This window comes from Dehalococcoidia bacterium (genome assembly GCA_035528575.1).
In the GTDB taxonomy this organism is placed as follows: Bacteria; Chloroflexota; Dehalococcoidia; order E44-bin15; family E44-bin15; genus DATKYK01.
The window spans coordinates 1-57,671 of record DATKYK010000030.1; the positions used below are offsets into that span (position 1 = coordinate 1).

The window sequence follows — 57,671 nt, forward strand, 5'->3', positions numbered from 1 at the left end:
GCGGGTATCGTCAGGGATATCGACACAAACTGATGTTCGTCTGGATCGAGGGTCATTGTCTGGGGATTGAAGGTGAACCACTCAGCCGGCGGCTTGATATCCGTCTGTCCTGGCATGTAACCTATGTGCACTTCGTAGATACCGCGCCCATCGCCGCTGTTGATGACAGCGATCTCGGGCAGGTCGTAGCTCTCCCCTTGAATCAGCGGGCACTCTAAGACGATCCTGGCAGTATCCGTGGCCACTCCCCAGCTAGCAGCGGAAGCCACCGTACTAACGATGAGAGTCATCGGGGCTGCTGGCACTACCACCGCTGCCAGCGAGAAGATCAGCACAAGTGCTGCTACTATGTAAACCATCTTTGCTTTCATTTCTCTGCTCTTGTTATTGGTTTTGTACTTAGGTACTACTCCGATTAAAATCCCGTCCGAGAAGAATGCGACGAGTTTTAAGCGGAACTTAGAGTGGAGTTTAAATAAGAAAACCTCAAGCGATAGGCTTCTCTGCCCAGCTTAAAGGCTTGTTTTTGGGCAAAACCATAGATTCACCATACTTCCTTATTAGCCGATATTCATTTTTTTTAGTGAATCCTCGGTTTTCCCGTATGTGATTGTGGCTATCTGCAGGAAGTGCCTGGCGAAACGCTCATATAAATAGTAACACAAGATGCGCCATTTGTCTGTAGAGAAACTCTGTATTTTTTGTGGGGAAAGTATGTATCTTTTAGTGTGGGGAAAACCCTTACAAAAATGGGGTTTTTTGTAGGGAGGCCTTGGCACAGGTCAATATCGTAGTGCGGGCCGGCGGGCTCAAGGATGCTGGCTATAAGAGAGGCCACCCATGTTGGCTAGCCCCAGTAATCCGCCTGGCTAGCATATTTGCGCCACTGCCCGTTGTGAAAGCGATAGTACTCCTGGGGGCATAGCAACATTGGTATCACCCTCGATACCTACTCCCACGTGATGCCCAGACTCCAAGAAGCAGCGGCACTTCGCTTCGAGAAAGGGCTACAGGAAGCCTCAGAGCAGCCCTCTCAGGAAATGTTTGCAAATGGTTAGCAATTCTGGCCTAGCCGGTTGACAGCATGTGATTATTGTATGTATATTAGAAAGAGCGCCCGTAGCTCAGCGGACAAGAGCATCGGTCTTCGGAGGATGAGCAAGGCACGACGTCCCATATAGTCTGAGATAGTTACGCTGTCCGCTCCGGCACCCAAAACTACGAGACGACACATTTTACCACAAAAACTACCACCGTCGGGGAGCGTCACGGGGAGCGTCACCCATTCTCGGATAGCCCCCCAATCAATCCAAGTCTAATATTAAAATCGGCTTAGTTTAGGGGGGCAGGTCAGAGATCCATTAGGATGACATAGATACGATGGTATATGGTATAGAAATGAGAAGGGGAAATGCCTAAAGCGAGGGTGAATGGGATCAGCCTCAACTACAATGTAGAGGGACAGGGAGAACCCTTAATCTTGATGATGGGCTGTGGGGGCCCGGGTCGTTTTTGGTTTTTCCAAACCCGTGTTTTCAAAAAGCATTACAAGGTCGTTACCTTTGATGCCAGAGATGCTGCATTCGGAAAAACAGATAATCCAAGCGAACCTTATACTATGAAGACGATGGCGGATGACACGATCGGTTTGATGGATCATCTTGGCATTGATCGAGCTCATATACTGGGATTCTCGATGGGAGGTATGATTGCGCAGGAGCTTACCATCAATTATCCCGAACGGGTACAAAAGCTTGTCTTGGCGTCGACGGTCTCGTCGGCAAGTCAAATTGCCCCAGAGTTGCTGGGACTTTTTGGTCTCCATGAGGATTTCTCTGACGGGGACTGGGCAAGTGTAGATGTTAGGCAGGGCTTCGGCTCGGCAACTTCCCTAGCTTTCAACAGCAGGCTGTACAGGATGCTTGTGGGGCTGCTATTCCCTATCTGCGATAGATTGGGTTGGTTTGAGCGTCTTAAGGGGCAACGTGGGGCAGTTGCAGGTTGCGATACCCTCGACAGGCTGCACACCATTAGAGCTCCAACCTTGGTGATTGTGGGAACTGAAGAAAGGTGTGTGCAAATTCACGTCTCAGAGGTGATGGCAAGCAGGATACCGAATGCTAAGCTGGTCAAAGTTGATGGCGGGTCACATGCACAAGTTTTTGAAATGAGGAGTAGATTTAACAAGGAGGTCTTGGATTTCTTGCGCAGTGGCTGATTGTGATCCAACTACCAATGGGTATTTTGTAGATGCTATTGAGGTAGAATTATTAATGACTGTTTGTGCGTTGCACTATTATAGTACAAGCAAATCAAACATCCCTATGTTCGTGAATTGGTAACCTCTGAAGCTGTGGTAGGTTCAGGAACCATCTGAAGTAGTGACCTCAATTTGGGCTGGACTGTGCTGCAATGACCAGCCCCCGGTTATTATATCACTCCCAGAGTTAGACTTTCCGGTATTTGACCTGCACCCACTATTTTGTCCACTTATCAGTTTAGTATTGCCAGCATTATACCACCACAAGACAAGGAGATTTCTCTACTGCTGAACCGACTCCTGGGTGACGTTAGGTTAATCAAGTAGCCGCCAGTCCCAGGACGAAGCCCGCTCGGGCAAGGCAAGGCTACGCTGGCGTTCAAGTGAGGCAATAAGAAGGGGAGCTATCTTAACATCTCTAGTAGACCGCTGTTCTATTCACTTCAAGCTATCTTGAGAAGAGTTTCAAAAGAGAAGCGAAAATACCACCAGGTAATAATGTAAATAATCCCACAAAAAGAGCACCTAGACCTATAACCGATAGTACAAGGTTAATCGCCCAACCCGTCTCTAGCCAGCTGATTATATAGCCGATTAGAACGGCTACTCCAATCAATGAGAGTCTAGCAATAATGCAAAGGCGATTATCGTCTTCATGAGACTAATAATTTTGACAATACACTGGTTCATCGCCCAAAGTATCACCTGTTGCTACAAGTGTAATACAATATCCTGTACTACTCTGAGAACATGGCACAATATTAACGGTCATATAATAACGATTTCCCGTTGACTGGAACTCATAATCAACATTGCCGTATACGTGCAATGGAGGACATACATAAATAAGATGGGGTTCATCTATGTAAAAATTATCGTTTTTATTGTCATTAATAGTCGCAGAATAGTAGCGTTGACAACACTCAAGGTTGGCGGTGAAATTGCTAAACGTCTTTGTGATTCCTTGACCTGCATCCTCACAACTGAAGACTACAGCCCAAGATTTGTAGTCTGACATGCAAGTTACAGTGCATGGTGTCTGAGTGGGTGTGGGTGTTGGAGTTGGCGTCGGAGTGGGGGTAGGAGTCGGTGTGGGAGTTGGAGTCGGTGTGGGCGTTGGAGTCGGTGTTGGGTACAGTGTAGGTGTAGGTATCGGTATCGGTGTTGGTGTGGGTATGAGTGTTGCCATAGAGGTAGGGGTAGGAGTTGGGGTAGGGATAGGAGTAGGAGTAGGGGTGGCTGTCGGTCCTGCAGTGCCAATTGCAATAATCGAAACTATAGCAATTAGGCATATTGCTATTATTACCACGAGAATTATTTTCATTGGCTCCCCCCAATCCGCCTGGCTGTACTCTTTGCGCCATTATAGCAAAATTGGCATTACCCTTGATACCTACTCCCACGTGATGCCCGGACTCCAAGAAGCAGCGGCACTTCGCTTCGAGAAAGGGCTACAGGAAGCCTCAGAGCAGCCCTCTCAGGAAATGTTTGCAAATGGTTAGCAATTGTGGCCTAGCCGGTTGACAGCATGTGATTATTGTATGTATATTAGAAAGAGCGCCCGTAGCTCAGCGGATCAGAGCATCGGTCTTCGGAACCGAGGGTCGAGGGTTCGAATCCCTCCGGGCGCGTATCTTAGTAAAACTCTCCTACAGACATTTTGCCGACAAACCTTCTACGTACGCTTGCGCCTGAGGTGTTGATCCCAATTATTTTCTACCTGCATCGTCAGTCTCCCACCTAAAGCCCTGCCCTACGGCTGCCGAGTTGCGGTAATCCTCAACCTGACGTCGCTGCTCGTCAGGATTCCACCCTAGTAATCGCCCCATCTCGCGCGCTATAGTATCTGTAGCATCCAGTCCCTGACATGAGCGCATTCCCACGGTACTGCGGCGGAGTAGGAAGTCGCTCAATGTTATTGCTCCCTCATCGATAGAGTACCAAACTTGGGCAAGAATATCCGGGCTATGAGGACAGAGATTCTGGCCTCCCCGTGCATCCTTTTCAACCAGGTCGAGCACACGGCGGAAGCGAGAGCCGTAGAGGTTACCAAGGTGAGTAATAGTATCCATGGAGAGACCGCTTTCAAGCGCAGCTTGCTCCATTGCTTCTTGTGAAGGAGACGGTGCTCCGGGCAGAGGAATTTTTGCCGTGCTGCTGAGAGTTTTTAGGCCAAGCTTGCGACAAACCAGATTCACTGTATCCTCCGCTACAGCACGGTATGCTGTTATCTTGCCACCTAATACCGATATAAAACCACCCACACCATCTTTTTTCTCATGATCTATAACCTGGTATTTCCTGGACAAGTCTCTTGTACTTCGGCTACCCGAATCAGCCAGGGCCCGCAACCCTGCCACGGTATATAATACGTCCCCCAATTCCAAACTAGGGAAGGCTTCACGCACGCCTTCGAGTATATATACCACGTCCTCTTTCTTGGCTTCTACGATATCCAGGTCTCCCGAGTACTCTGTGTCAGTTATCCCAATAAGGGAGTAGTCCAACCATGGAATAATAAAGAAATGCCTCCCTTTGGCGATGGAGAACATAGCAATGGCGTGGCGGGAGATTTGAGGTGTAACGATATGAATACCTTTGCTTCGACGCACTACAGGTGGCGAGCCTGTGCCCATCATCTCGACTACCGACTGTGCCCAGTGACCTGTAGCGTTTACCACGAGGCGTGATCTCACCTTATAAGCTTCCCCTGATAGGACATCGCGGACCTGCACCCCCGAGACAGAGCTGCCTAATCTCTGGAGTCCGGTAACCTCGGCATAATTGACTGGAGAGGCACCGAGTTCTGCAGCTGCGATGACGTTTTCCAGGCAAAGCCGCTCCACAAAGGGAGCCTGGCAGTCATAATAGAGATAAGAGCCCTTCAGCCCCTTCAGTTCCAGGTCTGGCTCCATTTCTATAGTCTCATGACGGGTAAGGCGCTGACGCGAAGGAAGAGACTTATCGAATGAAAGCATATCGTAGAGGGGTAGTCCGAATGCCAGCGCCACCCGCTGCGAGGTACTGTTCATCGGTATAATAAAAGAACGGGGATGCACCAGGTGGCTAGCAATAGAGAGGAGTATCTCCCGCTCCCGGAGACCCTGACGCACCAGACTAAAATCAAGATGTTGCAGGTAGCGCAACCCCCCGTGAATAAGTCTCGACGAGCGGGAAGTCGTGCCAGAGGCGAAATCCTGCTTCTCCAGGAGTAGGGTATGAATACCGCGGAGTGCAGCATCCCGGGCGATACCTGCACCCATAATGCCTCCTCCTACGACAATAAGATCGAAGGTCTCAAATTTAAGACTATCGAAGTCCCTCTTGCTCATATAATCCCCCCCTTCTAATAAATCCAGTTCTAGTATTTTACCTGGACCGATTTTTGGGGTCAGGTCACTTCATAGAGTAGGCTTGCATCGGTCCGTTTCATGTTTTCCACGGAGACTATAACATTCACCAGCAATATGTCAACAGTGTCCCTGAATTGCTCGAGCAGCGAATGGCTGCATTGCACTATGCCAAGTCATGCCTATTTGCTTTCACTGCAATAAAAGTGGCACAGTTCTTGCTACACTACAAAACAGATGTCGTAGTGGCTAAAGAAAGCTTGTCAGGGAAGGGCCTGGATATGCATTTGCTGATGCCGGCGTAGAAACCATACAAACGGAAAATAGGTCTTTGAATGAACTGATGGGCTAAATACTAAGGAACTTGCCTTCAAGCTAGAGGATGATGTTGCCGTAGTCAAATCGTCGAGCCCATTTAAATATCTCAAGCCACAGTATCCTTTGAGACAGTGTCCAGGAACTGTTCAAAGCAGCCATAGACCTAACGTTCAAGATGCGACGTATCGTTCAGGACATTCTCATTAGTTGGTTTCTACGATTAAGATAGCCCGGCAAGGTAGATAAAGGAGCTAGCGAAGAGGAAATCTCAAGTAGTTAACATTATGTCATTTGTCAGGAGCTAGAGAGGAGAATATCGCTTAAAGTTCGATTTTAGGCGACAGTGAGCGGCATTCTGCATTTTCTATTTTGAGTGGCCGTCTATTCCAGCAGCAGCCAGTATATCCGGGACCACTTCCTCTTTGCCGATTGCCATTATATGTACTCCATCGCAGATTGAATTTTTTTTCAGTGTGGCGATCATGCGGCCGGCAATCTCTATACCCTTGTTGAGCGCCTCACCCTTGGGAGCGCTCGCCAGTTCATCGATCAGGTTCTGGGGCACAAATATGCCCGGTACGTTCTCGTTCATATACTTCGCCATTCTGGCTGATACCAGCAGGACTATCCCTGCCAGGATCTTGACGGGGAACTGTCGGGCATAGTCCATGAACTTGCTGAAGTTATCCAGGTCATAGATTGCCTGGGTCTGGATAAACTCGGCTCCGGCCTCCACCTTCTTTTCGAACTTGATCAGCTGGGGTTCGATAGGGTTTGCCTCTGGAGTTACTATGGCCCCGGCACAGAACTCAACCGCACCATCGAGGTCGTTTCCTCCCAGGTCCTTTCCCGATTCCATTTGTCTGATTGTCCTGAGCAGTTGGACCGAGTCGAGTTCGAAAACGCCTTTGGCCTCCTTGTGATCTCCAACCGGTATGGCGTCACCGGTGAGGCAGAGGACATTCCTTATATCCCTGGTGTATGCCAGCAGGAGTTCGGCTTGAAGCGCCATTTGATTACGGTCGCGGCAGGTCATTTGCAGTATAGGTTCGCCACCTCGCTCTCTGATCTCCAGGCAGCCGCCGATAGAGGGAAAGCGCATCACCGAGCTCTGGTGATCGGTAACATTTAAGGCGCTCACCTTGTCCTTGAGGATGTCTATATGGTGGCGCATCTTCTCGATGTTGGTGCCTTTTGGCGGGCCGATCTCGCTGGTCACTATGAACTTACCGGAGTTAAGCGCTTCCTTGAAGCTCATTTTTCTCCTCCTCACTGGATTATGGTGATGCGTGGACGGGGCATCACCTGGGAATTCCTGGGGGGATGGTACTTTTTCATCAGGTCTAGCCTGCCTTGCTGCTTGAGGCGATTGTAGATAAGCGTCCAGGCGCAATCTTTATCAGGGTCGACTTCGCATTTTCCATTGTTTGTGCCGCCGCAGGGCCCGTTCAGCATTCCCTTGTGGCATGCGGTGAGGGGGCAGATACCGGCGGTATAGCCCAGCACACATTGGCCGCACTGGTCACAAACCTCGTGGAAGCAGCCTGGCCCATCCTCGAAGCCGATGAATAGGGTGTCCAGGGCGGGGATGACCGGCTTTTCCATATAGGAGCCTACTCTCTGCACCCCCAGGGCGCAGGACATCACCAGGAGGCAGTCAGCACTCTGAATGGCGCCATTTACTTCGCTCAGGGATACCTCGGTCATCTCATCGCAGGCGGTGGGAATGACCGTCCATCCGCTGACCATCTTGTCCAGGCCCTGCAACCTCTCCTTCATATCCAGGACCTCTTCCCTGCCGCCGGTCCTGGTCATGGTAGCGCAAGTGCCACAGCCAATGATGTAGAGTCTTTTCAGTCCGTCGAGTTGCTGCTCGATCTCCTCAAGAGACTTTTGCCTAGTAATTGATTTCATGCTCTACCTCCGTAGAATAAATCCGAATTTCTAAATTCGGAACGAATTCAAAATCCCCATACTGAATATTTAAAATGCAGATACCAAATGTGACAACCCGAGCATAGATCCCTCAAAATACTTCTGTCACTTCGATTCCTCTGGATAACACCATTTCAGAGGGTACACCGGTTATTAGTGATTTAGAGGTCAATATTTCATGTTTCCAGGTCGCACCTCAGGCAACGCCTGGCTTCTTGCCTGGCTACCTCCTCGGAGAAGCCTCGCTCGATCTCTTCAAAGGTAGTTTTTCTTTCCTGAGCAAGAAGCTTCGGCATCTCTAACCTGGGCTGGATTTCCCAGGATTCCTCGCCCTCTTGGCCGCCTTTTTCTCCGTTGCCCCTCTGCCTTAGATCGTACATTTCCACACGTGAGGTATCGTCCCTAAGATACTTGTCTATTGCAATGGCCACTCTCCTCCCGGCAGCGACGGCGTCTATGATGAAACCTGGCCCGAAGACAAAGTCCCCTCCAGCAAAGACACCGGGAACATTGGTCGACAGAGTATTGCTATCGACAGCTAGCCTCTCCCATCGAGTGCGCTCTAGAGCACTATCGGCGGGTAGAAACGACAGGTCAGGGGCTTGACCTATGGAAACAATAACTGTGTCTGCCTCAACGAAGAACTCGGAACCGTAAATCGGGACAGAGCGTCGCCGTCCGCTCTCGTCCATCTCACCCAACCTCCTCCTGATACATTGAAGTCCGGTTACCCTCCAATTATCGCTGACCATCCGGACGGGGCTAGTTAAGAAATTGACTTTAATGCCCTCAGCCACGGCTTCCTCGTAGTCGGCATCGGTGACAAGCACCTGTTCCCGTGCCATCATTTCATAGGCGTTTACTTCTTCGGCTCCAAGGCGAACAACGGTAAGGCAAACATCTAGTGCCACATTGCCAGCACCGATAACGGCCACTCTTCGTCCAATATTGATCGGCCGTCCGATCTTCACATCGCGCAGGAACTGAAGACCATAGTAGAGTCCCTCTATGCCTTCAACTTCGCCGGGTATACCTACACGCTGGCTTCTCTGAGCCCCAGCGGCGATAAACACTGCATCGAACCCTTCTCTCTTCAGATGATCGATGGTGTAGTTGGTATTGATCGGGGTGTTGTATTTTATTTCCACTCCCTTTTTGGCGATATAATCGATTTCCCTCTGGATAACCTCTCCTGGCAATCGGAATGCTGGGACGGCGACGGAGAGCATCCCTCCACCTAATGGCAGCGCCTCAAAGACTGTAACTGGATAACCTGCCTGAGCCAGAAAGTAAGCGCAACTCAGCCCGGTGGGCCCTGCTCCGACCACAGCTACTCTCTGGCTCTGGGTTTGGGGGAAGGGTTCCGGTGGGGGCAATTCACCCGCGTGGTCGAAATACCAGTCGGCGGCGAAGCGCTTGAGTGGTCTTATAGCTACTGACTCGTCGAGTTCCCCGCGGCGGCAGCGCCCCTCACAGGGATGATGGCAGATGCGGCCACAGATCGAGGGAAAGGGGTTCCGCTCCCTGATTGTTTCAATAGCATCCAAATATTCGCCCGCGGCGATGTGAGCCACATATTTGGGTATGTTGATCCCCGCCGGACATGTATGCTGGCAGGGGGATATCATCAAAGCATCGCAGACTGCACCTGGGCATTTCTTCTCCTTTATGTGGGTCTCATACTCACCGAGGAAGTATTTGAGAGTGGTAAGCACAGGGTTGGGGCAGCTCTGGCCAAGGCCACAGAGCGAGCATTCCTGGACAACCTTGGCGATAGTGATCAAAGTGTCGATGTCTTCATCACGTCCCTTTCCCTGGGTGATCCTGGTCAGGATCTCCAGCATTTGCTTGGTCCCTAAACGGCAAGGGATACATTTCCCGCAGGACTCTGCTTGGGTGAAACTGAGGAAATATCTAGCTATTTCTACCATACAGGTGCTATTGTCCATCACCACCATTCCGCCTGAACCCATGATAGAGCCGAGTTTGGCCAGGGAATCGAACTCCACAGGGACATCCATAAACTGGGTTGGAATGCATCCACCCGAAGGGCCGCCTGTCTGTACCGCCTTAAACTGCTTACCCCGGGGGATACCGCCTCCAATATCGAAGATGATAGAGGCAATGGAGGTGCCCATAGGCACCTCGACCAATCCGCTAATGGCAATCTTCCCGGTGAGGGCGAACACGGCTGTTCCCTCATTCTTCTCCGTGCCCAGGCTGCTGAACCAGTCAGCTCCCTTGCTTATGATCTGCGGGACATAGGCGAAGGTCTTGACATTGTTCAGCACGGTTGGTTTGCCATCCAGCCCCTTTTCCACCGAGCGAGGTGGTGTCTGTCGTGGCATACCTCGTTTGCCCTCAATAGAGCGCATCAGTGCCGTGGACTCCCCACAGACGAAGGCCCCTGCCCCTTCGCGAATCTCAATATCGAAGCTGAAGTCCGAGCCGAAAATATTCTTGCCCAGAAAGCCATGCTGTATCGCTTGGAAGATCGCTATCCTGAGCCGCTCAACCGCCAGGGGGTATTCGGCACGGACATATATGTAGCCCTTGCTGGTTCCCACAGCGTACCCGGCAATAGTTAACCCTTCGATAACTGCATGAGGATCGGCCTCAAGGATGGAACGGTCCATAAATGCACCCGGGTCACCTTCATCACCGTTACAGATGACATACTTGGGCGTGCCCACGGCTCGGCGACATCCCTCCCACTTGCGTCCGGTGGGAAACCCTGCACCACCACGGCCCCTTAGGCCGGACCTCTTGATCTCCTCGATGACCTCCTCAGGCGTCATCTTAACAAGAGCCTTCTCTAAGGCTTGGTAACCGCCATTGGCAATATAGTGATCGATTTTCTCAGGGTTTATGTGTACAATGTTTTGCAGGATAATGCGCTGCTGTTTCTTGTAGAAGTTTATGTCTGAATAGAGAGGTACGGCTTGCCCAGTCACGGGGTCACGGTAGAAAAGACGCTCAACCGGCTTGTCATCGCGAAGATGGGAACTCACAATCTCCGCGACGTCCTCAGTTTCAACATGGGTATATAAGATGCCGTCGGGCTCAACGAGCACATTAGGCGCCTCGGTACAGAAATCATCACAGCCGGTGAACTCCACCTCTGCGTTTGTTAGCCCTTGCCTCTCTACCTCGACCTTGAATGCCTCGTAGATGGTATCAGCTCCTCTGGAGATACTCCCTGTCCCTCGCCAAACGAAGACGGTGCGGTGATTCACCATGCTACCCCCCACCCTTCCTGTTTGCGAAGAGTTGAGCTATCTTCTTGGGATTCATGTTGCCATGGGTGTCCTTTCCAACGACTATGTTGGGTGCCAAGGCACAAACGCCGATGCAGGCAACGGTCTCCAGGGTGTATTCAAAATCGGGACTAGTCTCACCTTCTTCGAGGCCGAGATGATGCTTTACCAATTTAAGTATGGTCTTTCCGCCACGTACATGGCATGCGGTGCCTCGGCATACCCGGACAATCTTTTTCCCGCGGGGGGTAGTGTAGAGCTGTTCATAGAAGGTGATCACCCCCTGCACCTGTGTTGGGAAAAGGCCGGTACCTCTGGCTATGAGCTCTATTGCCTGGGGGGGAATATATCCGCATTCCTGCTGGATATCCTGAAGCAAGGGGATTAAGGGCCACCCCTGATATCGGTAGCTCTCTATGATCTCGACTATCCGTGTCATGTCGGGTTCAGGCATTTTCTGAAGATTACCCATGATGTTAAATCCTTTTCAGCCTTACGGCACATGCTTTGAGTGCTGGGGTCTTTGCCCGGGGATCAAGAACGATATCAAATAGTTGATTGACAGGTGCCCGCGGGAAGCAAACAGGCATGAAAAGAACCCCTTCAGGTAGCGCATCGGTGAGTCTGGCTACTGCCGTTACCTCACCTGCGGGCGATATAACCCTGACCTGGTCACCCTGGCTTATCCCGACCCGCTTAGCATCAGACTTGCCAAGTTCTACGAATGCCTCTGGCGAGAACTCTCTCAGGCGTGGGGACCTGGAGCTTCTGGAGCCGTTACCGGCATGGTAGAGGATGCTCCCGGTTAGCAGGGTGAGATTATAACTGTCTTTTAATGTCTCCGTTGGCGGCTCATATTGCACCGGGGAGAAGCGGCCGAACCCGCTGGGAAACTGGCCCTTGTACAGGCGCCTTGCTTTAAGCGGGTCACGGTCCAGCTTAGCCCGGGATATAACCTTGGGCTCTCTTTCCTCTGTGACCTGATACAGCGGAACCAGTTCCCGCATTTCATCCATGACCTGCTGGAGTGAGGAATAAGGCATCGGATAGCCCATTTTATTGGCTAGCCTGAGGATTATTTCCCCGTCTGGTAAGCTGTCACCAAGTGGCTGGATAACCCTGCGCACCTGTTGTACCCTTCCCTCGAAATTGGTGAAGGTGCCTTCCTTTTCGGCGAAGCTAACAGCAGGTAGGACTACCTTCGCCAGTTTGGCTGTCTCGGTAAGGAACATGTCCTGAACCACTAGGATATCGAGGGATTCCAGCGATTCCCTTATCAGTGCCGGGTTGGGGAAGCTCAAGAGTGGATTCTCTCCCATGATGTACATACCCTTGAGCTTTCCCTCTCTTGCGCGGTCCATCATTTCTATAGCGGTTAGTCCGGTATCAGCAGGCAGTTCAGTTCCCCAGCGATCTGCGAACTTCTTCCTTGATTGCTTATCCTCCACCGGCTGGTAGCCGGGGAGCAGATCAGGCAAAGCACCCATGTCACACGCGCCTTGCCCGTTGCAGTCCCTTTGTAGCGCAAAAATGCCTCCACTGGGCCCGATGTTCCCGGTCAGCATGGCCAGATCAGCAAGCGCTGTTACGCTATCGGCTCCAGTTATATGCTGGGTGATCCCCTCGCCATAGATAATCGAAGCAGAGTTCGCTCCGGCGAATAGCCGTGCTGCGTTACTCACCTCTTCACAGGGAACACCGGTGACCTCCTCCACGTACTCAGGCGTATATTTAGCTATAGCATTGCTGAGTGCCTCAAAGTTATCTGTTTTTCTGGCAACAAACTCTTCATCTAAAAGGCCCTCATCGATAATAACCCTTGCCATACCATTTATGAGAGCTATATCTGTACCGATATGGGGTCTTAGCCAGAGTTTGGCAAACGAAGCAAGTCTTGTTTGTTGTGGGTCAACCAGTATTAACCTGGCGCCTTTATATTTGACTGCTCGTTTCAATGCATAGCTAACAATAGGGGCAGATGAGGCAGGGTTAGCCCCGATAACCATGAGCACCTGTGATTCTTCAATGGCATCAATATGGTTTGTGGTGCCTGGAAAGCCAACGGCCGATCCCAGGCCGATAATATTTGCTGTGCTATACATACGACTGCCGTTGTCAATGTTGTTGGTGCCCAACACACTGCGAGCCAACCGCTGTAACAGGTAATTTTCCTCGTTGGTGCACTTGGAGGAACTTAGAAAAGCTAGGCTACTGGGGCCATTATTCTGCTTTATCCGGATGAGTTCGGCGGCTACCAGTTCCAACGCATGTTCCCAGGATATCGCCTCAAAGTCTCCGTTTACCTTTACCAGGGGGCTGGTTAGTCTTTCGGGGCTATGCACGAAATCGTAGCCATAGCTTCCCCTGACACAGAGTGTGCCATGGTTGACCGCACTTTCCTTAGCCGGTCTCGATCTTAATATTAGGTTGTCTTTAACCTCAAGGTCGATGCTGCACCCACAGCCGCAAAGCGGACAGATAGTTGATACTGTTTTCGACGCTGTACCGCTGTATGTCCGCTTCTTCTCCATTAGCGCGCCGGTGGGACAAATTGCAACACAGATGCCGCAGAAGGTACACTCTGATTTTTCCAGTGAAACATCTTGCAGTGTCGCTGGCTTTGATGCAAACCCACGGTTCATGTAGTCGATAGCGCCCTCGACAACTAGTTCGTGATCCGCCCGGATGCACTTAGCGCACAGGATACATTTGCTCAGGTCTCTCTCGATGAAAGGGTTAACCTCTTCAATTACGGCTGGCTGGGGTATCTTACAGAGATCCACCAACCCGATTCCCAAATCTGAAGCGATCCTGCGTAGCTCGCAGCGGTTACCCTTATCGCACACCAGGCAGGAGTCGGGATGGCTTGCCAGTATAAGTTTGATAATAGTCTTGCGGCATTCCTCAACCTTGGGTGACTTGGTATTGATTACCATTCCCGGGTTTATGGGGGTTACGCAGGATGCCAGGAGTGCACCTGCGCGTTCGTCTTCAACCAGACAGATGCGACAGGCTCCAATCGGGGTTAGATGGGGATCGTGGCACAGTGTGGGTATTTCTACACCAGATTCTCGCGCTAGTTCCAGTAAAGTCATTCCGGGGTGGCCGCTGACCTCAACTCCATCAAGTGTAATAGTAATAGCTTCCAATAGTAGTCTCCCTGACATTTAGGGGCTAGGCATCTTATAGGTCCGACACGGTTACATGTAGCATAAGGGCTCAGTCCGAAGCTGGAGCAGGCCTTTGCAGACGCTTTCCCACATAATGGACAGCCCTTATAGCATTCACCAGTTGAGCGCTTGCAGCTCGCTTAGGGATGAAACCATAAGCTCCTATCTGCTCGGCGGCAAGGATATTCTCCTCGTCGTCGTATTGAGATAACATCACAACTCTCGTTTGAGGGTATTTGTTATATATCTGCTTGGTCGCTTCTAGACCGTTCATTTCAGGCATCACTATATCCATTATCACAATGTCAGGGGAAAGATTACCTACTTTTTCCAGCGCATCTTTCCCATTCTCAGCTTGACCAATCACTTCAATGTCAGTTTGTAGCTCTAGTACAGATTTGATGCCGTCCCTGACTACCCAATGGTCATCCACTATCAGCACTTTTATGCGCTTGGTTGCCCTTTCCAGAATTGTATGGGCTCTGGAGGCTAACGCACCAGGCTCAACCGGCTTTGAAACATAGTCCTCGGCATCCATCAACGCTGCCTCGTCTCTCCTCCACCCCTTGACGAGTTGCTTTTCAGGGGGTGCATCCATGACTATAATGGGCAAATCCTTGGTCTTGGGATTCTCTCTCAACCATTGATGCAGCGAGAACGCTTCTCCACGGGGGCTCAGTGTTCCCAGAATTACCAGGTCAGGATTTAGCGTCTTGACTGCTTCCTGTGCCTCTGCTTTGCTGGAGGTGGTAACAACCTCACATGCCGCACTCGTCAGAGCGCCTTTTAAAGCTGAGGCAAAATCCGGTTCGTCATCTACGATTAGGATCTCTCTCTTCTCCACCCGCTTCTCTTCCATGAATCTCCTCCCGCTATTTACTATGATATATTTATTATAAATCGCCCGCGTCTATACGTGAATAGGGATTTACCCTCAGATGTGGAAGGATTGCCCCTTGAATCATGGGAAATAACCCCTCAATTGTGAAATGATAAAATAAGGGGCAAACTCGGAGGTTCGCCCCTTATTTGTATCTCTAGCGGGATGAAGGCATGAATCGTCGTGCTTGGGTGAGGTTCACACGGTTATGATTCCTCGCCGTAAAGCATACTTGACCAGCTCTATCGTATTATGAATGCCCAACTTGTTCATTAGACTGGTCTTGTGCCCCTCAACCGTTTTGGGAGTAATAGTCAACATCTCCGCTATCTGTTGGGTCTTGTATCCTTCAACAACTAGTTTGAGTATTTCTCGCTCTCTATCGGTCAGTTGCTCATAATGATCTTTTATATCCTCCTTTAGTGCTACCCGCTGATAGTCTTCAACGAACAGCTTAGCTATAGCAGGAGATAAGTAGGATTCTCCAGCAAATATAGCCCGGATCCCGGAAATAAGCTCTGAAGACGCTGCAGTCTTGCTAATGAATCCATTAGCTCCGGCTTGGATGACTGGGAAAACGTGGTCTTTATCATCATACTGAGTGAGAATCAGGATCTTGATCTCTGAAAATTCCTTTCGTATACGGCGTATGGCTTCCAAGCCACCCATAATGGGCATGGCCATATCCATCAGAATGACATCTGGCAGTAATTGCCGAGCCTTTTCTAGCCCTTCCCTTCCATTAGCTGCCTCGCCCACTACCTCCATATCTCCAGCCAATGCCAACAGGCTGCAAATACCATCTCTAACAATGGCGTGATCATCCACTATCAGCACGTTTATCTTTCGCATCAGCTTTGCTCCAATACACTGGTACTCTTACCAAGATACTAGTGCCTTTTCCTGGCTGTGACTGGATATCACAGGTACCATCAAGGAGGTTCGCTCTCTCTTTCATGCTGAATAGTCCTCGTCCGCGACCGCTTTCGTCCACCTCAATTGGCATCGATGCATCAAACCCCTTGCCATCATCCTCGATTTGCATTGTTAGCTCGTCTGAATTGCACCGCAGACTTATCACTACGTTCTTGGCCTGGGAGTGCAAAGCGATATTGGCGATTGACCCCTGTGCGATGCGGTAAAGCCCGAATTCAACCTCGGAAGGCATGCGTTCCTCCATACCTTCCTGCTCTACCGATACGTTGATCCCTGCCGACTGAAGGCGATTCTCGGCTATTTGGCGGATGGCGGGGCCCAGCCCGAGACTATCCAAAGCTGTTGGCCTGAGAGACTTCATTATTTTATTGATCTCCGAATTTAGCTGAAGGGAGATATTATAGGCCTGTTCAAGCTTGGCCTTGAAGGCGGCATTGCCAAAGTCGGAGGCATTAGCGATGTTTAGGAGTGCTTGCATGTTAAGTGAGAGACCGGTCAGCGACTGGCTGGTTTCGTCATGTAGTTCGCGGGCGACCCTGCCTCGCTCTGCTTCCTGTGCTATCAACATATAACGGGCAAGTTGTCGATAGTTCTCCCGTTCCTTTCTCAACTGGCTATATAGCTCAGCCTGCTCAATAGCAACACCCACCTGATCCCCAATTGTGTGTAGTAAATGCATATCATCCTGGGTGAAGTGATGCGGCAGACGACTGGCAACATTCAACACACCGAGTACAGTGTCTTTGGCGCGGAGGGGGACGCTTAGAAATGCCTTAAGACCCTCTGTGCTTATCAAAGTGAGCCAGGCAGCGCGCGGGTCGGTAGAAATGTCCTCGAGCAGCACGGCCTTTCCATTTTGGGCCACCCTGCCGGCAACACCCTCACCGACCTCGAGGCGTATCTCCTCAGCATATTTGTCGGACAGTCCACGGTGGACGCGGTAGGAGAGCGTTTGCGTTTGTTCATCTATAATGAGGATTCCTCCGATAGTACCTTGCATGATCTCAAGCACGGTATCTAGGGCGACGTTAAGGACAGCATCCAAATCCCACAACCCGCTTACTGCAGCTGAGATCCGGCTTAGGGCTAGAAGCTCGCGATAGGGCTTCTTGGTCTTGCCTTCTACGTCGTGAAGGTTAGACCCCAAGCTGGTAGGGTTAGCATATTGTGTATCTCCTTCGTTTTTCGCTTCCATTCCTGTTACCTTCACTTCTCAGAGAATTAAGCGTACATGAAGTTACATATTCTTGTCAATCGGTAGTGGGTGAGCATGCAGCGATATGCAGTAGACAACCTCGATGATAATTTTGGTCGCTATGAGTATTTGAAAGATGTTGACATCTTGAGACGTTGTGTATTATGCTCTCTGCAGTGGGAGTCCATGTGTACGCCGGGTGGACGCTACGGGGTTGGTTGTATCAAAATTTTACCAGGGCTAAATTGTAAAAGGGTAAAGAGGCGCATTCGTCTAGTGGTTTAGGACACCTCCCTCTCAAGGACAAATTAGCTTTGAAGTTCACAACTCCCAGTGAACGAAGTCTGTCAACAAGTTCAGGATTTGCCTTCCTCTGTCCTGATAGAATCATTGATAAGTAGGACTTGCTGATACCGAGTTCTTTTGCTATATCGTTCTGTCTTCTCATTGTTTACCTCTCTTCGGTTTTCTCTTCCTTTTATAGTCTAGGCTCAGTACTACCCAGTCACGTCCTATTTTCTTGCCCTTAGCCATTCCGCTATGGCTTCTCTGACAATCTCGTCTATTTGTCTCCCCTCATCATTTGCTATGAGTTGGAGTTTCTCGTAGGTGTTAGGCGCTATGTTCATGTTAAGATTTGTGCTACTGATTTGTTGAGGTACTGTTGCTCCAATCGTCTGCTTTACAGAAGTTACCCCTTCACTTAATTCTTCAAAATAAGCTTCACGCTCAGAATCGATATATCTGTACCGCCCCATAAGCCATTTCCTACCAACAAGCTGAAGGTCACTTAAGTTGGTAACCCACTTGTCCCTGGGTAGTGGTTCAAATGGGTTGAAGTGTATGAACGCAAAACCAGCCTCGTCTTCTCTATCCCCGCCAGCAGGTTTATCATCAACTCCACGAACGGTTGTCTTACCCCACATAGTATAATTCCCATCCGGTTGCTTAGAAATGAAGAAGACCTTCATTCCAGGATAAGCGCGAGAGCCAAATGTTCTACCCTTCGGTGTGCAACCCCAACGGTATTTAATGCGTAGGTCCTGCTCCCAGCAGTGGCCCTTACATACTTCGTCTTCTGGAGAGGGATGGCTGATTTTCACATTTTCTTCGAAGCATAGCCAGCACAAGCTATCCTTACCAGGATTTCTACATGGTGCTTCCCAACTCTGATTATTGTAGAGAACTCGAATTACTAACCCCATTATTAACCACCTCATACTAATAGTATACTATATGATATCTTAGTGTATATAGTATCACATGATATAAAGATTGTCAATACCCAAGGGGTAGATTGGAGCCTAACTATGAGGTAAATGGTAAAAAGAAAAAGCCTTGTATAGCCGACACTATTTGAGTTGAGAAAACTCAGTTCGATAGTCACGAGGGCATGCGTCGCATATGACTTCGGGTATTCTCGGAATGTATAAGTAAAGCTCTCTAAAAAGTCGGCGAGCCAATGTCCACATCCACTCCTTAAACATTATGTAGATTTCATCGTCAGGTTGTGAATCCCAATATGGCTCTGGACAGTCTTTGTTTAATAATTTCCTCATATCTGTGAGATATATAGACTTATCTTTTTTCGGAAGTATTTGTATATATAGGTCTATCATATCTTCTAATTGGTCTAAATCGTTCCACAGTTCACTATCAGGGATATGCTGCTTTAAATATTTAAAAAGCGGGTTTAATTTAAAGTGCCATCTTTGGTTGTTTAGACGGCGTAGTTTGGATACCTTGCCTTTAGAGCTTGATTTTTGTTCTATTTTACAAAAATCCTTTGACCACGCCATTATTTCTATGCCAATATCCTTTAAATTAATGAAGTGTTTTTGTAGTGCTGACTCATAGATACTGGCTGGAACAGGCACTTGGCTCTCGACCTGTTGGCTATCATCATGCTGCCCTGATTTCAGCCGTCCTTTGGCATCCGGTCTTTCTTTTTCCACCAGAGATTGAACCTCTGGTAGCTCACTCACCAGTTTTACTAGCAATTCTACGGGCAATTCCAATAGCTCATCTCGCACCGCTCTTATAGTGTCTCTATGGATTACTCTACCCTCTAACTCCAAAGCAATAACTGTTTTTGAAACATTATCCCCGTATGCCCAATGAGCCCAAATCTCTTTCCTAGTCTCCCACGATTCATTTGTCTTTGCCCAATCAGGCCCTTTTTTAGTCATCCTCAGACCTCAGAAATTCAGCATATATTCAACATTTTATCAGTATAACTTAGCACATAATAGGTTCAACTAAGTATAACATAGCTGCTAGGTAATATTAAAAGGAGGTGCCTTATGGAAATAATGACCGTAAGCAAGGCTGCTAGGCAGGTCGGATGCTCTGAGAGGTGGCTACGACAAGCCGAGAAACAAGGTAAGATTCCCACAGCCCGTCGTGATTTGAACGGGTGGAGGGTCTATACAGAGGAAGACATTGAGAAGTTGAAGTCTTTGCTAATACCCGAAAGCTAAGACAAAAAGCAAGCCCCGACACGCAGCGGTCAACTGGATAGTCGGGGCAAGACCGAACACAGGAGGTTATCCCATGCCCATTTCTGATTGTATAACTGTAACTGGGGGAAGTCAATCCTATAGTGGGGTTATTCGTGTCCCCTCAGACGAAGGAAGCCGAATAATAGGCGTTATTCGTGATTCAACCTTCACTAAGAGCAACTGGCACTACTCCAAGCATATGTGCTGGAAACATCACGCTATCGGCCTAGATAGGGGGGCTTTTGTCGATTATGTGAAATCCCTTGCTACCACTATCATCGTTACTGATAAGGATACCGGGCGGGAATATCGGGCGAGTGTAGAGGATTTCGAGCGGCTTTCCATTGAGGATAACCTGGGCTGGGGGCAGCAGCTCTTTTTACCTCTTAAACACTGGGAGGTCATTGAGCCTGATGGCCATAAACCCCTCCAACTTGCGTTATGGGGAGGTAGGGGGTAAGGATGAGCGCTCCGACAGTACATGAAAATATAGGTCATACGCTCCTTGTATGGGAAGAGGAGCAGTTAAGAATAATAGTCCGGCGAGTGCGGGTTAATCAACGGGATGGCAACGTAACCGGGCAAATCACGATAACAAGTGATGCTCCTAGCTTTGCGGATAATCATCATCTTCACGAATCAGGGTTTAACTTCACTTCTGCAAGTGCGAGACGAACTTTAGCGAAAGATTTAGGAGAGCGGTATCAGGAATTTGATTGGTCACGGATACTGGAGCAGTTATGCAAGGAATTGACGCATATCGTTCGTCGCGGCGAGCCAGCAGTGGAGATTTATACAAATGAAGACGTAGAACCGCCCAAGTATCTGCTATATCCTTTATTACCCCTAAACCTTCCGACCATTGTTTTTGGAGATAGCGGAGTCGGGAAATCAGAGTTTGCCTTGGTAGTAGCGACCTGCGTTCGACTTCCCTGGAGGGATAACACATTAGGGTTTGAGGTTGGCGAAGAAGGGGGCGGAGTACTTTACCTTGATTTTGAGACCGATAAGTCAGACATAGCGTGGCGATTGAAGTGCTTGCAGAGAGGCTTTAATCTACCTGATTTCTCCATCCACCACAGATATTCCACATTAAGCCTCGCCGACGATATAGAGCAAATCCAAGAGATAATATCCCAAAAAAAAGTTAAGCTCATTATTGTTGACAGCCTCGGAGCGGCCTGCGGTGGAGACCTTAATGCTGCGGATGTGGCCCTTCGCTTCTTCAACGCCTTACGCTCCCTTAAGACAACAACCCTAATAATCGCCCACACATCGAAAGACCCTAATGTGAAGCAGAAGACAATCTTCGGCTCTGCGTTCTTTAAGGCTGCGGCACGCTCAGTATGGGAGTGCCGAAAAGCGCAGGAGACTGGTGAGGATGATATAAGCATAGCCCTTTTCCATCAAAAGGCCAATATATCGAAACTTCACCAACCCATCGGCTTCAAGTTCTCCTTTGAAACAGACAAGACTTATTGCAGGCAGCAAGATGTGAAGGGTGTTGCAGAATTCAGAGATGCGTTATCTGCCGCTGTTCAAATACGGGATGTCCTGAAAAGAGGAGCTATGTCAACAGAGGAGATACAGGATGAGACAGCACTAGCGAAAGATACCATACGCAAGACCTTGAATCGGATGAAGGACCGGGGAGAGGTCATCAAACTAGGAACGCATAAATGGGGGTTAGCTTCCCATGAAGAATAACGTGACACAAAAACGGGACAGGGGTATATATATATACCCCCCTGTCCTGTCCTGTTTTTGGGACGTCACGGGACACCTGTCCCGTTGTCCCGTTTTATAGCTAAGAATTTGAGGCTTAGCTATGAGGAAGTGTCCCGTTTTCAAAGCCCTTCAAAACCCTCAAAATGGGGGTGTCCCGCCAACTGTCCCGTTTTGCAGGTTACATATTCCATGCTACTATGCCAGATTATACATATTAACCAGCTATACCATTTCTCACCATCGCCCCAGGCTTAGAATTAGGCTAAAGCGCTCGTATTTGACCTGTACTGGCTACGTGTTTATATTCGAGGGATATTTTTATATGGCCAGGTGCGGAGCTGGGAGGTCGAATAGTGATTCTCGACTGGTGAGCTTGTCCCGTCGAATTTTGCGTTGAATAGCTATAAGAATTAATATGAAAAAGCCCGTGAATAGCTATAAGAATCAACTTTGAATAAGCCATTGAATAGCTATGGTATTCAATGGCGGTATGCTATTCTATCCTACCCATTCAGCCAACCTGCAGCCTTGAACCTGACAGCCTATTCACGCTCACTGGTGCCTTGAGGGATTGACAGGGTATATTACGAGGTATACAATTGCTGCCACATAAAGGTCAGGAGGTAATAACGATGAAAAAAGGGCGATTTGCAAAACTGCTCATATTATTTAGCACTGTTAGTTTGCTACTTTTAGTATTTTGTGGGAATCTGGTAGTATTCGCCAACGATAATGAAAACGGCCATAGGGAGATTCCTGTAGGTGGCGATGTATATCCAGTGAGTATGCTGGATATCCTTGCACCATGGTTGGGGCTTGTGGCGTTAATGGCAGTAGCTATGGCAGTTATAGTGTTGATTAAGAGGAAGAGAGTAGCGTAGGTTTTCCAACAGCGTACGGAAAAACAACAGGGGCTACCCAATAATGGGTGGTCCCTATTTATACCCGCATCCTTGAGCCTGCCAGCCCACACTACGGTATTGGCATGTATCAGACCCTCCTTACAAGAAATCACATTTTTGTAAGGGTTTTCCCCACACAAAAAGATACATACTTTCCCGACATACAAATGGCGCATCTTGTGTTACCGTTAGTATGAGCGTTTCGCCAGAGGCGCTTCCGGTATATAGCCACAGACGGGGAAAACTGAGGATTCACATACAAAAGAATATAGGCTCAGGAAGTATGGTGACCTATGGTTTTGCCCAAAAATAAACCTTTAAGCGGGGCACAGAAGCCCATCTCTGGAGGTTTTTTTATCGACGCACAACCTAGTATTCACCCCGACCAGGGCGTCAGGTCAGGCTATTTCCAGTCGCACTATATTGTAAATATTGATTTATGTGAGGATACGGTACGTTGACAGAATGTATACATGATGCTATAAACTCAGTTGAGAATCCCGCACGTCAAACATCCTCGTAGTGCGTTTCCTATTGCCCCCAACATTGACAGGCAAAGCTCAACGGAGTATTAATAGTTAAATTTGGCGCTTAGAGAAAAGCTATGGAATGCTCTAACTTATTACTATATTTGGGCACCATATTTATTGCCTCAGATTTAATTAGCCGTATTAGTTATCTAAGTAATGTTGGATTATTGCTTCCATTTGTCATTATTAGTCTGTTCTTATTAAAAAAAACCTTTGTCCGGAATATGAGACAGGAATCCCATTTCACTTCAGTTTGCCTGAAAATTCTCTTTTTGGTTGTTGCCCCAATTATCGTAATAATGGCGCTAATTCTTCTTTTAATTAACATCGCTCTGTTTTTACCAGGCGTCTTAGCCATTTTTATTAATGTTCTATTGAACGGCTTGTATCAATTAGAAATAAACCTGGTAGGACGTGAACGGTATATTGCACTCAGGAAGAAGTTGCTTGCGACAATGAAAAAAGAAAAGCAGATTGAAGAAAAATTGGCAACTCCTATACCTTTTCTTGGCACGATTGGATTAATGCTGGTAATCACCAGCTTTGTTATGGAATTAGTTGGCTGACTGCTAATATCGATGTAGATTAGAGAGAAAGTGAGGGGCTACCCGAGATAAGTGACCCCTATTACGCATCGCAGCATTGACAGGCTATGCGCCTAGGAGTATCGTCGCAATTATATGAAGGTAATGGGGTAAGGAGCCAAGGTAGGCGGATTTATAGAATGAGCTGCATGAGGAGCTTCAGGAGATACGGGGAAAAAGTGTGCCAAGGGAGTTAATCGGTATCTAAAGAGACACGGTGTACTCTTATCGCACAATAATCTCGACCGTCACGAATCCAGAGGAGGCTCGGTGTGTTAACCTTTGTGTTTAAAGATGAACTTGAGAAAGTACTAAATGGGCTCTTAACCAACATCGGGAGAATCTGGCAGCTCAGTACGCTAGCTGGTTCATCTGACATTACTTTCAGTACGTATCTTGGCAGAAAAGAGTTTTTAAAGCACCACCCTGTTGATAAGATAAGGGGCTATGCAGAGACATACCCAGACCTACAGGAATATATTGATAAATATGGTCCAAGAGAAGGATTCTGGAGATATGAGAGGAGTCTGCCACGCAAGGTAAATAGACTATTGTATAAGCAAATGGTAGTACTCTTGATAACGATTTTTGAGGCTTTTATAGGAGATGTATTGCTAATCACCTTCCGTGCTGAACCAAGATGTCTTTCAAGTGGGAAGAATATATCTTGGGAGAAGATAATAGAGCTAGGGGATTATAATTCTATAATTGAATATATTGCATCGGAAAGGTGCGCTGTTGTACTTTCTGGTGATTGGTACAAGATAGAAGCAGAGTTTAGCAGGCTTTTCAATATAGACTTAAGTGGTGAAATTGAGGAGAAAGCAATTGCAGAAATTTTTGAAATAAGGCATGCGGTGGTACATAGGGTTGGCCTTGTTGACCAAAGGTTTATTGATAAGGTAAATTCGTCAGAATGGGGAATAAATTACAGCTCGGGTAAGGAAATAATAATTAGTAGGCGGGAAATTCGGAGAATGGCCAGTTTTATTGAATACGCAGCTTTTACCATCTATAACCAGATAATCGCCAAATTTAAAGGGGATTAATAATCAGCCGAATTAAATAGATAACAATTCTTACTTTATAAAGGCAAGTCCCCTCTTAATAGCTACCCAGCATCCCTTCACCCCAATGGCGGCTTATAAAACTTCAGGCTATCGTTAAAGCTTACCGACCTGGTATATCTTTGTACCATCTATAGAATTCAGATACGATTTAGACCATCTCCCTACTAAGGATAATTTCATATTTAGTTGTTCACAAACAGTTCACAGTGATTTATTCGACGATAGAGGCTCAATGCCTCATCGAAGTTAAGCGATTTTGAATACTTCTCTACCATCGTGATATTCTCCCATCCACCTAGAGCTTGGACTATTCTCGTAGACAAGCCTGATTTAACCTGGTGGACACAAAAGCCTCGTCTGAAGGCATGAGCATTACATTGTATGCCAGTCTCAACCTTAAGTCTCTTGAGCATAGTCTGAGTGCCACCTTTGTTAATCTCAAAGTTATCGTGAGTGCTAAACCAGTCTCTTACCAGACCATTACCAGCAAGGCACTTCCGATAGCGATTACCCTTGCCTAATACGACCACAGTTCCCTCTCCCCAGTCAAAGTCCTTAGCTCTTACATTCACAGCTTCCGATAGCCTAGTGCCTGAATACCATAAGAAGCTAATAAGAGCCCTATCCCGTTCACAATGACAATGAGCCAGCAAGGTGTCTAGCTGCTCCTTTGACACAGCAGGCAGTAGCTTCTTTTGCGTCTTAGGTGGTGAGACCTTCTCAATAATGTTCTCAGGTATGTAACCATTCTGATATAACCATCTGGATAGTGCTCTAATGCAGGAGTAGAACTTGGCCTTACCATTCCCGCATCTAAGACTAGCCAGATAGCTGTTTATGCCTTCAGGGGTAATAGGATAGCCAACGAAGTTGTCTAGGGTGTAATGGTAGCTTTCAATGCTTCTGTAGCTTGCCCCTTGTGGACGGGATATGATAAACTTGTCGAGTAGCTCGGTTGTGAACTTTGTGAACTTTTTACCATCATCGACACGTGAGGCGCATTCGTCTAGCGGTTTAGGACACCTCCCTCTCAAGGAGGAGATCACGGGTTCGAATCCCGTATGCGCTACCAATAAGCACCTCATCGCCATGACATCCTAGCGGAGCCGAGTAACGGCGATAAAGATGGCAAGGGCAAGACCGATGAGGGTGTAGAAGCTTAACCAGGGGACGAAAAGGTAGTAGACAGTAAAGCTTGTCGCTACACTGATGCCGGCGATGGTTTGTAGGCCGGGGCCGCGCTTCCGGTTAGTGGCAAGGCTGATGAGTTCACCTATAGCATAGCCGATACCTGCCGCTATTAAGAGGGAGAGGAATAGGAAGGGTACCGCCCTCCAGATCAGGGCCCAGACAAATCCGGCAGCAGTGGCGACAGCAATGCCAACCCCCACGGCAATCAGATAATGCCGCAGGGATATCTCATAGGTCGGCAGGCGTTTCAGATTCGCACAGCCAGGGCAACGCGGTCCTACAAGCGTCTGCACCACGCATTTCGGGCAGATGGGGTTCCCACAACGGCCACAACTAAGGTTTGTTTCCACCTCCGGGTGGGTCAAGCATATCATTTCTTTTGCGCTGGATCCTTCATATTGATGGGATCTCGGTAGATCCAGGCCTCCCGGTCACGGGTATCCCGGTCCAGGACCAAACGATAAATCATTACCCGCTTCCAGTTGTTAAGGGGGATAGTGCGCTCTGCTAAGAGCCGCTTGAGAATTATGAGAAGCAACATGCCGAGCATAACCCAGACCCGTTCTAGTTCTGCGGATTCTCCGGGCAGATCTAAGCTGGCTAAGTACCACGCTAAGCTGGCAAGAGGCATGGCAGCGGCACCGAGGATCATCCACAATGGGGAGTTCTTCAGTAGGGCGATACCGAGGAGACAAATGACGATAAACAACAGGAGTTCCCACGGGGCTATAATAATGAGCACGCCTATCATGGTGGCGAACCCTCGCCCTCCGTCAAAGCCAAGGAAGATGGACCAGCTGTGGCCGGCTATAGCTGCCAGCCCCACGATTCCTGCTGCCCAAATATCGAAACCCAGCACATAGCATGCGATAGCTACGGGGATGGCACCTTTCAGGACATCGAAAATCCCTACGGGAACTACTGTCCATCGAGAAACCGAGTGCCATACATTTGATGCGCTGGCCACTCCGCTGCCATAATTCCTAATATCGATCCCTCTGAGCAGCCGGCCAGCGATGTAGGATGTTGGTATCGCACCGAGAAGATAAGCGCCTATTGTTAGGAGTATCAACTGGATCAGCATAACCGATCATCCTTGCCTAGGTTAACACCGAAACGAGCCATGAAATCCATTTCTCCCTGAGCTTGCCGGGGAAAAGGGGGGCGGCGTGAAAACCGCCCTCGGACAATAATAACTCCTTTGGTGGCTGGGCCCTCTCATAGAGCTTAAGGACTCCTTCATAAGGGACCCACTTGTCCCCTTTACAATTAATAAAAAGCTTAGGGAAGGCCCCCATTTTCTCTATGTTGGTAGAAGGGTTGAGCTTTTCCCAAGAATCAAGACTTTCCTCCAGGTTAATACGTAGTCGATAACCCTGAATCCACATCCAGAGCCTGGAGATCATTCCCTGGAACTTCCCCAACATAGGCAGGTATCCAATATGAGGAAACTCAATAACGAGGCTTCCTGCCCGTGCTGCCTTGGGATAAAGGGGAGCCCAACCCCCAGCAAATCCGCTGTTGAACTCAGCGGGACTGGATAGGGAAATCAGGGCCTGGATATTTTGTAGAGTGGTGGCTGCATGAATGGCTGCTATCGCTCCCATGCTGTGCCCTACCAGGGCGATGCGATGAGGGTCGATATTGACCTGGCGACGTATAAATTCTACCGCTGCCACGACGTCCTGAGCGAGATCGCCATTAAGTACCCCCTCGCTCTTACCATGACCGCGAAAATCGAAGGTGAGCGTCGCGATGCCCCGGCGCACCAGTCTCTGGGCGCTGGGGCTCATGGCGCGGTGCCCGGATCCTATCCCGTGGCAAAGAACCGCTGCCGGGAAGGGGCCATCACTAGTGGGGAGAAGTATCTCCCCATGCAGTGCACCTCCATTAGCGGGGAAAGCTACTGTCTTAGAATACCACTTCAATGTCTTATCATCTCTTGGGAGCGTTGCCGCTCCAGGGCCATAAGATGCTCGGCGCAATCGAAGGGGACATCTACCCCTCCAATGGGTGTCTCATTGTCGTCACCGAGACCGTGAAAATCGCTGCCCCCGGAGGCGATAAGCCCATGCTTGGCAGCCAGGTGGACCAAGCTATCGATCAACTTCCGGTCATATCCGTCATAGTATGCCTCCAAGCCCACCAATCCGACCCCTTTCAGCTTGACCACGAGTTCCTCGACGTTATCGATATCTGCCGGGTGTGCCAGCACGGGTAGACCCCTTGCATTTACAACTAGCTTAACTGCCTCTTGTGGGGAGAGCCTCGCCCGTTCGACATACGCTGGTCCCAGCCGACCGATGTATTTGGTAAATGCTTCTCGGAACGAAGAGATATAACCCCTCTCAAACATCGCCTGAGCGATGTGCGGTCGCCCCACGGAGGCACCCCCGGCCAATTCCAGGACTCGATTCCACGCAATATCGATCCCTAATTCCCCAAGCCTGGTAATCATCTTTAGCGCTCGTGCCTCACGGGAGTTACGCAACTTTTCGAGAGCTTGCTTGAGCTTCTTATCCCGATTGTCTACAAAGTAACCCAGAATGTGAACCTCATTGTTGGGGATGTCGGTGTTTATCTCAAGTCCGGGTATCACTATGAGGGGGGGGAGGGACTCGGCTGCTAGAAGGGCCGGTTCAATCCCTGCTAGAGAGTCATGGTCGGTGATGGCGATCACGCTCAGCCCCTGTTTCGCCGCAACACGCACCACCTCCTCCGGGCTCAATCGCCCATCGGAGGCCGTAGTATGAATGTGGAGATCAACCTTCATAGCATTTTTATTCTATTTCCCGGTCGATTCGGCTTATATAATTCGCCCTGCCTGTACTCTCATCCACCTCTATTAGAACGGAATTAAACAGGACATTTCCCTTGCCCACGGATATGCGATGGGGAAGCTGGGTAAGAAACCTCGTGAGCACCGTCTCAATATCATCTCCTATTACTGAATCGAGGGGGCCGGCCATGCCCACATCGGTGATGAAGGCGGTGCCTTTGGGTAGTAACCGGGCATCGATGGTGCCAACATGGGTATGAGTGCCCAACACCGCACTAACCCGGCCGTCTAGATACCAGCCCATAGCTACCTTTTCCGAGGTAGCCTCGCCGTGAAAATCAACTATGATTACGGGGGGTTTATCATCGGCAAGTTCCTCGAGGAGTTGGTCCATTGCTCGGAAGGGGCAATCGAAGTTTCCGATAAATGTACGCCCAAGTAGGTTTACTACCAGGACACCCTTCTTGATAAGGTAGCCGTGACCGGGAACATTGGGTGGGTAGTTTAGTGGGCGCAGGATGGCCAGGTTGCTATCGAGTGAGGGTATAATCTCCCGTTGATTCCAGATATGGTTTCCCGAGGTGATGACATCGATATCGGCCTCAAAGAGTTCCTGTGCTGTTTCCTTGGTCAGGCCAAGACCCCCGGCAGCGTTTTCACCATTGGCGATTACCAGATCTAGGGCATATTCTTGGCGTAACACGGGCAATAATGTACGCATCGCCCGTCTGCCGGGCCTGCCGATTATGTCGCCCACCATGAGAATTCGCAATATCTCTCCTATTTTGCGTAGTCGACTGCTCTGGTTTCTCTGATGACCGTCACCTTTATCTGACCCGGATACTCCAGGGTCTCCTCGATCTTCTTCACAATGTCTCGGGAAAGCCTCAATGCTTCAAGGTCATCTATCTCAGTAGGTTTAACCATAATACGGATCTCGCGACCAGCCTGGATGGCATAGGATTTCTCTACACCTGAAAAGCTATTGGCTACATTTTCCAGCGCTTCCAGGCGCTTCAGGTAGTGATCGAGGGACTCCCTTCTGGCCCCTGGCCTCCCCCCGCTGATGGCATCAGCGGCAGAGATAATAAAACCCAGTACGCTCATTGAGTCGGTTTCCCCATGATGCTCTGCCACGGCATTGACCACCTCGTTAGATTTATCCCATTGCTTAACCAGGTCAGCGCCTATCTTGGCATGTGGTCCCTCCACCTGGAAATCTACTGCCTTGCCGATATCGTGTAGCAGGCCCGCTTTCTTGGCTAGAGCAACCTTGGCACCCAGCTCCGAGGCGATCATGCCGGCTAGGTGTGCTACCTCGATGCTGTGCTGCAGTATGTTCTGTCCATAGCTGAAGCGATACTTGAGACGACCCAACAGCTTGATTAGGTTTGGCTGCAGACCGGGCATTCCCAGTTCGTGTGCTGCCCGCTCCCCTTCTGCCTGGATCGTTGCCTCGACCTCGCTTCTCGCCGTAGCCACTGTATCTTCAATGCGGGCAGGGTGGATTCTGCCATCGAGGATAAGCTTTTCCAGTGCGATCCGAGCGATCTCGCGACGTACCGGATCGAAACTCGAGATGGTTACTGCCTCGGGGGTATCATCGACTATTAGGTCCACACCGGTGGCATTCTCAAGGGCTCTGATGTTCCGCCCCTCGCGCCCGATGAGGCGTCCCTTCATCTCATCGCTAGGTAGTGGAACTACGGATACAGTGCTCTCGGAGACTACATCGGTGGCACAACGCTGAATAGCCTGTGAGAGGATCTCCCGGGCCCGCTCAGCAGCCTCCCGTTTAAGCTGAGCCTCAGTCTCTTGAATACGGCGTGAGACAGCCTCATGGACCTCATCCTCTACCGCCTTGATCAGGAGTTCTTTTGCCTCATCGCTGGAGATCCTGGAGATAAGCTCCAACTGCTGAATCTGCTTCTGTTTCAACTCTTGAAGATGAGCATGCAGGTCTTCGGCCTCCTTTTCCTTGGCGATTATCCCCTTTTCTCGACGTTCCAAGGAATCAAGCTTCTTATCCAGGTTGTCCTCTTTTTGAGAGATTCTGTTTTCGTATCGCAGAATCTCAGCGCGACGCTTGCGAACTTCTGACTCCGCTTGAGATTTGATCTTTAGCGCCTCTTCTTTGGCCTCAAGGATCGTTTCCTTGTGCTTTGTCTGGGCATCGGTGCGGAGAGCTTCAATCTCACTTTGGGCGGCGCGAATATGGCGACCAACAACCAGCCGCCATGCCAGGAAAGCAACGCCACACCCAAGGCCAATCCCCCCCAACGCTGCCACGATTATTTCCCACGGCATTTCTATCTCCCCTTTCGTCTGGAGCCTTCCAGATAATATCAGGCTATCTTAAATACTCTATTATAAAAAATCCTGTTTGCTTCGAAGTTAATAGAGCTACTCTAGTTCCTGCCAAAGGCGTTCAGTGGTGCGCTTGACTACTTCATAACTGAAGCCTCTCCTGCGTAGAAAAGCGCCCATCTTCCGCCTGAAGGTTTCATAGTCCTCTTTGCCCAGGGCGCGCATCCTCCTTTGCGCTGCTCGGTAGGCGTTTTCATCATCGTTAATCCCATCCAGCACGTCATCGATTATCTCTGGGTCAACCCCTTTATGCCTGAGCTCCACTTTGAGTAGCTGCCTGCCGCGGGGGCTAAAGGAGTCCCGCTCCTCTCTCCAGAATGCTGCGAAGGTGGCGTCATCTATCATTTGCCTTGCCCTGAGCTGAAAAATGACCCCCTCAATGGCTTCCGTATTGAATCTTCGGCTGAGCCTGGTTCTGATCTCCGCCTCGCTTCGTGGGCGATATCTCAGCAGGCGAAGGGCAGCATCAAGGCACTTTCCGTAGATGTCGGTGTTCGCCAGTTTCTCTATCTGGGAATCGGAAAGTACCTGCCCAGGGTAGAGACCATGCTCTTCGACCATGTCTCTTCCCAGGCTGAAAGCGAAGAGACCATCCAGGAAGATACTGGCGCGCTCTCCCTTCCTTTTATTGGCCTCGATAGAGGTTATGGTCTTCATAAATAAACACAAAAAGGCTGGACACACAAGTCTCCCAGCCTTTTTTCGCCTTTCCGCCTATGACGGGCTCTATTGCTCGGCTACATCGCTTTGATTAGGGCTTTGATGAGGGAAGGCTACCGCTCGGATCTGACGCTCGATTTCCTGGGCTACCTCTTTATGCTCTGTTAGGTAATCTCTGGCGTTCTCTCGACCCTGACCAAGGCGGGTGTCGCCAAAGGAGTAGAATGCGCCCGTTTTCTGCAGCAACCCGATTCCAACTCCCAGGTCGAGAAGGCAGCCTTCGCCGCTAACCCCCTGAGCGAACATGATGTCAAACTCGGCGTTCTTGAAGGGAGGAGCGACCTTGTTCTTCACGATCTTGGCCCTAACCCGGCTCCCTACAAGCTCGTCTCCTTTTTTAATGGTTTCCACTCTTCTCAGATCGATCCTTACCGAGCTATAGAATTTCAATGCTCGACCCCCTGGGGTCACCTCGGGGTTGCCAAAGAAAACCCCCACCTTCTCACGCAATTGATTGATGAATATGACCGCGGTTTGCGATCTGTGGATGGTAGCAGAAAGCTTTCTAAGCGCCTGGGACATCAAGCGAGCTTGCAGTCCCACATGGGCATCCCCCATATCCCCCTCAAGCTCTGCCCTAGGTACAAGGGCAGCTACGCTATCGATAACTACCACATCCACCGCCCCGCTACTGACCAAGTGCTCTGTGATCTCCAGCGCCTGCTCCCCCGTATCCGGCTGGGAAAAAATTAGTTCATCCACTTTGACACCACATTTGGCGGCATAGCCAGGCTCAAAGGCATGCTCAGCATCGATATATGCTGCCGCACCACCTCGATTCTGGGCTTCAGCGATAATATGAAGTGAAATGGTCGATTTTCCGCTCATCTCTGGCCCAAAGATCTCAGTAACCCGACCCCTGGGGATACCCCCAATGCCAATGGCTAGGTCCAGTGATATGGCACCGGTGGGGATAAAGTCCACCGGTGTCCTGATCGAATCCTCACCGAGCCTCATGATCGAGCCCTTACCGAACTTCTTCTCGATCTGGCTTATAGCCAGATCGAGTGCCTTTTCCTTCTCTGTAATCATCTTGCCGCCTGGCGTCAAAGAGATTCCTCAAAAGCATAATATCACAGTGATGTTGCTAACACAAGGGGATTGTCCTCGTCGGTACATTAATGGCATAAACATATCTTATGTCAACTTGAAACTTTGCATCCTGTCCTTGCCACAAAAATCTAATTTCGGGCAATTCGAGGGTTACATTTTACTTACTTCATTCGATTAGGTAGATAACCTTTGCATGATCATGTGGAGATCGCGCTGGTCGAAGTTATCACCCCCAAATCATAAGGCTACTGATGAACGAACTCCTCCACAGTCAATACACACTCAGTTGAATCCTTCACAAAGCCTTTGGCAATTGGTATGTTGGATTTCGAGCCGCGAAGCGAGCGTATACTCTTGCTAAGGTTAAATTTCGCGACTGGTTTAAACAACCTTAATTCGCTATGATCAAAGCGATTTAAAAGGGCGGTATGGCGGGCAAGGCTCTCTTATGGGCGCTTCCTGTTATCCTGGCATCGACCTTCTTCTTCACCTCCTCTGCAGCCTGACCTGTGATGAGATAATGGTCAAGTTCCTCGTATGTTATTCCCATCTCCCCCTCATCGGTTTGCCCCACCCATAGGCCTGCAGAGGGAGGCTTCTGGATGATTTCTTTCGGGATATCCAGATAGACCGCCAACTCCCGAACCTGTCTTTTCACAAGATTGCCCAGAGGCAGGATATCCACCGCGCCATCGCCATATTTAGTGAAGTATCCGATAGATATTTCACTCCTATTGCTGGTACCCACTACCAGATAGCCAAGCTGAGTAGCTGAGTAGTATAGTGCGAGCATTCTCAGTCTGGGTTTTAGATTAGCTTCAGCCAGTTTCTTGTTAACCGGCTCATGATCGCCAGCAGATAGTACCCTTAGCAGTGAGTCGAACGCCTCTTCCAGAGCAATAGTGCTAGTGGGGATGTGGAATTTATTAACAACCGCCTCGGCATGTTCGATATCGGTTTCGCTGCTGTAGCATGGCATTATTAACGCTAGGGCGTTGGCGGGGAAGGCACGCTTACAAAGCACTGCTACCACCGCGGAGTCAAGACCGCCGCTCAGTCCAAAGACTACACCTCTGCGCTTCGCTAGTGCTACCTGATCCCTTATCCAGGCTGTTAGTTTATTTGCCAGTTCTTCCATAAATACAAATTGACGAACTAGAATGCTTGCAGTATACTCTGCAAATGGCTATCAAGTCAAAGGGCCGAGCATAATGGACACCACCCTTTTTATTATCGTCGTTGTTGCTATTGTCTTCGCAGTAATCCTGCGCATTATGTTGCGATCCTTCAGACGGCGACAGGCGGGGCGAGATAGGGACGAAGAGTGGAGAAAAGGCGAAGAGGTGTCCTCGCTGGAGAAGACTATTCCGATGGCAGAGGGCATACCATCGCAGATAGAGACCCGGCTTAAAGAAGTCGAAAAAGCCTTCCATGTGGAGAGTACAACCCCGTTAGCGGAAATTACCCCATCGGAAAGTAAGACGGATGTTAAAAAAGAGGTTCAAGTCGAAATCTCCCATATCAGTAAATCCTTCGGGGGCAATATGGTGGTACAGGATGTTTCCTTCACCATTGAGACGGGAGAGGTCTTTGGCCTGGTAGGGCCCAATGGCGCGGGAAAGACCACCACCATAAGGATGCTCATGGACATCATAAGGCCTGACTCCGGGGAGATCAGGCTCTTCGGCCAGCCTCTGGGGGAAGAAAGCAAGAACAGAATCGGCTATCTTCCCGAGGAGAGGGGCCTATACCGAAAAATGAGGGTGTCCGATTCTCTGGTATACCTGGCCAGCCTGAAGGACGTGGAGACAAGGGTTGCTAAGGAGCGGGCGGAGGAGCTACTGAGACAGGTGGATATGCTCCCCCACAAGGATAAAAAGGTAAGCGAGTTGAGCCGTGGCATGGGGCAGATCATCCAGTTCCTGGTCACTATTACACACAGTCCGGATCTAATTATCCTCGACGAGCCCTTTGCCGGACTCGATCCGGTGAACAGGCAGCTCTTGAAGGACATCGTTCTCGGGCTTAAGCGGCAGGGGAAGACGATCATCCTTAGTACCCATATGATGAATGAGGTGGAGGAGATGTGCGACCGCATCCTAATGATCGACAAGGGGCACGTTGTCCTCTATGGGAACCTGGCTGAGATAAAATGGCGCTTCCGCAACAACTCCGTATTTGTGGATTGCGATGGTGATATCGGTGAGCTTGAGGGGGTAAGCGGCAGAAAGGAACACGGCAAATATGTGGAGCTATTCCTCGATGGCGACACCCCTCCTCAGAATATACTCAGCCAGCTTGTAGCAAGAAATCTCAGAGTAGATCGCTTCGAGGTTTCCACTCCGTCTCTAAATGAGATATTCATTCAGGTTGTGAAGCAATGAAGAAGACATGGACCATTGCAAGGCACGAATTTATAACCACCATAAGGAGAATATCCTACATCCTGCTTACTTTAAGCTTCCCTGTTCTAGGTCTGCTGGGGATACTGATCTATACAGGTGTCACACAGTGGGGTGGTGAAGGCCCGCCACCTGAGGATTTAAAGGTCGGCTATGTTGATAATACAGGCATGTTCGATGAATATACCGACCCTGATGGTGTTGTTTTCATTCTTTATGACACCAGCGATGAGGCCAGAGAGGCGCTGTTTATTGAAGAGATCAGCGAGTATTTTATCATTCCTGAGAACTACTTAGAAATGGGGCTGATCGAGAGATATACCACGGAGCGGGAGCTGGGGCTGCCGGGCGCAACTATGGTGCTAATGGAAGACTTTCTCATTGCCAATCTTCTTTCCGGGGAGGTGAGCGATGAAGTTCTGCAGCGGGCACAGTCCCCAATGCTGTCAGTATCCACTAGACTGGATCCAGAAACGGGAGAGGTCATACCTGCGGAGAGCGAGTTTGCCGCCTTTGCCATGCCATACATCTTTGCCCTACTATTCATGATGTCCCTATTCTTTACCTCGGGATATTTGCTTCAAGGGGTCAGCGAGGAGAAGGAGAATCGACTCATTGAAATTTTGTTGTCCTCGGTCTCGGCTAGACAACTGTTGACTGGAAAGGTAATAGGGCTCGGTGCTGCCGGGCTGATTCAGATAGTGATATGGCTTATCTCTGCCATGGCACTGCTCGCTATTGCCTCGCTATCTATTTCGCTACCCGAGGGGCTCACCATTCCTATCGGCCTCTTCATCTTTGGTATCATTTATTTCATCCTCGGGTACCTTCTCTTTGGCATTATGATGACCACTCTAGGCTCCATCGGCTCTACCGCCAGGGAGAGCAGCCAGTGGACAGGTATAATCGTCATGCCGGCAGTAGTCCCTCTAGTCCTCGTTGGCCTTTTCGGCAGCAACCCCGATCACATCATCTTCACCATTTTCACCCTTTTCCCATTGACTGCTCCGGTAGCGGCTATAATGAAGCTTAGCATTGGCGCACTCCCCATCTGGGAGCTACTGCTTAGCCTTGCTATACTCATTGCCTCGATTTTGGGGGCAATGTGGCTTGCCGCCCGGGTTTTTCGCACCTTCCTGCTGATGTATGGCAAGCGTCCCAGCTTGAGAGAGATGCGCAGGTATATCCGAGAGGGTTGATTTGCCCTTTCCGCCCATTTCGCCATTTTTACCTTTTACAGAATGAAATCGGTAATTAATATTTTTTCCTCTGGTTAAAATTATATCGACTATAGTAGATATCTCGTACCTATAACCCTATCTAAATCAACATCGACTATAGTAGTGGGCAATGGTAGAATAATACCAGCCTCGGGGAAGGGAAAAGGTCTTTACCTATCATGGAGAGGTGGAAGAGGAGAGCCAAGAGAGGTTGAGTACCATCTAGAACAATAGATGATGTCTTATTGGCCTAAGGGATCATTAAGAAGGTTGCTGAATCAATAAATAGTTGAAAGTGAGGCGTTTGGAGCATTTATTCCTAGAATACCTGTGAAGTTGTAAAAAAGGAATATTTAGGAACCAAAAAGAAATGTATGAGGTTATTGTTGTTGGAGCGGGGCACGCTGGCTGCGAGGCGGCCCTGGCAGCAGCGCGGATGGGCTGCAGAACGCTCCTTCTTACCATAAATCTGGACAACGTCGCCCTCATGCCCTGTAATCCCTCAATAGGCGGACCGGCCAAGGGCCATCTGGTACGGGAGATCGATGCCCTGGGGGGTGAGATGGCCCGTAATATCGACCGCACCTTCATCCAGATCAGGGTGTTGAATACAGGTAAGGGACCTGCGGTTCAAGCGCTCCGGGCTCAGGCGGACAAAAAAAGCTATAGCTTGGCGATGAAATATACCCTGGAGCGTCAGCGGAACCTGGATATAAAACAGGCGCTTGTGGATGATATTGGCGTGAAGAATTCCATCCTCTGGGTAAAAACGAACATCGGCATGGTATACGAGGGGATGAGTGTGGTGCTCACCACGGGGACCTCACTAGCCGGTCAAGTCATTATAGGTGACAGGAGCTATTCGGCAGGGAGGGCAGGGGAGTTCCCTGCAGAAAAACTGTCTACCAGCCTGCGCTCCCTCGGTTTTAACTTGGGAAGGCTTAAGACGGGTACGCCGCCCCGAATCGATGCCCGAACCATAGATTTTGAGCGCACCATCATTCAGCCCGGTAGCGAGGTACCGCTCTATTTCAGCATGTGGGCAGAGAGGGTGACACACTCCAAGTTCCCCCAGCCAAACCCGGTTTATCCTCTGGCCCCTTCACCATGGAGACCTCAGTTGCCATGCTACTTGGTCTACACCAACGGGAAAACCCATGAGATAATACGGAAAAATCTGGATCGCGCTCCCCTGTTCACTGGCCTTATCCACGGCATCGGTCCCAGGTACTGCCCATCCATTGAAGATAAAATCGTTAAATTTGATCACAAGGATTCACATCCCCTCTTCCTTGAGCCTGAGGGATGGGAGACCAACGAGGTCTATGTTCAGGGGGCTAATACAAGCCTACCCGAGGATGTGCAGCTTGAGATGCTGCGCACCATACCAGCACTTAGGCGGGTGGAGATAGTGAGAGTGGGCTACGCCATCGAATACGATTATTTGCCTCCCAATCAGCTCTCGGCTAATCTGGAAACCAGGCTTGTTCCGGGCCTGTTCTTCGCCGGACAGATCAATGGCACCACCGGATATGAGGAGGCGGCAGGACAGGGGCTCATCGCCGGGATAAATGCTTCCCTCAGAGTGAAGGGAAGGCCTCCCATTTTAGTGCGGCGGGACCAGGGTTATATTGGGGTGATGATAGATGACCTGGTGACCAAGGAGCTTACCGAGCCCTATCGCCTGTTTACCTCGAGAGCGGAGTATCGGCTGCTACTTCGACAGGATAACGCTGACCTCAGGCTCACCCCCCTTGGCTACGAGGTGGGTCTTGTCAATATAGAGCGCTATAAGGTGGTGGAAGAGAAGCGCCAGGCTATCGCAGGGGAGCTTGAGCGGTTGGAAAGGAGCTATATCAATCGAGAGGGGCACAGCGTGAGCGCTCTGGAATTACTGCGTCGCCCTGATGCTAGCTATCAAACCCTGGTTTCTTTGGGCTTTGGCTCACGTGGCTTGAAGGTCGATGAGATGGAGGAAGTAGAGATCGAGGCTAAGTATGCCGGCTATATTAAAAAGCAGGAGGTCGCTGTGACGCGCATGGCGAGGCTAGAGACGAGGCATATCCCACAGCGGTTTGACTATGATGGTATCGCTGGACTGCGCTATGAGGCGCGGCAGAAGCTTAGCCGGCTTCAGCCAGCGACGCTGGGACAAGCCTCCCGTGTCGATGGCGTTACCCCCGCCGATGTGGCGGTACTAATGGTATACTTAGAGAGGGGACGCCAGTGAATCACCCCTCAGTAAGCTGAGGGGCATCTGAAAGCTGTAGAATATGCGTAGTTGGAGGGAGTTCTCATTGTAGGTTTGATATTTAATATATTTCCGTCTGGACTTGTGTATCCAGAACAGGTGGTACTTAAGGTCAAAAACGGCATACTTCGTCTTTATAATTCCCATGTCGCAGTTATACAAGAAAAGGCTTTATTAAGGCAAGCGCCACTAACTTGCCTTGTGGCAAGCCGCTTTACTCCCGCTAGCAAGCTGACGGGTATCCAGCAGGAGGTTTTATGAAAAAAGATGTTGTAATGTTTTGCGGTAAGGGAGGGGTGGGCAAGACAACCTGTGCCGCAGCCACCGCTATGCATTATGCCACCGAGGGAAAGGAGACCCTGATTATATCAACCGACTTCACCCCATCGCTGAGGGATATTTTTAAGATTGAAGCGGGGCAGAAACCGGTAAAAATTGTTGACCGGCTCTATCTGGATGAAATTGGCTCTAAGGAAGTGGAACAGTTGTGGGACAAGAAGTTTGGCCCCGAGGTTTACGAGGTGTTTTCCACTGTGGTGGACATCGGCTATGAAGAGTTTGTCGCCTTCGTCACTACCATACTGCCCGGGATTAGGGACGAGTTCATGGTCGATTATATAAGGGAACTCAGCGAATCCGGGGAATATGAGAGGCTGGTGTGGGATACTGCCCCTGCTGGTCAAACGCTTGGGCTGCTCAGGATGCCGTCGCTGGTAAATCAACATTTGAAGCCGGCCCCTCGTATCTACTCTAGACTCAGGGCTTCGAAAAAAACGAAGCGCTCAGTCCTTGATGTTATAAAAAGGTGGGAGGAATTGTCCAATAGGGATATGGAGTTTTTGAAGACCGGGGTTGAGTTCAATCTGGTTACAATACCGGAGGCGCTGGCAGTGCGCCAACTCGATGGTATTTTTAGTGAGTTCCGAAGCTATAGCCTTAATATCGACCACATAATTATCAATCAGGTAGTGAAGCAGCCCGATTCGGATTTTCTCCGTACCAAGGCGACTATGCAGCGGGGCTATATTTCAGAAATATCAGCTAGATTTAGTTGTAATAAACGGGTTCTTCCCATGTTTCCCTATGAGATAACAGGGATGGATAGGTTATTAGAGGTGGAGAGGGTTCTATTCGGTAATAGCTATTTCTAACGGAGCCGGCGTTTCTGAAAGGACGAGGAGATAAGGGGGATCAAGGTGGAGATGACCATAGTTGGTGGTGGGATTACCTGGCAAGCTTGACCGCTAGTGCACTATGGGCTAGAATGATAGTGGTATGCCGATATATGAATATTTCTGCTCCGATTGTGATGCCAAGTTCGAGTTGAGGCGCTCCTTCAGCGAGTCCGGTGAGGCTGTCTCGTGCCCCAAGTGCCAGGCATCAACCAAAAAGCTGTTCTCCTCTTTTGCCGCTTTCTCCAAGGGTGAAAGTGGCGAGTCCAGATCGATAGCGGGCGATGCCTGTAGCAGCACCTGCCCGGCTACAAGCTGTGCCACCTGTGGAACAGGCATTTAAACCCTTGTCTTTCTCCATCTGCGTATAAAAAAGCCTCCGAGGCCACCGATCACCAACGCTTCCACCACTATAGCACCGATGATGAAAAGCGCGGCATCGTAAAAGAAGCCCCCGGTGAAAATCTGTGGGAGGTAACCGGAGAGTATCCACGAATCACCGCTGAAGAAGAGGTGGTGAAATGTGGTGAAAAGCCAATCGAAGTCAGCCAGCGCCGCGATCCCCACAAAAGCGAGCAGGGCTATCGTAAGGATACTGCCGCCGACAATCATCCTTATAATTGGTGGCGTAAAACGCTTCCGCTGCCATATGAAGCCAGCAAGAGCGAATATGATTAGGTAGACAAGGGTGGCTTGCTGAACACAATAGCAAAGCACGATAAGGCTCCTGACATCTTCGAGGTGGACGACCTCGCGCTCATTGAATATTTCGAACTCCTCTCCACCATTCCCTGTGTTGAAGTAGTGAATTAATCCCTGTGCCACGTCGAGCAGTTCCTCATCGCTGAATCCCGTTTTCTCGCTCACCATGTATTTATTGAAGCCGTATTCATAGAGTCGTATCTCATTGACCGCCCAGCGCAGATTGGTTGTAATCAGAAAAAACGGGATGCAGAGTATAAAGAGACCTATCCCAAGGGTACCGAGAAATCTTAGGGGCCTATTTTTAACCATGGGCACATACTAATAAAGTATGCTTCTGCTTGTCAATTCGGGGGCTTGACCGATATAATACGGGCGAAGACGGTATAGAGGCATAATTTGGAAAGCTTTGATGAACTGGTAGCGATTATCGGCAGGCTACGCAGCCCTAATGGTTGTCCCTGGGATCGGGAACAGACCCATTCCTCCCTCAAGGGTAACCTCACCGAGGAGACCTATGAGGTTCTGGAGGCTATTGATGAGGGTGATATGGGTAGGCTCTGCGAGGAGCTTGGTGACCTGCTTATGCAGATCGTGCTCCACGCACAGATTGCCAGCGAGGGGGGTGATTTCAATATCGACGACGTAACCCGCAGCATTAGCACTAAGCTAATCCGGCGTCACCCTCATGTATTTGGCGATGCCGAAGCTGAGGATGCACAGCAGGTCATTGCCAACTGGGAGGTGCTGAAGCGGGAGGAAGGCAAGGGCTCGCTCCTTTCCGGCCTGCCTAAAGATATGCCGGCGCTGGCATACTCTCAAGCTGTGGGGCGTCGTGTCGCCCGCGTGGGCTTTGACTGGGAGGATTTGACGGGCATTGTCGAGAAACTGGCTGAGGAGGTGGCGGAGTTCAGCGAAGCAATCGAGCACCAGCAGCGGGTGCGGGAGTTTGGCGATTTGCTTTTTACCCTGGCAAATATCGCTCGCCATATTGATATCGACCCCGAGGCCGCTCTGCGCGGGGCCAACGAGCGATTCTACCGCAGGTTTTCCCATATGGAAGAGGTATGCCAGAAGAGAGGCATATCGCTTTCCAGCCTGTCCCTGAAGGAGCAGAACGCTCTATGGGAGCAGGCGAAGCGGGTGGAGTCCGAAAGAGAAGCGATATGAGCGAAAATCAAAGTCGGGGCGAGAGGATTTGAACCTCCGACCTCAGCGTCCCGAACGCTGCGCGCTAACCGGACTGCGCTACGCCCCGATGGTTACTACCGTCACAAATCTTACAGGAAGCTAAGCCTCGGACCTCCCCGATCAGATCGGGGCGCGCTAACCGGACTGCGCTACGCCCCGTAGCAATCATTATAACCCTGGATACTAACGTTAGCAAGCCAGTGTACTCCTTCAGTACATTAGTGTTATGTCGACGTTTGCCTGTTGTGGCTGTCATCTCTAGTGAAGCGAATCAGTATTACATATATAACCTATCTATCTGAACCTGATCAGCTATATAGCTATCTTGCATATATTAATGGTTGTTGCTATATTAATAAAACCGTGAAATACTGCGTGCTGATAATTGATGGTGCCGCCGGCTGGCCGCTTCCGGAGCGGGAGCAGAAGACCTGTCTTGAGCTAGCGAAAACCCCAAACCTGGACAGGATGGCCCGTGAGGGCGTTATTGGTTTGGTACGCACAGTGCCGCCTGGGATGGAGCCCTCCAGCGCCTGCGCCTGCATGTCGCTGCTAGGATACGACCCAATAGTATACTATCGCGGCAGGAGTGCCATCGAGGCCAAAAGCATAGGCATCCCTGTCAGTAATGGTGAAGTCGTCTTTCGCTGCAATCTGGTTGCCGTTCAGGATGGAAAGATGTGGAGCTATTGCTCAGGTCATATATCTAGCGATGAAGGTCGTGCCCTGATAGCCGCCATTGAGGAGGGTCTCGGAAGTGACATAGTACACTTCTACCCTGGTATCGGTTACAGACATATATGCAAGATAGCAGGGCACGAGGAAACGCTTCTTGCTACGTGCACTCCGCCGCATGATATCCCCAATAAGCTTGTAGCGGAGTTTATGCCAGATGGGCAGGGAAGTGACCTGTTGCGGGAGCTGATGCACCGCTCCCAGAATGTATTACGGGATCATCCGGTGAACCTCGAGCGAAAATCTCGCGGCGAGATACCTGCCACAATGATCTGGCTCTTCTGGGGTAGTGGACGGATACCTGATCTGATACCATTCAAAGAGCGTTATGGTTTGGATGCAGCGATGACATCGGGGGTTGACTTGTTGCGCGGACTCGCTATGATGGCGGAGATTGAGTTATTAGAAATCTCCGGGGTGACCGATGGTCTGGATAACGATTTTGCAGCCCAGGTAGTGGGGGCACTGGAGGCGCTTGCGGAAAACGACCTCGTGGTTATCCACATCGAGGCACCGGATGAGGCTGCCCACTCTGGCTCCATTGATGATAAAATAGATGCCATCCAGCGGGTGGACCGAGAGGTGGTGAGTAGCCTGCTTCTATGGGAAGAGCGGGGAGGTAAGAAAACGGGAGAGGACCTTAGAATGCTGATCATGCCCGACCACGCCACGCCCATTGCCGTTCAAACACACACACCGGAGCCGGTTCCATTTATGCTGTGGGGGCAGGGTTTTGAAGCCAATGGGGCGAAACGACTTACCGAAGAAGAGGCGAAGAAAACCGGTTTATTTATTGCGGAGGGGCATACAATAATGGGTAGGCATATACAGGTGTAACGATTTAATTTAGAGGATAAAATGGCGCTTATTGTGCAGAAATATGGCGGTAGCTCGGTTGCGGATGCAGAAAAGATAAAGAACGTTGCCCGGCGGGTCGCTGCCACCAGGGAGAAGGGAAACGATGTGGTGGTAGTGGTTTCTGCCATGGGGAAGAGCACCGATGAGCTTATCGGACTAGCGCACCAGGTAACCGATAGGCCTGACGAGAGAGAGCTTGATGTTTTACTGTCCACTGGCGAGACTGTCTCCAGCACCCTGATTGCCATGGCGCTTAAATACCTAGGACATAAGGCGATCAGCCTCAGTGGTGCCCAGGCGGGTATCTGGACCGACGCATTTTATAGTCGAGCGCGCATCCTCACCGTCGAGGCGCACCGCATTGTTAAGGAATTGGGCGAGGGTAATATCGTTATTGTTGCTGGGTTCCAGGGCATCACCCATGAGATGGATATCACCACCCTGGGGCGCGGGGGCTCAGATACCACGGCGGTGGCGATGGCGGCGAGCCTGGGGGCGCAGGTATGTGAGATCTACACCGATGTGGAAGGGGTCTATAGTGCCGACCCCCGCCTTGTCACGTCGGCGAGAAAAATCAGGGAGCTTGGTTATGAGGAAATGCTGGAGCTTGCCAGCCAAGGGGCGAAGGTGCTTCATCCCCGCGCCGTGGAGTTGGGGGAACTTTTTAACATACCCATCCTGGTGGCTTCCAGTTTCACCGAAGGTTCAGGAACCCTAATTCATGGAGGCATTGCTATGGAAGTACGAAACAAGGTGAGAGGCATTGTTCATGACCTCAATGTGGCCAAGGTTACCGTCCTTGGCGTCCCCGACCAGCCGGGGATCGCTAGTGTCATATTTGAGCCCCTGGTCGGGGAGAATATCAGTGTCGACACCATAGTCCAGAACGCCAGCGTGGAGCGGGTAACCGACCTGACCTTCACCGTGGCTAAGAGTGACCTCGATAAGGCAATGCGCGTGGTTGAGCCGGCAGCAAAATCTATCAATGCGAGGGGCTGTGTTGCTGATACCAGGCTGGGTAAGGTGAGCATCGTGGGCACGGGGATGCTGAACACGCCGGGCTACGCAGCAAGGATGTTTCGTGCCCTTTACGAGAGGGGAATAAATATCGAACTGATTACTACATCGGAGATCCGGATCACCTGCATTATAGACGAGACCAGGGTTGAGGATGCTCTCAACGCGCTGCATCGTGCCTTCGAACTGGAAAGAGGGGAAGAAATAAGCTAGCCAGGGCTTCGGTTCTAAAAGAGCAGGCTAAGCAAAAAGAAGACAGTGTTGCGAGATCTACCCGATTCCTCTTGACAATGCTGGAAACTCCCTTAAAATAGTGCAGATGAAATGAGTGGGGGTAACCAATGCAATATCAGGCAGGAGAAGCTAGACTGAGGCGGCGGCGCGCTAAGGAGGCTATTGCTTTATCAATGCAAGGTCGTTGGGAAGAGGCGGTTGTTGCGAACAGGAGCATAATCGAGGTTTTTCCCAATGATATAAATGCTTATAATCGGCTGGGTAAGGCGTTGACTGAGCTGGGCCATTATGCTCAGGCAGGCGAAGCATATAGCCGGGCCCTGGAAGTGGATCCCAGAAATAGCATAGCCCGTAGGAACCTTGGGAGACTCTCGGTGCTCAATGAAGTGCCGGAAGTGCCCGGACCCGGATGCCAGAGGGTTATTCCCCAGCTTTTCATCGAGGAAACGGGAAAAGCGGGGGTGGTCAGTCTCGAGAAGCTGGCCCCGAGGGAGGTGCTCGCCAAGTTGGCTGCTGGTGAACCGGTATACTTGAGACCGAAGGGACAAGGGCTCATTGTGGAGAACAAGCATGGTGAGTATATGGGGAAGGTTCAGCCAAGGATCGGTTTGCGTCTGGCTAAGCTAATTGATATGGGCACCCGCTACAGCGCAGCGATCGCAAGTTCGGCGGATAGCGAGGTGAAGGTAATCATTACAGAGGTATTCCAGCATCCCAGCCAGGCAGGACGCCCTTCCTTCCCCGCTAAAAGTTCTGACGGTTTTCGCTCTTATGTAAAGGAGAGCATCTTAAAATACGAGCTAGGGGAAAAAGAGGGGGCTTTGGACGAAAGCGGCTACCCTATTGAGTCGGAAGAGGAGGCAGAGGCCTTACCTGAGGGCATGTCCCTGATAGTAGAGAATGAGGATGGTAATGTCCCCGATGAGGAATCCTGATATAATAACACCCCTTTACCTTTACGCCCGTTTCTTACCTCCCTTAGTGAAATAACCCGTTGACCTCCCAGATATAGATAGGTGACACACTCTTGTTGGTGGTTTTATCAATCAGGTTGGGACTACAGTAGTCTATAGGCGGTTCTTCATATCAGCCACGAAAATACAGCTTCGGACTATTCGGGGATTATCTTGCAAACCAAGAATTCGATTCGGTATCGGGCTATTTGGTGGTCAACGTTCTATCGCATTATTCGAAGTAGATAACACCGACTGGTGGATACATCTATGATAGTGAACTCCATTACTAGCCTGTAATCGCCCATTTTCCCCTTGGCTGTGCCGTTGGCAATCGGTATGTTTCATTGTGATCGAAGCAAGGCTGTTCCAGTGCATGAAAGTAGTGTGCCGCTAATTATATGCAAAGCTACGCTTCTTTGACGAACTGAGCGAAGCGTGATATTCTTTTATGAAGTTATAAAGATCTAATATATGATAACTGGGGATAGGGGGTTTGATGGATATCGGAGCAGTTAAGCCAGTTGACATCGAAGAGGAGATGAAAAGCTCCTATATGGACTATGCCATGAGCGTGATTGTCTCCCGTGCCCTGCCCGATGTACGTGATGGGTTAAAGCCGGTGCAACGGAGGATTCTCTATGCCGCGGGAGATATGGGTCTTACCCAAACAAGTACCCACAAGAAGAGCGCTCGCATCGTTGGCGAGGTGCTGGGTAAATACCACCCGCACGGCGATGCCCCGGTCTATGAAGCCATGGTGCGCATGGCGCAGGATTTTTCCCTTAGGTATATGCTTATCGATGGGCAGGGAAATTTTGGCAGTGTGGATAACGACCCCCCGGCGGCGATGCGTTATACCGAGGCTCGCCTTTCCTCAATAGCTCAGGAGATGCTCCTTGACATCGAAAAGGAGACCGTGGATCTTGTACTCAATTTCGATGGCACTCTCAGGGAACCCACTGTACTTCCGTCAAGACTCCCAAACCTGCTCATAAATGGGGCCTCTGGTATCGCGGTGGGTATGACTACCAACATCCCCCCACACAATCTAGGTGAGGTCTCAGATGCCATCTGCTATCTCATTGATAACCCTGAAGCCTCAGCAGACGAGCTCACCGATTTCGTTAAAGGCCCTGATTTCCCCACTGCGGGTATTATTCTCGGCCGTGAGGGGATAAAGAATGCCTATGCCACTGGTAAGGGCAGGGTGTTAATCCGGGCCAGATATACGATTGATGAGCTGACTAAGGGGCGCTATCAGATAGTGGTCACAGAGCTTCCATATCAGGTAAACAAGGCAGCTTTGGTGGAGCGGATTGCCCATCTGGTCAAGATAAGAAGGATGGAGGGGATTGCCGAACTGCGCGATGAATCGGACAGGCAGGGGATACGCATTGTTATCGAGCTGAAGAAGGGTGCCCAAGCGGAGCAGGTCTTAAACAACCTCTTTAAACATACACCGTTGCAGCAAACCTTCTTCGTTAACATGCTGGCCCTGATCGATGGGCAGCCCAGGGTGATTAGCCTGAAAACGGCGCTTCAGCAATATATCAGCTTTCGCCAGGAGGTCATAGTCCGTCGCTCCCGGTTTGAGCTTCGCCATGCCAGGGAGCGGGCTCATATCCTCGAGGGGCTAAAGATAGCCCTCGACAACATGGATGAGGTTATCCAATTAATTCGCCGTTCCCAAAGCGCTGAGGAGGCTCGGAATAATCTGATATCATCATTTAATCTGACCCAGGCACAGGCCCAGGCAATCCTGGACATGCAGCTACGGCGCCTCGCTGCACTGGAGCGCCAAAAGATTATCGAAGAGTATACCGAGGTGTTAAAGACCATAGCTTATCTGGAAGACCTGATAGCCAACCCGCGCAAGATCCTTTTTCTGATCAAGGAGGATGTCAGCGAGATAAAGACGAAGTATGGCGACCAACGGCGGACGGAGATCCTTGAGGAGGAGCCAGAGGAGTTCAGGGAGGAGGACCTGATCCACCATCAGAAGATGATGATCGTACTGACTAACCGGGGATATATTAAGCGAATGCCTATCGAGAGCTATCGGGTGCAGCAGCGAGGGGGCAGGGGGGTGATGGGTATTACTACCCGGGAGGCGGAGAGCTTGAGCCTGCTCCTGGTCGGCGACACCCTCGATACCCTGCTCTTCTTCACCAATCGGGGGAGGGTATACTCACTTAAGTGCTACCGGATACCACAGGAGACCTCTCGAGTTGCCAGAGGGATACCACTGGTAAAATTGATATCTATAGATGAGGCAGAGCAGGTTACCGAGATTCTGCCGGTATCAAGCTTTGTTTCCGGTGAATCCATGATTATGGCGACACGACGCGGTGATATAAAGCGGAGCGCTCTTAGGGGGTTCGCCGCGGTGCGCGCCAATGGTCTCATTGCCTTGAGGCTGAGAAAGGGTGACGAGCTGGTAGCGGCGAGGGTGGCTGATGAAGGCGACGAGGTCATTCTGGTGACAGAAGAGGCTCAGGCAATCAGGTTTGCTGTGGGTGGGCTAAGGACTGCCTCACGCACCAGCGGTGGGGTGCGTGCCATCCATATAAACCCCGATGATCGTTTGGTAGCGATGGATGTTGTCTCCTCCGGTGCTTACCTGATGGTAATAACCAAGAATGGTTTTGGCAAGTGCACTCCCATATCCAGTTATCGCATACAGGCTCGTGGGGGCTCTGGGGTAAAAAGCCTCAGTTTAAAAGCAGGGAGGGTAGCGGCGGCACGCGTTATAAACACCTCTGATGAGGTGATGATGCTCTCTTTGAATGGGGTCATCCTTCGTATGCAGGCGGCTAATATACCTACTCAGGGGAGAATCAGGCGAGGGGCAAGCCTTATGAAGATGGATGAGGGGGATGAGGTCATTTTTATTGCGGCACTACGCTGATCCCTTCTGCAAAATATTTGCAGAATTTAAATAAACGAATAATCTATAAAAATTAGCGAGAATGCCCGTCAGCTTGCTGGCAGGATGAATCGCAGGGTGGGGTGGAAAGAAGCGTCTATAGGCACTGCAAAGCGAATTCGATCTATAAAGGTGCGAGAATTCGCGCCACAGATGCCTCTCAGCTTGCTTGAGGGTGATTCGCAAACTGACTTCTTAAGGTCTGCCGATTATTTTTCCCGGACCGGTGTAATCGTGGTTAGAGAGAACCCTGATAACCTAACTCCGGACAGTATAGAGGTTATGGTTTAGTAACGTACCGTAAGAGTAAAGACTATTGACAAATGGTTGCATTTAGCGATATAGTTGCCAAAGGTATTGACATTCATTTTATTCTATGGTATACTCTCCCAATTTATGGGTATGCTATCCGATAGTTTTAAATCGAGGTTGATGCGGTAAATTGGTGTTTCCTTGGTATTGGTGGGACAAGGCTGGAATGAGCTAGACATGTGTTGTCTGGCGGCTAGCCTTTTATTTATTTAGTAAAAGTGAAAGGAGAAGTGAAATGAAAAAGAGAATAAACCCAGCATGGCGTATTGTCATAGCACTGCTACTGTTATTCGCCCTGGCGCCGGTGGTAGCACTTAGCATCCCGGCGCAGGCAGGTGCGCCACCGGATACTTACATAAACGATATACCTGAGTATCTCGGTCCTAATACACACCCCCTGATAATAGCGGGCACCGCCATAGCTGACTCGCCCAGCACGGTCAACCAGGTAAAGGTGCAGATCACGCACATAACCTCCAGTAAAACCTATTACTGGACAGGTGTTGCTTGGACTACGATAGAGACCACCCTCATTGCGCCAGGATTCCCATCGATGTGGACTCCTCAATATGATTGGTCGGTAGCCTTGCCACCGCCACCAGGTGGTGATTTTGCCGATGGTACGGAGTATACTGTCACTGCCTGGTCAGAGGACTCACCGAGCATGCAGCAAGACACCACGCCGGCAACACGCAGCTTCACGTGGGACGATGAGCTTCCGGGCTCAAGTGTTATTAAGACAATAGGTAACGCTGCTCAAACCGACTGGATTGCATCTACAATCGACACGATCAGCGGCACTACAGCAGATACCAATTCGGGCGTCGCCGGTGTATATGTGCGAATACAGCGCCTGACCGACGGTATGTACTGGGATGGCGTAACCTGGCAGCCTGTTCCGGTTTACATCATGGCTACGGGCACAACCTCGTGGAGCGTAACCACCACAACCACACCACCCCTTCCCAACTGGACGCATGGTGCAGGTTACAATGTTGAAGTCTATGCGGTTGACAATGCTGGCAACTCGGAAGCTCTAACACCAGCTACGCAGGCCTTCAGCTTCGCGAAGGTACTTACCGGGCTTGATGTATATATAGATATCATCCCGGATTATATCCAGACCACGGCTCTCCCCGTAATCACGGGTACGGCGCATGCGGGGCAGGGCAATGTGGTACGGGTGGACGTGAAAATCCAGCGCCAGGAGGACCTTTATTACTGGTCCGATTTGAGCGCTGACTGGGTTACCTCTCTAACGTGGAACGAGGTCCCAGGTGCATCCGGTTTACCCAGCGTGGACTGGGTTTACCCTGCACCATTGTTAGAGGATGGCAAGGAGTATTATGTCTGGGCACAGGTCACCGATGGCAGCGGTAGTCCGAAGGCGTCATCGTCGCCGGCAACCTTCATCGCCGACGACACAGCGCCAGTCGGTACTCAGATATATGGCTCTTTCATTCCTGGTAGCACTTACCTCGGCCCCACTGTCTTCGATCCGATTACGGTTGCGGGTGTTACCGGTTCCTCCGTCGATATAACCGGCGGCAGCAATCCCGGCATGCTGGATTCGGTTAAATTACTGATAGAGCGTATTGACACCGGCTTTTGGTGGGACGGCGTCGCCTGGCAAGTGCCGGCAGGATTTTATATAGATGCTACCGGTACGAATTCATGGAGCATAACAGCGGTAACTACGCGTCACCTTCCCCTCTGGGAGCATATGGTGTATTACAGCATCACCGCTATGGGGATGGATGAGGCGGGCAATCTGGAGCTCTCAGCTGTTGCGAACTTCGTGTTTATAGCGGATCTCACTGGGCTGGCTCCGCCGCCTGTACCGACACTTGCACCGACACCAACCCCGACACCGGCTCCGCCTGTTTTGAGCAGCATAACCTGGAGCGATGTCGATGGTTCGGTCAATATCACTGCGGGAGATGAGCTAGTCTTCATATTCAGCAAGGAGATGGATACCACAACACTCGACACTGTTTCTGAAATAAATACCCGACTTGATAGTACAGCTAGTGGTACCACTGATTATGGAACAACCTTCAACTCCAGTTGGAATACGGCCAAGACCGAGCTAACAGTGACCCTGGGAGCGGGCGAGGCTATTGTAGGTGGGGAGACGGTTAACCCGGCCAGCGATGTGAAGTCCGCAGCGGGTTTAGCCGATGCTACTCTGGCTCCAGGTCCGGCGATCCCAACAACGCCAACACCAACACCAACACCCGCGCCAACACCAACGCCAGCTGTTACAGTTACACCTACACCAACAGCAACACCCACGCCTACGCCTACGCCTACGCCTACCACTACACCAGCGGGGCCCGTCCTGAGCAGCATAACGGTGAGCGATGTAGATGACTCGGGCACTATCGACGTGGGAGATACGCTACAATTCAATTTCAACAAGGCCATGAATAAGACAACGATCGACAGTACCAACATCAACACCAGGCTGCCAGCCTCTTCTAGCCATAGCTACGGAACACTGGAAGCCGCTAACGTTGTCTGGAATAATGCCGGGACTGAGCTCACGGTAACCCTGGGATCGGGTGAGACTATCGAAGACGGGGATACGGTTAACCCATCTGGCGATGTGAAGTCGGCGGATGGTGCGTCTGATGCTACTACCGCTCCCGGGCCAGCGATAACTTTGCCAGAGGAGGGCTTGGTTTGGGAATGGTGGTATTACCTGTTGATCGGGCTGGGGGTGGTTATTATCATCGCCGCCATTGTCCTTCTCGTGGTTCTGCCAAAGAGGGGGGCTGGTGGAGAGTTACTCGATGAGGAGGAGCTTTACGGAGAAGAGGAGGAAGAAGAGTTTTGATAGCTTTTCTGGCAAGCGGGGTGTCGGCGCTCAAGCCCACAAGCGGCGCAGTGACTGAAGCGGCAATCAAGGGTATCGGTTCCTTGTAGGGAGCGCTGGTATTCCCTTTTCAGAAAAGTGGTGTTTACACCAACGTCGATGTGAGACCAGGGGAGGACTTCAGACAAAGGACGTTGGCGATTAGCGAAGAAAGCGGGGTCGAGCCCACATTCATGGAAGGCTCGACCCCATTTTTCATAGTTGAAAAGCTCGCTCCAGGAGTCGAAGGTTGCGCCCAATCGCCAGGCGTTATATATTACCTGAGAGAGGCGACGGTCGCCCCGCGCCAGTACACCTTCAAGCATGCTCATCCTGGGGTCCTGCCATGACAGTCGTAGCCCCGACTTTTTCAGGCCAAGCCTGAGCGAATCTATCCTGGCATTTAACTCCTCTTCGGTCGGCTGTGCCACCCACTGAAATGGGGTATGTGCCTTGGGTACAAAAGCTGAGACGCTCACCTTAAGGTGGGGCGCTCTGGCACCTGGTTTCTTCCGCGCAGCTACACGCTTATGCACAAGCTCAGCAATGCTCTCTACGTCATCTGGGGTCTCCGTGGGCAAACCGAGCATGAAATATAGCTTAACGCTGCTCCAATAGTGCTCTGCAGCGTTCTCCAGGGTTTGGAGCACGTCATCATCGGAAATACCCTTGTTAATCACCCGCCGCAGCCTCTCACTTCCCGCTTCAGGGGCAAAGGTCAAGCCGGTCTTCCTCCTGGAGGTAATGGCATCCATCAAACTCAACGAGAAGCTATCGATGCGAAGGCTGGGCAGCGATATCTTTAGGTTGTGCTCTTGATAGCGTGACGATAGTGTACTGACTAGGCTATCAATTTTTGAATAATCGCTGGTGCTTAGCGAAAGCAGGGAAAGCTCATTATAGCCACAATTCCGCAGCAGTTCACCCACCGCTGCCAGAATCTCCTCCTTGGGTCGCTCCCGAAGCGGGCGATAGATAATCCCCGCCTGACAGAAGCGACAGCCCCTGGTGCAACCACGCTGGATCTCGATGGCTGCCCGGTCGTGAATCGTTGCTATATAAGGGATTACTGGCCTGGTCACCGCAGGGGGCAGCTTCGTGAGGATACGCCGCTTGATGCTTGAGCTTAGCCCCGGGGATGTAGGACTTATCTTGGAGATGGTGCCATCGTCATGGTAGTCAACCTGATATAGACTGGGCACATAGATACCGGTAATACTAGCTATTTGGCGAAGTAACTCCAGCTTCTTACGGGCACCATCGAGCTTCCACTGGCGAAAAGTTTCCAGTAGCTCTAAGAGAACCTCCTCTCCTTCTCCGAGCACGAAAAGGTCGATGAATTCAGCCATAGGCTCCGCGTTGAGAGCGCAACTGCCGCCAGCGATAATCAGGGGGTAGGATTCATCGCGCTGAGCGGAGCGAACTGGTATCCCCGCCAGGTCAAGCATGTTGAGCACATTGGTGTAGGTGAGCTCATAGCCCAGGGAGAAGCCGATAATGTCGAAGTCCTTCAAGGGGCGTTTCGATTCTAGGCTAAATAGAGGGATGGCGGACTTCCTCATCTCCGCCTCCATATCGACCCAGGGGGCATAGACACGCTCGACAAGCACATTGGGCTCTCTATTTACTAGGTCATAGAGGATAGCCAAACCGAGATTAGACATGCCGATCTCATAGAGGTCGGGATAGGCCAGAGCCATCTTGACATCAATGGCGTCCCAGTCTTTGGTGATGCTATTCCACTCGCCCCCTGTATAGCGGGCTGGTCTGGTAACCCTGGGAAGGATGTGGTCTAGATTGGTCATAGTGTCTACTATTATATCAAAAGCCCCTCCCCTTTGACATCCTGGAAAGAAAATGATAGGATTTATAAGCAGTTACGTGGACGTTGTATATAGTATATATAAATGAAGGCAACTCTAGGGGGGTGGCAAGGAATTTACTCGTGGTGTGGGAGGAGCGTGATTCAGGAGGTATCGGTTGGCAGTTTCAAGTGTAAAGAGAAAAGAGATCACTAAAGAGGGCGAAAGGGTTTACGCCATCGTTCAGACGGGGGGAAAGCAGTATAGGGTCTCATCCGGGGAGACCATCGATGTGATGCACCTTCCCGCAGTGGAGGGGAGCACAGTAGAGCTGGATCAAGTATTGCTGGTCGCCGATGGTGAGAGCGTTAGAGTGGGCACGCCTACCGTTGAGGGGGCGAAAGTTCTCGCTGAGGTAATTGGCGAGGGCAAGGGGAAGAAGGTCATCGTCTTCAAATACAAACCAAAGGTGCGATACCGCAGACTGAAGGGTCATCGACAGCTTTATACCAGGCTTGCTATAAAAGAGATTGTATGCTAGTATGTGGCCTGTCCAAAAGTATATGATCGCTGTCTTCAGGAGATAGAATAGAGGGAAGTGGAAATGAGGGCTGGTTGCATTGGTTTTATTTGGGACGTTGCAGCATATGTAGCTAGTGCTATTGCCGTATCCACTTTCATGTGCCATTTTTGGTGGCCGGATGTGTTTACCGGACATGTGCTCTGGGGCGTATCTGGGGGCTTTGCAATATTCTCCATCTATGGTGGGATAATCAGAAGGGCCGATATTCAGGAGGAAGGTGTAAAAAGGGGGATGGCAACCGCCGCGGCAGTCATCGGATGCCTGGTGCTGCTGGGGTTAACCGTGAGCGCAGCATGGCTTATAATACCATTATCCTTATATTCCTGATCCCTATAGCCTTGCCATTAGTAATTTAGAAATCAGCCTAGATCCTGAATAGCATTTATATACAAAGAAGAAGGAGAGTTACTAGGTGGCGCATAAAAAGGGCGGTGGCAGTACCAGGCTGGGACGTGACAGCAAGCCAAAGCGGCTTGGGGTCAAGCGATACGGTGGCGAGCAGGTACGCGCCGGCACCATTATCGTTCGCCAGAGGGGAACGCGCATTCTCCTGGGGGAAAACGTTGGTCTGGGGCGGGATCACACCATATTTGCGCTCATCGATGGCTACGTCAAGTTCGGACCAGCGTCTAAATATAGAAAGAAGGTAAGCGTTTACCGCTGATGAAGAAGGGTATACATCCTGAGTATATGGAAGCGCAGGTCACCTGCTCCTGTGGCAATAGCTTCACTATTGGTTCGACCAGGCCGGTGCTCAAGGTGGAGCTTTGCAGCAAGTGTCACCCTTTCTTCACCGGAGAGCGGCGAATCGTAGACACCGCAAAGCGGGTGGAGAAGTTCAAGAGACGATACAAGATGGAGTAGAGCTATCCTATCTACTCCTCTTTCTCCTTCAACCGTCGAAAGAAGCAACTCCTGTTCCCGGTGTGGCATACCGGTCCGGTGGCCTCAACCTGAATGAGCAAGGCATCATCATCGCAGTCCCTAAGGATAGCGCCAACACTGAGGTAGCTTCCTGATGTTTCACCCTTGTGCCATAGTTCCTGGCGACTTCGACTGTAGAACCATACCTGACCAGTATCAAGCGTTCTTCTGAGTGACTCCTGGTTCATGTATCCCAACATCAGTACGTCCCCATTTTTCGCGTCCTGGATAATAGCTGGTATTAGTCCCTTTTCATCAAACTTCAGCATAGCCCCTCCTAAAATTTACCACGTAGGCAAAGAAATTACCGTATTCCTGAAAGGGCTCGAATCCTGCTTGGCGAGCCCAAGCAATAGTGGTCCTCCTAAGTGGGTAATCGGGGTCGAGGAGGTACTCCGAGATGGAAAGCACCCCACCGGGACGAATCACGCGATACAACTCCTGCAATGCCCGATCTTTATCGGGTATCTCACCCAGAACAGTGACCAGGTAGGCGAGGTTTAAACTGCCATCCTTAAACGGAAGACACTCCCCATTCCCCAACATTAATGCGACGTTTTCCAGATCATATCTTGTGACCTTGTTCTTAGCTCTGGCAATCATCGCCGGCTCGATATCCACGCAATAAAGCATTCCCGGGCTTTCCGAATAACCCACTCGCCGCGCCGCCTCTATGGTGAAAAAGCCGGGGCCGGGACCTAGTTCCAGGACTCTCATCCCTGCCGTGATTCCTACTTTGTCCAGCAATTTCGCTGGGCTGAAAAGACGCCTGCGCACCGGGCTTTCCAGAATCAACGCCAGCAACGTTACCGAGCGACGCGATGCTGGAGCAAGACGGAATTTGCGAACAATACGGAACACCACAAGCCATAGGAAGAGGACCGTGCCGATTAAACCCAGAATAACGATTAGCGTCGGATGCACCAGATGCTCCTATGCCGTAATATTGCCCACTGCCTTCTTCAGGTCAATATCGCCGGTATAGAGGGCGCGGCCTACTATCGCCCCCTCCACGCCAATGTCAATTAGCCTCTTCAGATGCCCCAGCGATGAAATGCCACCGGCAATTATGATGGGCAGGCTGGTTTTATCCACCAGTTCAGTTACGGCGTCAAAATTCGGTTCTGTGAGCGTGCCGTCGCGGGCGATGTCGGTATATATTAAGCGTTTCACCCCGAGGGACTGCATCTTATCCACTAATTCGATAGCGGTTACCTTAGTTCTCTCCTGCCAGCCACGGATTGCCACATAGCCATCACGGGCATCGATGCTGACAATTATGCGGTCTACGAACCTGCGGCAGGCCTCTTGAATCAAGGCATGGTCCTCTATTGCTGCTGTGCCCAGTATAGCGCGTGCCGCCCCGAGTTCCAGCGCCTGAGCTATCGACTCGATTCGGCGAATGCCACCTCCTAGCTGAAGGGGGATGTGGATTGCTTGTGCCATATCTGTGATAAGGGAGGCATGGCAGAGCTCGCCCCTGGCTGCACCATCGAGGTCAACTATATGAAGCCGCTTTGCCCCCAGCGATTGCCAGTGCAGGGCAATCTGCAGGGGCTCTTCAGAGAAGATAGTTTCCTGGCTGTAGTCTCCTTGATACAGGCGAACACACTTTCCACCCTTAAGGTCGATAGCAGGAATAATCTCCATTATCAGCCCTCTATTTTAGCTACGGGCAATCTGTTACTCTCGGTTCGTATTTTTTCAATAATACTAGTGGCCCTTTTTTCTCAATCGCCTTTTATAATCTTTTTAAGTAAATTGTAAATTAGTGAGTTATCAATAAAACCTTGCCTGACCTAAGATAGATTCCACTCAGTCTTTGGTAGTGAGCGGTTATCCGGATGGGCCGAGGCCGGGCAATACAATCGTAATGCTCGCCTTGTATTACCTGACTGCAGATGTATCAATTACACAGATTGCTAAGCTATGGATTCTTTTCCGTGGGTAGTTGCAAACCCCTGATGGCAGTAATATTCCTTAGAATCTCAGAGGTGCCGCCCTGGATGGTATAGCCCGGGGAGAACAGATAGGACTCGGCGGCGCTCTCACGAAATGCGGGTGGAATCCACTTCGAGCCCTGTCGCAATTGTCCATAGAGGCCAGGTAGCTGTGTTGCCACATGGGCCATGTACTGCTCGAACGATGTACAGAAGGCCTTAGCCAGCGCCGCTTCAGTGGTGGGGGGGCGACCCTGGTCGAGCACCCAGGCTACTCGATAGGTGAGCAGGCGTCCCACCTCGTACCTGACGGTAAGGTCTGCCAGCCTACTGCGTACTGTTGGTTGCTCTGCAAGGGGTTTGCCGCCCTGATTGGTTTGCTTGGCGTACTCGATGAGATCTTGATATAGCGGGTAATTGGTCATTAACCGCTCAACGCCGCTTCTTTCATAATCGAGCTGCTCAGCGATCTGGTACCAGCCACGGTTAATCTCTCCAACCAGGCTTGACCTGGGCACACGTACATTATCGAGAAAGACCTCATTATAGTGGTGTCCCCCGGTCATATCGATCAGGGGGCGAACCTCGATTCCCGAAAGGTGCATGTCCACGATAAACTCACTTATACCCCTGTGCCTGGGTGCATCGGGGTCTGTACGTGCTATCAGGTAGAGGTAGTCGATATGGTGCGCCCCGCTGGTCCATACCTTCTGTCCATTCAGGATGTAGGAGTCGCCATCCTCGGTGGCTTTGGTGCGAAGGGAGGCGAGATCGCATCCAGCCTCCGGTTCGCTCATTCCAATGCCAAATACAAGCTCACCTCTCGCGATGCGAGGCAGGAAGTACTCCTTCTGTTCATCGCT

At 50.4% G+C, this 57,671-nt stretch carries 51 protein-coding genes, 3 tRNA genes and 1 pseudogene (1 of these 55 running past the window's edge); 23 read left to right on the forward strand and 32 right to left on the reverse strand.

The window, feature by feature from the left end:
* Window positions 1–371: hypothetical protein (locus VMX96_07035; protein HUU63653.1), on the reverse strand; the 371-nt coding region annotated here is incomplete at its 3' end.
* A 1,040-nt stretch (window positions 372–1,411) separates the two neighbouring features.
* Between VMX96_07035 and VMX96_07040 the strand changes: the two genes are divergently transcribed.
* On the forward strand, window positions 1,412–2,218 hold the full coding sequence (locus VMX96_07040) for an alpha/beta hydrolase (protein ID HUU63654.1): 807 nt from the start codon (window positions 1,412–1,414) through the stop codon (window positions 2,216–2,218).
* Window positions 2,219–2,921: 703 nt separating this feature from the next.
* Here the strand turns inward: VMX96_07040 and VMX96_07045 are convergent.
* Window positions 2,922–3,584 carry a hypothetical protein gene (locus tag VMX96_07045; protein ID HUU63655.1) on the reverse strand — a complete coding sequence of 221 codons (663 nt, stop codon included), beginning with the start codon at window positions 3,582–3,584 and terminating at the stop codon, window positions 2,922–2,924.
* Window positions 3,585–3,817: 233 nt separating this feature from the next.
* Between VMX96_07045 and VMX96_07050 the strand changes: the two genes are divergently transcribed.
* Window positions 3,818–3,891: transfer RNA gene (locus tag VMX96_07050), tRNA-Arg, on the forward strand.
* Between the two features lie 78 nt (window positions 3,892–3,969).
* Here VMX96_07050 and VMX96_07055 read toward each other — a convergent pair.
* The 12 genes from VMX96_07055 to VMX96_07110 form a co-directional block, all read right to left on the reverse strand.
* The gene (locus VMX96_07055; protein HUU63656.1) at window positions 3,970–5,592 is read right to left on the reverse strand and encodes a glycerol-3-phosphate dehydrogenase/oxidase; all 1,623 of its coding nucleotides are present in this window, start codon (window positions 5,590–5,592) and stop codon (window positions 3,970–3,972) included.
* A 700-nt stretch (window positions 5,593–6,292) separates the two neighbouring features.
* The gene (locus VMX96_07060) at window positions 6,293–7,186 is read right to left on the reverse strand and encodes a methylenetetrahydrofolate reductase (protein HUU63657.1); all 894 of its coding nucleotides are present in this window, start codon (window positions 7,184–7,186) and stop codon (window positions 6,293–6,295) included.
* A gap of 11 nt (window positions 7,187–7,197) precedes the next feature.
* A complete protein-coding gene (locus VMX96_07065; protein HUU63658.1) occupies window positions 7,198–7,842 on the reverse strand; it encodes a methylenetetrahydrofolate reductase C-terminal domain-containing protein in 645 nt (214 codons plus the stop codon).
* Window positions 7,843–8,039: 197 nt separating this feature from the next.
* The gene (locus VMX96_07070) at window positions 8,040–11,102 is read right to left on the reverse strand and encodes an FAD-dependent oxidoreductase (GenBank protein HUU63659.1); all 3,063 of its coding nucleotides are present in this window, start codon (window positions 11,100–11,102) and stop codon (window positions 8,040–8,042) included.
* A gap of 1 nt (window position 11,103) precedes the next feature.
* Window positions 11,104–11,592 (reverse strand): NADH-quinone oxidoreductase subunit NuoE, encoded by a 489-nt coding sequence (gene nuoE / locus VMX96_07075; protein ID HUU63660.1) that lies wholly within the window; start codon window positions 11,590–11,592, stop codon window positions 11,104–11,106.
* 4 nt (window positions 11,593–11,596) lie between these two features.
* Window positions 11,597–14,269, reverse strand: a complete 2,673-nt coding sequence (fdhF, locus tag VMX96_07080; GenBank protein ID HUU63661.1) for a formate dehydrogenase subunit alpha — start codon at window positions 14,267–14,269, stop codon at window positions 11,597–11,599.
* 70 nt (window positions 14,270–14,339) lie between these two features.
* The gene (locus tag VMX96_07085) at window positions 14,340–15,149 is read right to left on the reverse strand and encodes a response regulator (protein ID HUU63662.1); all 810 of its coding nucleotides are present in this window, start codon (window positions 15,147–15,149) and stop codon (window positions 14,340–14,342) included.
* A gap of 219 nt (window positions 15,150–15,368) precedes the next feature.
* A complete protein-coding gene (locus VMX96_07090) occupies window positions 15,369–16,022 on the reverse strand; it encodes a response regulator transcription factor (GenBank protein HUU63663.1) in 654 nt (217 codons plus the stop codon).
* Complete coding sequence (locus VMX96_07095; protein HUU63664.1) at window positions 15,991–17,301, reverse strand: GAF domain-containing sensor histidine kinase; 1,311 nt, start codon at window positions 17,299–17,301, stop codon at window positions 15,991–15,993. Before VMX96_07095 ends, VMX96_07090 begins: the two co-directional genes overlap by 32 nt.
* Before the next feature lie 223 nt (window positions 17,302–17,524).
* Window positions 17,525–17,749 (reverse strand): helix-turn-helix transcriptional regulator, encoded by a 225-nt coding sequence (locus tag VMX96_07100; GenBank protein ID HUU63665.1) that lies wholly within the window; start codon window positions 17,747–17,749, stop codon window positions 17,525–17,527.
* 64 nt (window positions 17,750–17,813) lie between these two features.
* A complete protein-coding gene (locus VMX96_07105; GenBank protein ID HUU63666.1) occupies window positions 17,814–18,506 on the reverse strand; it encodes a hypothetical protein in 693 nt (230 codons plus the stop codon).
* A 147-nt stretch (window positions 18,507–18,653) separates the two neighbouring features.
* A complete protein-coding gene (locus VMX96_07110; GenBank protein ID HUU63667.1) occupies window positions 18,654–19,490 on the reverse strand; it encodes a hypothetical protein in 837 nt (278 codons plus the stop codon).
* 114 nt (window positions 19,491–19,604) lie between these two features.
* Between VMX96_07110 and VMX96_07115 the strand changes: the two genes are divergently transcribed.
* The 6 genes from VMX96_07115 to VMX96_07140 all read left to right on the forward strand — a co-directional run bounded on the left by VMX96_07115 (window position 19,605) and on the right by VMX96_07140 (window position 24,595).
* On the forward strand, window positions 19,605–19,781 hold the full coding sequence (locus VMX96_07115) for a MerR family transcriptional regulator (GenBank protein ID HUU63668.1): 177 nt from the start codon (window positions 19,605–19,607) through the stop codon (window positions 19,779–19,781).
* Between the two features lie 73 nt (window positions 19,782–19,854).
* The gene (locus VMX96_07120; protein ID HUU63669.1) at window positions 19,855–20,262 is read left to right on the forward strand and encodes a hypothetical protein; all 408 of its coding nucleotides are present in this window, start codon (window positions 19,855–19,857) and stop codon (window positions 20,260–20,262) included.
* Between the two features lie 2 nt (window positions 20,263–20,264).
* A complete protein-coding gene (locus VMX96_07125) occupies window positions 20,265–21,509 on the forward strand; it encodes an AAA family ATPase (GenBank protein ID HUU63670.1) in 1,245 nt (414 codons plus the stop codon).
* 653 nt (window positions 21,510–22,162) lie between these two features.
* Window positions 22,163–22,411, forward strand: a complete 249-nt coding sequence (locus VMX96_07130) for a hypothetical protein (protein ID HUU63671.1) — start codon at window positions 22,163–22,165, stop codon at window positions 22,409–22,411.
* 625 nt (window positions 22,412–23,036) lie between these two features.
* Window positions 23,037–23,528 carry a hypothetical protein gene (locus VMX96_07135; GenBank protein ID HUU63672.1) on the forward strand — a complete coding sequence of 164 codons (492 nt, stop codon included), beginning with the start codon at window positions 23,037–23,039 and terminating at the stop codon, window positions 23,526–23,528.
* 290 nt (window positions 23,529–23,818) lie between these two features.
* Window positions 23,819–24,595, forward strand: a complete 777-nt coding sequence (locus VMX96_07140) for a hypothetical protein (GenBank protein HUU63673.1) — start codon at window positions 23,819–23,821, stop codon at window positions 24,593–24,595.
* A gap of 203 nt (window positions 24,596–24,798) precedes the next feature.
* On the opposite strand, the gene VMX96_07145 is transcribed toward VMX96_07140, so the two are convergent.
* On the reverse strand, window positions 24,799–25,293 hold the full coding sequence (locus tag VMX96_07145) for a tyrosine-type recombinase/integrase (GenBank protein HUU63674.1): 495 nt from the start codon (window positions 25,291–25,293) through the stop codon (window positions 24,799–24,801).
* Between the two features lie 318 nt (window positions 25,294–25,611).
* On the opposite strand from VMX96_07145, the gene VMX96_07150 reads away from it, so the two are divergent.
* Window positions 25,612–25,688, forward strand: a tRNA-Glu gene (locus tag VMX96_07150).
* 25 nt (window positions 25,689–25,713) lie between these two features.
* On the opposite strand, the gene VMX96_07155 is transcribed toward VMX96_07150, so the two are convergent.
* From VMX96_07155 to nadE, 9 genes are all read right to left on the reverse strand, one after another.
* Window positions 25,714–26,181, reverse strand: a complete 468-nt coding sequence (locus VMX96_07155) for a hypothetical protein (GenBank protein ID HUU63675.1) — start codon at window positions 26,179–26,181, stop codon at window positions 25,714–25,716.
* Window positions 26,178–26,891, reverse strand: coding sequence for a glycerol-3-phosphate acyltransferase (locus VMX96_07160; GenBank protein ID HUU63676.1), 714 nt, complete (start codon window positions 26,889–26,891; stop codon window positions 26,178–26,180). The genes VMX96_07155 and VMX96_07160 overlap by 4 nt, the downstream gene beginning before the upstream one ends.
* 16 nt (window positions 26,892–26,907) lie before the next feature.
* Window positions 26,908–27,735, reverse strand: a complete 828-nt coding sequence (locus VMX96_07165; GenBank protein HUU63677.1) for an alpha/beta fold hydrolase — start codon at window positions 27,733–27,735, stop codon at window positions 26,908–26,910.
* Complete coding sequence (locus VMX96_07170; protein HUU63678.1) at window positions 27,732–28,580, reverse strand: PHP domain-containing protein; 849 nt, start codon at window positions 28,578–28,580, stop codon at window positions 27,732–27,734. Before VMX96_07170 ends, VMX96_07165 begins: the two co-directional genes overlap by 4 nt.
* A 7-nt stretch (window positions 28,581–28,587) precedes the next feature.
* The gene (locus VMX96_07175; protein ID HUU63679.1) at window positions 28,588–29,358 is read right to left on the reverse strand and encodes a TIGR00282 family metallophosphoesterase; all 771 of its coding nucleotides are present in this window, start codon (window positions 29,356–29,358) and stop codon (window positions 28,588–28,590) included.
* Between the two features lie 8 nt (window positions 29,359–29,366).
* Entirely contained in the window at window positions 29,367–30,893 is a 1,527-nt protein-coding gene (gene rny / locus VMX96_07180; GenBank protein HUU63680.1) for a ribonuclease Y, read from the reverse strand.
* A gap of 96 nt (window positions 30,894–30,989) precedes the next feature.
* Window positions 30,990–31,610 (reverse strand): RecX family transcriptional regulator, encoded by a 621-nt coding sequence (locus VMX96_07185; GenBank protein ID HUU63681.1) that lies wholly within the window; start codon window positions 31,608–31,610, stop codon window positions 30,990–30,992.
* Between the two features lie 69 nt (window positions 31,611–31,679).
* The gene (gene recA, locus VMX96_07190) at window positions 31,680–32,705 is read right to left on the reverse strand and encodes a recombinase RecA (protein ID HUU63682.1); all 1,026 of its coding nucleotides are present in this window, start codon (window positions 32,703–32,705) and stop codon (window positions 31,680–31,682) included.
* Window positions 32,706–33,141: 436 nt separating this feature from the next.
* Entirely contained in the window at window positions 33,142–33,864 is a 723-nt protein-coding gene (nadE, locus tag VMX96_07195) for an NAD(+) synthase (GenBank protein ID HUU63683.1), read from the reverse strand.
* Between the two features lie 73 nt (window positions 33,865–33,937).
* Here nadE and VMX96_07200 point away from each other — a divergent pair, with 73 nt between their 5' ends.
* The 4 genes from VMX96_07200 (at window position 33,938) to VMX96_07215 (ending at window position 39,750) form a co-directional block, all read left to right on the forward strand.
* Complete coding sequence (locus VMX96_07200) at window positions 33,938–35,110, forward strand: ATP-binding cassette domain-containing protein (GenBank protein ID HUU63684.1); 1,173 nt, start codon at window positions 33,938–33,940, stop codon at window positions 35,108–35,110.
* Entirely contained in the window at window positions 35,107–36,327 is a 1,221-nt protein-coding gene (locus VMX96_07205) for an ABC transporter permease (GenBank protein ID HUU63685.1), read from the forward strand. The genes VMX96_07200 and VMX96_07205 overlap by 4 nt, the downstream gene beginning before the upstream one ends.
* 391 nt (window positions 36,328–36,718) lie before the next feature.
* A complete protein-coding gene (mnmG, locus tag VMX96_07210) occupies window positions 36,719–38,578 on the forward strand; it encodes a tRNA uridine-5-carboxymethylaminomethyl(34) synthesis enzyme MnmG (protein HUU63686.1) in 1,860 nt (619 codons plus the stop codon).
* Between the two features lie 278 nt (window positions 38,579–38,856).
* A complete protein-coding gene (locus VMX96_07215) occupies window positions 38,857–39,750 on the forward strand; it encodes an ArsA family ATPase (protein HUU63687.1) in 894 nt (297 codons plus the stop codon).
* A 108-nt stretch (window positions 39,751–39,858) separates the two neighbouring features.
* Here the strand turns inward: VMX96_07215 and VMX96_07220 are convergent, their stop codons facing one another.
* Entirely contained in the window at window positions 39,859–40,110 is a 252-nt protein-coding gene (locus tag VMX96_07220; GenBank protein ID HUU63688.1) for a hypothetical protein, read from the reverse strand.
* The gene (locus VMX96_07225) at window positions 40,111–40,785 is read right to left on the reverse strand and encodes a TIGR01906 family membrane protein (protein ID HUU63689.1); all 675 of its coding nucleotides are present in this window, start codon (window positions 40,783–40,785) and stop codon (window positions 40,111–40,113) included.
* A gap of 87 nt (window positions 40,786–40,872) precedes the next feature.
* Here VMX96_07225 and mazG point away from each other — a divergent pair, with 87 nt between their 5' ends.
* Window positions 40,873–41,643: a nucleoside triphosphate pyrophosphohydrolase gene (gene mazG, locus VMX96_07230; protein HUU63690.1), complete on the forward strand. Its 771-nt coding sequence runs from the start codon at window positions 40,873–40,875 to the stop codon at window positions 41,641–41,643.
* Between the two features lie 13 nt (window positions 41,644–41,656).
* On the opposite strand, the gene VMX96_07235 is transcribed toward mazG, so the two are convergent.
* Window positions 41,657–41,731 (reverse strand) — tRNA-Pro (locus VMX96_07235).
* Between the two features lie 308 nt (window positions 41,732–42,039).
* Between VMX96_07235 and VMX96_07240 the strand changes: the two genes are divergently transcribed.
* The 5 genes from VMX96_07240 (at window position 42,040) to VMX96_07260 (ending at window position 51,541) form a co-directional block, all read left to right on the forward strand.
* Entirely contained in the window at window positions 42,040–43,236 is a 1,197-nt protein-coding gene (locus tag VMX96_07240; GenBank protein ID HUU63691.1) for a cofactor-independent phosphoglycerate mutase, read from the forward strand.
* A gap of 21 nt (window positions 43,237–43,257) precedes the next feature.
* Window positions 43,258–44,487 (forward strand): aspartate kinase, encoded by a 1,230-nt coding sequence (locus tag VMX96_07245; GenBank protein ID HUU63692.1) that lies wholly within the window; start codon window positions 43,258–43,260, stop codon window positions 44,485–44,487.
* A 128-nt stretch (window positions 44,488–44,615) separates the two neighbouring features.
* Window positions 44,616–45,443 carry a tetratricopeptide repeat protein gene (locus VMX96_07250; protein HUU63693.1) on the forward strand — a complete coding sequence of 276 codons (828 nt, stop codon included), beginning with the start codon at window positions 44,616–44,618 and terminating at the stop codon, window positions 45,441–45,443.
* Between the two features lie 517 nt (window positions 45,444–45,960).
* On the forward strand, window positions 45,961–48,372 hold the full coding sequence (gene gyrA / locus VMX96_07255) for a DNA gyrase subunit A (protein ID HUU63694.1): 2,412 nt from the start codon (window positions 45,961–45,963) through the stop codon (window positions 48,370–48,372).
* 565 nt (window positions 48,373–48,937) lie between these two features.
* On the forward strand, window positions 48,938–51,541 hold the full coding sequence (locus VMX96_07260; protein HUU63695.1) for a hypothetical protein: 2,604 nt from the start codon (window positions 48,938–48,940) through the stop codon (window positions 51,539–51,541).
* Here the strand turns inward: VMX96_07260 and VMX96_07265 are convergent.
* A complete protein-coding gene (locus VMX96_07265) occupies window positions 51,511–53,364 on the reverse strand; it encodes a TIGR03960 family B12-binding radical SAM protein (protein ID HUU63696.1) in 1,854 nt (617 codons plus the stop codon). The genes VMX96_07260 and VMX96_07265 overlap by 31 nt on opposite strands.
* A 175-nt stretch (window positions 53,365–53,539) precedes the next feature.
* Here VMX96_07265 and rplU point away from each other — a divergent pair, with 175 nt between their 5' ends.
* The 4 genes from rplU (at window position 53,540) to rpmE (ending at window position 54,808) form a co-directional block, all read left to right on the forward strand.
* Window positions 53,540–53,902 (forward strand): 50S ribosomal protein L21, encoded by a 363-nt coding sequence (rplU, locus tag VMX96_07270; protein HUU63697.1) that lies wholly within the window; start codon window positions 53,540–53,542, stop codon window positions 53,900–53,902.
* Window positions 53,903–53,959: 57 nt separating this feature from the next.
* Window positions 53,960–54,271, forward strand: coding sequence for a hypothetical protein (locus VMX96_07275; protein HUU63698.1), 312 nt, complete (start codon window positions 53,960–53,962; stop codon window positions 54,269–54,271).
* Between the two features lie 85 nt (window positions 54,272–54,356).
* Window positions 54,357–54,608: a 50S ribosomal protein L27 gene (gene rpmA, locus VMX96_07280; GenBank protein ID HUU63699.1), complete on the forward strand. Its 252-nt coding sequence runs from the start codon at window positions 54,357–54,359 to the stop codon at window positions 54,606–54,608.
* Complete coding sequence (gene rpmE, locus VMX96_07285; protein HUU63700.1) at window positions 54,608–54,808, forward strand: 50S ribosomal protein L31; 201 nt, start codon at window positions 54,608–54,610, stop codon at window positions 54,806–54,808. Before rpmA ends, rpmE begins: the two co-directional genes overlap by 1 nt.
* Window positions 54,809–54,837: 29 nt before the next feature.
* Here rpmE and hisI read toward each other — a convergent pair.
* The 4 genes and pseudogenes from hisI to VMX96_07305 all read right to left on the reverse strand — a co-directional run.
* Window positions 54,838–55,137: pseudogene (gene hisI, locus VMX96_07290) on the reverse strand (phosphoribosyl-AMP cyclohydrolase).
* Window positions 55,124–55,792: a methyltransferase domain-containing protein gene (locus VMX96_07295; protein HUU63701.1), complete on the reverse strand. Its 669-nt coding sequence runs from the start codon at window positions 55,790–55,792 to the stop codon at window positions 55,124–55,126. Before VMX96_07295 ends, hisI begins: the two are co-directional and overlap by 14 nt.
* 9 nt (window positions 55,793–55,801) lie before the next feature.
* Window positions 55,802–56,518, reverse strand: coding sequence for a 1-(5-phosphoribosyl)-5-[(5-phosphoribosylamino)methylideneamino]imidazole-4-carboxamide isomerase (gene hisA, locus VMX96_07300; protein ID HUU63702.1), 717 nt, complete (start codon window positions 56,516–56,518; stop codon window positions 55,802–55,804).
* Between the two features lie 277 nt (window positions 56,519–56,795).
* Window positions 56,796–57,671 carry the 3' portion of an acyl-CoA dehydrogenase family protein gene (locus tag VMX96_07305; protein ID HUU63703.1) on the reverse strand. It continues 312 nt past the right edge of the window, so 876 of the gene's 1,188 nt are visible here — the last part of the coding sequence; its start codon lies off the right edge, out of view; it ends in the stop codon at window positions 56,796–56,798.

What these genes read in the sequence shown, in the direction of transcription:
- VMX96_07110 (HUU63667.1), bottom strand. Translation starts at nt 19,490, where the DNA reads ATGACTAAAAAAGGGCCTGATTGGGCAAAGACAAATGAATCGTGGGAG.
- VMX96_07260 (HUU63695.1), top strand. Translation starts at nt 48,938, where the DNA reads ATGAAAAAGAGAATAAACCCAGCATGGCGTATTGTCATAGCACTGCTA.
- VMX96_07135 (HUU63672.1), top strand. Translation starts at nt 23,037, where the DNA reads ATGGAATGCTCTAACTTATTACTATATTTGGGCACCATATTTATTGCC.
- VMX96_07160 (HUU63676.1), bottom strand. Translation starts at nt 26,891, where the DNA reads ATGCTGATCCAGTTGATACTCCTAACAATAGGCGCTTATCTTCTCGGT.
- VMX96_07130 (HUU63671.1), top strand. Translation starts at nt 22,163, where the DNA reads ATGAAAAAAGGGCGATTTGCAAAACTGCTCATATTATTTAGCACTGTT.
- VMX96_07215 (HUU63687.1), top strand. Translation starts at nt 38,857, where the DNA reads ATGAAAAAAGATGTTGTAATGTTTTGCGGTAAGGGAGGGGTGGGCAAG.
- VMX96_07205 (HUU63685.1), top strand. Translation starts at nt 35,107, where the DNA reads ATGAAGAAGACATGGACCATTGCAAGGCACGAATTTATAACCACCATA.
- VMX96_07090 (HUU63663.1), bottom strand. Translation starts at nt 16,022, where the DNA reads ATGCGAAAGATAAACGTGCTGATAGTGGATGATCACGCCATTGTTAGA.
- VMX96_07185 (HUU63681.1), bottom strand. Translation starts at nt 31,610, where the DNA reads ATGAAGACCATAACCTCTATCGAGGCCAATAAAAGGAAGGGAGAGCGC.
- VMX96_07060 (HUU63657.1), bottom strand. Translation starts at nt 7,186, where the DNA reads ATGAGCTTCAAGGAAGCGCTTAACTCCGGTAAGTTCATAGTGACCAGC.
- VMX96_07125 (HUU63670.1), top strand. Translation starts at nt 20,265, where the DNA reads ATGAGCGCTCCGACAGTACATGAAAATATAGGTCATACGCTCCTTGTA.
- hisA (HUU63702.1), bottom strand. Translation starts at nt 56,518, where the DNA reads ATGGAGATTATTCCTGCTATCGACCTTAAGGGTGGAAAGTGTGTTCGC.
- gyrA (HUU63694.1), top strand. Translation starts at nt 45,961, where the DNA reads ATGGATATCGGAGCAGTTAAGCCAGTTGACATCGAAGAGGAGATGAAA.
- VMX96_07070 (HUU63659.1), bottom strand. Translation starts at nt 11,102, where the DNA reads ATGGTGAATCACCGCACCGTCTTCGTTTGGCGAGGGACAGGGAGTATC.
- VMX96_07120 (HUU63669.1), top strand. Translation starts at nt 19,855, where the DNA reads ATGCCCATTTCTGATTGTATAACTGTAACTGGGGGAAGTCAATCCTAT.
- VMX96_07200 (HUU63684.1), top strand. Translation starts at nt 33,938, where the DNA reads ATGGACACCACCCTTTTTATTATCGTCGTTGTTGCTATTGTCTTCGCA.
- recA (HUU63682.1), bottom strand. Translation starts at nt 32,705, where the DNA reads ATGATTACAGAGAAGGAAAAGGCACTCGATCTGGCTATAAGCCAGATC.
- VMX96_07045 (HUU63655.1), bottom strand. Translation starts at nt 3,584, where the DNA reads ATGAAAATAATTCTCGTGGTAATAATAGCAATATGCCTAATTGCTATA.
- VMX96_07085 (HUU63662.1), bottom strand. Translation starts at nt 15,149, where the DNA reads ATGGAAGAGAAGCGGGTGGAGAAGAGAGAGATCCTAATCGTAGATGAC.
- VMX96_07155 (HUU63675.1), bottom strand. Translation starts at nt 26,181, where the DNA reads ATGATATGCTTGACCCACCCGGAGGTGGAAACAAACCTTAGTTGTGGC.
- VMX96_07065 (HUU63658.1), bottom strand. Translation starts at nt 7,842, where the DNA reads ATGAAATCAATTACTAGGCAAAAGTCTCTTGAGGAGATCGAGCAGCAA.
- VMX96_07040 (HUU63654.1), top strand. Translation starts at nt 1,412, where the DNA reads ATGCCTAAAGCGAGGGTGAATGGGATCAGCCTCAACTACAATGTAGAG.
- nadE (HUU63683.1), bottom strand. Translation starts at nt 33,864, where the DNA reads ATGGAAGAACTGGCAAATAAACTAACAGCCTGGATAAGGGATCAGGTA.
- rpmE (HUU63700.1), top strand. Translation starts at nt 54,608, where the DNA reads ATGAAGAAGGGTATACATCCTGAGTATATGGAAGCGCAGGTCACCTGC.
- rny (HUU63680.1), bottom strand. Translation starts at nt 30,893, where the DNA reads ATGCCGTGGGAAATAATCGTGGCAGCGTTGGGGGGGATTGGCCTTGGG.
- nuoE (HUU63660.1), bottom strand. Translation starts at nt 11,592, where the DNA reads ATGGGTAATCTTCAGAAAATGCCTGAACCCGACATGACACGGATAGTC.
- VMX96_07265 (HUU63696.1), bottom strand. Translation starts at nt 53,364, where the DNA reads ATGACCAATCTAGACCACATCCTTCCCAGGGTTACCAGACCAGCCCGC.
- VMX96_07100 (HUU63665.1), bottom strand. Translation starts at nt 17,749, where the DNA reads ATGAGAAGACAGAACGATATAGCAAAAGAACTCGGTATCAGCAAGTCC.
- mnmG (HUU63686.1), top strand. Translation starts at nt 36,719, where the DNA reads ATGTATGAGGTTATTGTTGTTGGAGCGGGGCACGCTGGCTGCGAGGCG.
- VMX96_07105 (HUU63666.1), bottom strand. Translation starts at nt 18,506, where the DNA reads ATGGGGTTAGTAATTCGAGTTCTCTACAATAATCAGAGTTGGGAAGCA.
- VMX96_07250 (HUU63693.1), top strand. Translation starts at nt 44,616, where the DNA reads ATGCAATATCAGGCAGGAGAAGCTAGACTGAGGCGGCGGCGCGCTAAG.
- VMX96_07225 (HUU63689.1), bottom strand. Translation starts at nt 40,785, where the DNA reads ATGGTTAAAAATAGGCCCCTAAGATTTCTCGGTACCCTTGGGATAGGT.
- VMX96_07220 (HUU63688.1), bottom strand. Translation starts at nt 40,110, where the DNA reads ATGCCTGTTCCACAGGTGGCACAGCTTGTAGCCGGGCAGGTGCTGCTA.
- VMX96_07055 (HUU63656.1), bottom strand. Translation starts at nt 5,592, where the DNA reads ATGAGCAAGAGGGACTTCGATAGTCTTAAATTTGAGACCTTCGATCTT.
- VMX96_07170 (HUU63678.1), bottom strand. Translation starts at nt 28,580, where the DNA reads ATGAAGGTTGATCTCCACATTCATACTACGGCCTCCGATGGGCGATTG.
- VMX96_07245 (HUU63692.1), top strand. Translation starts at nt 43,258, where the DNA reads ATGGCGCTTATTGTGCAGAAATATGGCGGTAGCTCGGTTGCGGATGCA.
- VMX96_07095 (HUU63664.1), bottom strand. Translation starts at nt 17,301, where the DNA reads ATGGAAGCGAAAAACGAAGGAGATACACAATATGCTAACCCTACCAGC.
- VMX96_07115 (HUU63668.1), top strand. Translation starts at nt 19,605, where the DNA reads ATGGAAATAATGACCGTAAGCAAGGCTGCTAGGCAGGTCGGATGCTCT.